The organism is Pseudorhizobium halotolerans (genome assembly GCF_902153235.2).
Lineage (GTDB): Bacteria > Pseudomonadota > Alphaproteobacteria > Rhizobiales > Rhizobiaceae > Neorhizobium > Neorhizobium flavum.
In genome coordinates this window covers 1-56,381 of the sequence record NZ_CABFWE030000005.1, presented here as the reverse complement: position 1 = coordinate 56,381, position 56,381 = coordinate 1, and the positions used below count along the sequence as shown (strand labels likewise).

Annotated in this window: 51 protein-coding genes and 1 pseudogene (1 of these 52 running past the window's edge); 22 read left to right on the top strand and 30 right to left on the bottom strand. The window is 61.1% G+C overall.

Annotated elements, in window-relative coordinates:
• A protein-coding gene (hisN, locus tag FN060_RS05210; RefSeq protein WP_142587185.1) for a histidinol-phosphatase crosses the window boundary here: on the top strand, nucleotides 1-409 show its 3' portion. 368 nt of this gene lie to the left of the window's left edge; the window shows 409 of its 777 coding nt (coding positions 369-777); the start codon falls outside the window, past its left edge; the stop codon is at nucleotides 407-409.
• Between the two features lie 4 nt (nucleotides 410-413).
• Here the strand turns inward: hisN and FN060_RS05205 are convergent, their stop codons facing one another.
• Complete coding sequence (locus FN060_RS05205; RefSeq protein WP_142587184.1) at nucleotides 414-1,382, bottom strand: alpha/beta fold hydrolase; 969 nt, start codon at nucleotides 1,380-1,382, stop codon at nucleotides 414-416.
• Between the two features lie 385 nt (nucleotides 1,383-1,767).
• On the opposite strand from FN060_RS05205, the gene FN060_RS05200 reads away from it, so the two are divergent.
• Nucleotides 1,768-2,250: an Hsp20 family protein gene (locus FN060_RS05200; protein WP_142587183.1), complete on the top strand. Its 483-nt coding sequence runs from the start codon at nucleotides 1,768-1,770 to the stop codon at nucleotides 2,248-2,250.
• A 62-nt stretch (nucleotides 2,251-2,312) separates the two neighbouring features.
• On the opposite strand, the gene FN060_RS05195 is transcribed toward FN060_RS05200, so the two are convergent.
• Nucleotides 2,313-3,359, bottom strand: a complete 1,047-nt coding sequence (locus tag FN060_RS05195; protein ID WP_142587182.1) for a threonine aldolase family protein — start codon at nucleotides 3,357-3,359, stop codon at nucleotides 2,313-2,315.
• 356 nt (nucleotides 3,360-3,715) lie between these two features.
• Between FN060_RS05195 and gltB the strand changes: the two genes are divergently transcribed.
• The 3 genes from gltB to FN060_RS05180 are packed head-to-tail and all read left to right on the top strand — an operon-like array spanning nucleotide 3,716 to nucleotide 10,048.
• A complete protein-coding gene (gene gltB / locus FN060_RS05190) occupies nucleotides 3,716-8,416 on the top strand; it encodes a glutamate synthase large subunit (protein ID WP_244665771.1) in 4,701 nt (1,566 codons plus the stop codon).
• Complete coding sequence (locus tag FN060_RS05185) at nucleotides 8,413-8,580, top strand: hypothetical protein (protein ID WP_172972337.1); 168 nt, start codon at nucleotides 8,413-8,415, stop codon at nucleotides 8,578-8,580. The genes gltB and FN060_RS05185 overlap by 4 nt, the downstream gene beginning before the upstream one ends.
• A 13-nt stretch (nucleotides 8,581-8,593) precedes the next feature.
• Nucleotides 8,594-10,048 (top strand): glutamate synthase subunit beta, encoded by a 1,455-nt coding sequence (locus FN060_RS05180; protein WP_077549681.1) that lies wholly within the window; start codon nucleotides 8,594-8,596, stop codon nucleotides 10,046-10,048.
• A gap of 102 nt (nucleotides 10,049-10,150) precedes the next feature.
• Here the strand turns inward: FN060_RS05180 and FN060_RS05175 are convergent, their stop codons facing one another.
• Both FN060_RS05175 and FN060_RS05170 read right to left on the bottom strand, forming a co-directional pair.
• Nucleotides 10,151-11,365 carry an SGNH/GDSL hydrolase family protein gene (locus FN060_RS05175; protein ID WP_077549680.1) on the bottom strand — a complete coding sequence of 405 codons (1,215 nt, stop codon included), beginning with the start codon at nucleotides 11,363-11,365 and terminating at the stop codon, nucleotides 10,151-10,153.
• Nucleotides 11,366-11,428: 63 nt separating this feature from the next.
• Nucleotides 11,429-12,643 (bottom strand): lytic murein transglycosylase, encoded by a 1,215-nt coding sequence (locus FN060_RS05170; RefSeq protein WP_425312159.1) that lies wholly within the window; start codon nucleotides 12,641-12,643, stop codon nucleotides 11,429-11,431.
• Nucleotides 12,644-12,849: 206 nt separating this feature from the next.
• Here FN060_RS05170 and galU point away from each other — a divergent pair, with 206 nt between their 5' ends.
• Nucleotides 12,850-13,734 carry a UTP--glucose-1-phosphate uridylyltransferase GalU gene (gene galU / locus FN060_RS05165; protein ID WP_077549679.1) on the top strand — a complete coding sequence of 295 codons (885 nt, stop codon included), beginning with the start codon at nucleotides 12,850-12,852 and terminating at the stop codon, nucleotides 13,732-13,734.
• A 55-nt stretch (nucleotides 13,735-13,789) separates the two neighbouring features.
• Here galU and FN060_RS05160 read toward each other — a convergent pair whose 3' ends face one another.
• Nucleotides 13,790-15,301, bottom strand: coding sequence for an outer membrane beta-barrel protein (locus tag FN060_RS05160; protein WP_183949904.1), 1,512 nt, complete (start codon nucleotides 15,299-15,301; stop codon nucleotides 13,790-13,792).
• Between the two features lie 139 nt (nucleotides 15,302-15,440).
• Here FN060_RS05160 and FN060_RS05155 point away from each other — a divergent pair, with 139 nt between their 5' ends.
• Nucleotides 15,441-16,436, top strand: coding sequence for a KpsF/GutQ family sugar-phosphate isomerase (locus FN060_RS05155; RefSeq protein ID WP_142587175.1), 996 nt, complete (start codon nucleotides 15,441-15,443; stop codon nucleotides 16,434-16,436).
• Nucleotide 16,437: 1 nt separating this feature from the next.
• Here FN060_RS05155 and FN060_RS05150 read toward each other — a convergent pair whose 3' ends face one another.
• From FN060_RS05150 to FN060_RS05120, 7 genes are all read right to left on the bottom strand, one after another.
• Nucleotides 16,438-16,896 carry an NfeD family protein gene (locus tag FN060_RS05150; RefSeq protein ID WP_142587174.1) on the bottom strand — a complete coding sequence of 153 codons (459 nt, stop codon included), beginning with the start codon at nucleotides 16,894-16,896 and terminating at the stop codon, nucleotides 16,438-16,440.
• Between the two features lie 2 nt (nucleotides 16,897-16,898).
• Nucleotides 16,899-17,948, bottom strand: a complete 1,050-nt coding sequence (locus FN060_RS05145; protein ID WP_142587172.1) for an SPFH domain-containing protein — start codon at nucleotides 17,946-17,948, stop codon at nucleotides 16,899-16,901.
• A 70-nt stretch (nucleotides 17,949-18,018) separates the two neighbouring features.
• On the bottom strand, nucleotides 18,019-19,053 hold the full coding sequence (hemH, locus tag FN060_RS05140; RefSeq protein ID WP_142587171.1) for a ferrochelatase: 1,035 nt from the start codon (nucleotides 19,051-19,053) through the stop codon (nucleotides 18,019-18,021).
• Between the two features lie 120 nt (nucleotides 19,054-19,173).
• Nucleotides 19,174-21,156, bottom strand: coding sequence for a 5'-nucleotidase C-terminal domain-containing protein (locus FN060_RS05135; protein ID WP_142587169.1), 1,983 nt, complete (start codon nucleotides 21,154-21,156; stop codon nucleotides 19,174-19,176).
• A gap of 204 nt (nucleotides 21,157-21,360) precedes the next feature.
• A complete protein-coding gene (omp10, locus tag FN060_RS05130; RefSeq protein ID WP_142587167.1) occupies nucleotides 21,361-21,723 on the bottom strand; it encodes an outer membrane lipoprotein Omp10 in 363 nt (120 codons plus the stop codon).
• A 143-nt stretch (nucleotides 21,724-21,866) separates the two neighbouring features.
• The gene (locus tag FN060_RS05125) at nucleotides 21,867-23,312 is read right to left on the bottom strand and encodes a homospermidine synthase (protein ID WP_052639312.1); all 1,446 of its coding nucleotides are present in this window, start codon (nucleotides 23,310-23,312) and stop codon (nucleotides 21,867-21,869) included.
• Between the two features lie 191 nt (nucleotides 23,313-23,503).
• Nucleotides 23,504-24,400, bottom strand: coding sequence for a LysR family transcriptional regulator (locus tag FN060_RS05120; protein ID WP_142587166.1), 897 nt, complete (start codon nucleotides 24,398-24,400; stop codon nucleotides 23,504-23,506).
• A gap of 110 nt (nucleotides 24,401-24,510) precedes the next feature.
• Between FN060_RS05120 and FN060_RS05115 the strand changes: the two genes are divergently transcribed.
• Both FN060_RS05115 and FN060_RS05110 read left to right on the top strand, forming a co-directional pair.
• Nucleotides 24,511-25,233, top strand: a complete 723-nt coding sequence (locus FN060_RS05115; protein WP_142587165.1) for an SDR family oxidoreductase — start codon at nucleotides 24,511-24,513, stop codon at nucleotides 25,231-25,233.
• A gap of 10 nt (nucleotides 25,234-25,243) precedes the next feature.
• Nucleotides 25,244-25,582, top strand: coding sequence for an Atu4866 domain-containing protein (locus FN060_RS05110; protein ID WP_142587163.1), 339 nt, complete (start codon nucleotides 25,244-25,246; stop codon nucleotides 25,580-25,582).
• On the opposite strand, the gene FN060_RS05105 is transcribed toward FN060_RS05110, so the two are convergent.
• Genes FN060_RS05105 through FN060_RS05095 form a run of 3 tightly spaced genes read right to left on the bottom strand, consistent with a single transcriptional unit; the run spans nucleotide 25,579 to nucleotide 29,211 of the window.
• Nucleotides 25,579-26,241, bottom strand: a complete 663-nt coding sequence (locus FN060_RS05105; RefSeq protein ID WP_142587161.1) for an aminotransferase class IV family protein — start codon at nucleotides 26,239-26,241, stop codon at nucleotides 25,579-25,581. The two genes, FN060_RS05110 and FN060_RS05105, sit on opposite strands and share 4 nt — an antisense overlap.
• Nucleotides 26,190-27,350 (bottom strand): aminodeoxychorismate synthase component I, encoded by a 1,161-nt coding sequence (locus FN060_RS05100; RefSeq protein WP_142587160.1) that lies wholly within the window; start codon nucleotides 27,348-27,350, stop codon nucleotides 26,190-26,192. The genes FN060_RS05105 and FN060_RS05100 overlap by 52 nt, the downstream gene beginning before the upstream one ends.
• 34 nt (nucleotides 27,351-27,384) lie before the next feature.
• The gene (locus tag FN060_RS05095; RefSeq protein ID WP_244665770.1) at nucleotides 27,385-29,211 is read right to left on the bottom strand and encodes a M3 family oligoendopeptidase; all 1,827 of its coding nucleotides are present in this window, start codon (nucleotides 29,209-29,211) and stop codon (nucleotides 27,385-27,387) included.
• A gap of 178 nt (nucleotides 29,212-29,389) precedes the next feature.
• Between FN060_RS05095 and FN060_RS05090 the strand changes: the two genes are divergently transcribed.
• Together FN060_RS05090 and FN060_RS05085 are read left to right on the top strand one after the other, a co-directional pair.
• On the top strand, nucleotides 29,390-30,967 hold the full coding sequence (locus FN060_RS05090) for a sigma-54-dependent transcriptional regulator (protein WP_142587156.1): 1,578 nt from the start codon (nucleotides 29,390-29,392) through the stop codon (nucleotides 30,965-30,967).
• 187 nt (nucleotides 30,968-31,154) lie between these two features.
• Nucleotides 31,155-32,969, top strand: a complete 1,815-nt coding sequence (locus FN060_RS05085; protein ID WP_425312141.1) for a peptidoglycan L,D-endopeptidase MepK — start codon at nucleotides 31,155-31,157, stop codon at nucleotides 32,967-32,969.
• A gap of 146 nt (nucleotides 32,970-33,115) precedes the next feature.
• Here FN060_RS05085 and FN060_RS05080 read toward each other — a convergent pair.
• A pseudogene (locus tag FN060_RS05080) lies at nucleotides 33,116-33,298 on the bottom strand (DUF2312 domain-containing protein); the annotation flags it as partial.
• Between the two features lie 1,052 nt (nucleotides 33,299-34,350).
• Here FN060_RS05080 and FN060_RS05075 point away from each other — a divergent pair.
• The 5 genes from FN060_RS05075 to FN060_RS05055 all read left to right on the top strand — a co-directional run bounded on the left by FN060_RS05075 (nucleotide 34,351) and on the right by FN060_RS05055 (nucleotide 41,898).
• Nucleotides 34,351-35,139 (top strand): site-specific integrase, encoded by a 789-nt coding sequence (locus tag FN060_RS05075; RefSeq protein ID WP_142587154.1) that lies wholly within the window; start codon nucleotides 34,351-34,353, stop codon nucleotides 35,137-35,139.
• Between the two features lie 7 nt (nucleotides 35,140-35,146).
• Complete coding sequence (locus tag FN060_RS05070; protein WP_142587152.1) at nucleotides 35,147-37,114, top strand: hypothetical protein; 1,968 nt, start codon at nucleotides 35,147-35,149, stop codon at nucleotides 37,112-37,114.
• A gap of 341 nt (nucleotides 37,115-37,455) precedes the next feature.
• Nucleotides 37,456-39,339 (top strand): hypothetical protein, encoded by a 1,884-nt coding sequence (locus FN060_RS05065; protein WP_142587150.1) that lies wholly within the window; start codon nucleotides 37,456-37,458, stop codon nucleotides 39,337-39,339.
• A 798-nt stretch (nucleotides 39,340-40,137) separates the two neighbouring features.
• Nucleotides 40,138-41,295 carry an IS3 family transposase gene (locus tag FN060_RS05060; RefSeq protein WP_142587149.1) on the top strand — a complete coding sequence of 386 codons (1,158 nt, stop codon included), beginning with the start codon at nucleotides 40,138-40,140 and terminating at the stop codon, nucleotides 41,293-41,295.
• A 384-nt stretch (nucleotides 41,296-41,679) separates the two neighbouring features.
• The gene (locus tag FN060_RS05055; protein ID WP_142587147.1) at nucleotides 41,680-41,898 is read left to right on the top strand and encodes a hypothetical protein; all 219 of its coding nucleotides are present in this window, start codon (nucleotides 41,680-41,682) and stop codon (nucleotides 41,896-41,898) included.
• Here the strand turns inward: FN060_RS05055 and FN060_RS05050 are convergent.
• Nucleotides 41,860-42,612 (bottom strand): Crp/Fnr family transcriptional regulator, encoded by a 753-nt coding sequence (locus FN060_RS05050; protein ID WP_142587145.1) that lies wholly within the window; start codon nucleotides 42,610-42,612, stop codon nucleotides 41,860-41,862. The two genes, FN060_RS05055 and FN060_RS05050, sit on opposite strands and share 39 nt — an antisense overlap.
• Before the next feature lie 361 nt (nucleotides 42,613-42,973).
• A complete protein-coding gene (locus FN060_RS05045) occupies nucleotides 42,974-43,408 on the bottom strand; it encodes a Crp/Fnr family transcriptional regulator (RefSeq protein WP_235864328.1) in 435 nt (144 codons plus the stop codon).
• Between FN060_RS05045 and FN060_RS05040 the strand changes: the two genes are divergently transcribed.
• Nucleotides 43,340-44,137: a hypothetical protein gene (locus FN060_RS05040; protein ID WP_235864329.1), complete on the top strand. Its 798-nt coding sequence runs from the start codon at nucleotides 43,340-43,342 to the stop codon at nucleotides 44,135-44,137. The genes FN060_RS05045 and FN060_RS05040 overlap by 69 nt on opposite strands.
• A 158-nt stretch (nucleotides 44,138-44,295) precedes the next feature.
• Here the strand turns inward: FN060_RS05040 and FN060_RS05035 are convergent, their stop codons facing one another.
• A complete protein-coding gene (locus FN060_RS05035; RefSeq protein WP_142587143.1) occupies nucleotides 44,296-45,084 on the bottom strand; it encodes a glutaredoxin family protein in 789 nt (262 codons plus the stop codon).
• A gap of 54 nt (nucleotides 45,085-45,138) precedes the next feature.
• Between FN060_RS05035 and FN060_RS05030 the strand changes: the two genes are divergently transcribed.
• A complete protein-coding gene (locus FN060_RS05030; RefSeq protein WP_077549036.1) occupies nucleotides 45,139-45,543 on the top strand; it encodes a MerR family transcriptional regulator in 405 nt (134 codons plus the stop codon).
• Between the two features lie 64 nt (nucleotides 45,544-45,607).
• On the opposite strand, the gene FN060_RS05025 is transcribed toward FN060_RS05030, so the two are convergent.
• The 7 genes from FN060_RS05025 to FN060_RS04995 all read right to left on the bottom strand — a co-directional run bounded on the left by FN060_RS05025 (nucleotide 45,608) and on the right by FN060_RS04995 (nucleotide 50,446).
• Complete coding sequence (locus FN060_RS05025) at nucleotides 45,608-46,057, bottom strand: DUF411 domain-containing protein (RefSeq protein ID WP_077549035.1); 450 nt, start codon at nucleotides 46,055-46,057, stop codon at nucleotides 45,608-45,610.
• Between the two features lie 53 nt (nucleotides 46,058-46,110).
• A complete protein-coding gene (locus tag FN060_RS05020) occupies nucleotides 46,111-46,395 on the bottom strand; it encodes a copper-binding protein (RefSeq protein ID WP_062654119.1) in 285 nt (94 codons plus the stop codon).
• A gap of 20 nt (nucleotides 46,396-46,415) precedes the next feature.
• A complete protein-coding gene (locus tag FN060_RS05015) occupies nucleotides 46,416-46,892 on the bottom strand; it encodes a cupredoxin domain-containing protein (protein WP_062654121.1) in 477 nt (158 codons plus the stop codon).
• Between the two features lie 30 nt (nucleotides 46,893-46,922).
• Entirely contained in the window at nucleotides 46,923-48,281 is a 1,359-nt protein-coding gene (locus tag FN060_RS05010; protein WP_062654122.1) for a multicopper oxidase family protein, read from the bottom strand.
• Nucleotides 48,282-48,292: 11 nt separating this feature from the next.
• Nucleotides 48,293-49,753 (bottom strand): TolC family protein, encoded by a 1,461-nt coding sequence (locus FN060_RS05005; protein WP_077549042.1) that lies wholly within the window; start codon nucleotides 49,751-49,753, stop codon nucleotides 48,293-48,295.
• On the bottom strand, nucleotides 49,753-49,974 hold the full coding sequence (locus tag FN060_RS05000; RefSeq protein ID WP_062654123.1) for a hypothetical protein: 222 nt from the start codon (nucleotides 49,972-49,974) through the stop codon (nucleotides 49,753-49,755). The genes FN060_RS05005 and FN060_RS05000 overlap by 1 nt, the downstream gene beginning before the upstream one ends.
• A gap of 85 nt (nucleotides 49,975-50,059) precedes the next feature.
• Nucleotides 50,060-50,446 (bottom strand): hypothetical protein, encoded by a 387-nt coding sequence (locus FN060_RS04995; RefSeq protein WP_077549034.1) that lies wholly within the window; start codon nucleotides 50,444-50,446, stop codon nucleotides 50,060-50,062.
• 576 nt (nucleotides 50,447-51,022) lie between these two features.
• Between FN060_RS04995 and FN060_RS04990 the strand changes: the two genes are divergently transcribed.
• From FN060_RS04990 to FN060_RS04975, 4 genes are all read left to right on the top strand, one after another.
• Nucleotides 51,023-51,505: a DUF305 domain-containing protein gene (locus tag FN060_RS04990; protein WP_142587142.1), complete on the top strand. Its 483-nt coding sequence runs from the start codon at nucleotides 51,023-51,025 to the stop codon at nucleotides 51,503-51,505.
• 5 nt (nucleotides 51,506-51,510) lie between these two features.
• Nucleotides 51,511-51,843: a four-helix bundle copper-binding protein gene (locus tag FN060_RS04985; protein ID WP_142587141.1), complete on the top strand. Its 333-nt coding sequence runs from the start codon at nucleotides 51,511-51,513 to the stop codon at nucleotides 51,841-51,843.
• 227 nt (nucleotides 51,844-52,070) lie between these two features.
• Nucleotides 52,071-52,520 (top strand): DUF305 domain-containing protein, encoded by a 450-nt coding sequence (locus FN060_RS04980; RefSeq protein ID WP_197570699.1) that lies wholly within the window; start codon nucleotides 52,071-52,073, stop codon nucleotides 52,518-52,520.
• Entirely contained in the window at nucleotides 52,520-53,023 is a 504-nt protein-coding gene (locus FN060_RS04975) for a DUF6692 family protein (protein ID WP_062654009.1), read from the top strand. The genes FN060_RS04980 and FN060_RS04975 overlap by 1 nt, the downstream gene beginning before the upstream one ends.
• A 94-nt stretch (nucleotides 53,024-53,117) precedes the next feature.
• Here the strand turns inward: FN060_RS04975 and nirK are convergent, their stop codons facing one another.
• The 4 genes from nirK to FN060_RS04955 all read right to left on the bottom strand — a co-directional run.
• Nucleotides 53,118-54,191: a copper-containing nitrite reductase gene (gene nirK / locus FN060_RS04970; protein WP_244665694.1), complete on the bottom strand. Its 1,074-nt coding sequence runs from the start codon at nucleotides 54,189-54,191 to the stop codon at nucleotides 53,118-53,120.
• A gap of 131 nt (nucleotides 54,192-54,322) precedes the next feature.
• Nucleotides 54,323-54,826 (bottom strand): SRPBCC family protein, encoded by a 504-nt coding sequence (locus tag FN060_RS04965; RefSeq protein ID WP_142523898.1) that lies wholly within the window; start codon nucleotides 54,824-54,826, stop codon nucleotides 54,323-54,325.
• Complete coding sequence (locus tag FN060_RS04960) at nucleotides 54,823-55,008, bottom strand: DUF2933 domain-containing protein (RefSeq protein WP_052820539.1); 186 nt, start codon at nucleotides 55,006-55,008, stop codon at nucleotides 54,823-54,825. The genes FN060_RS04965 and FN060_RS04960 overlap by 4 nt, the downstream gene beginning before the upstream one ends.
• Nucleotides 55,005-56,381 (bottom strand): copper-translocating P-type ATPase (locus FN060_RS04955; RefSeq protein WP_142587139.1); only part of this gene is annotated, 1,377 nt, incomplete at its 5' end. The genes FN060_RS04955 and FN060_RS04960, both read right to left, overlap by 4 nt.

Here is a 56,381-nt window from a genome sequence, read left to right as displayed (position 1 = left end):
ATACTTCGCCGATGGGAAACGCTCCTGGTATAGCGGGCCGGACGGTGAGCGGCAGATCAGGACGCGCGACTGCGAGCGGTTGTCGGACGCCATCCTGTTCACGACCTCTCCACACATATTCACGGGCGAGGATGCCGAGCGCTATCATGCGGTGGAGCGGCATGTGCGCCTGTTCCGCTACGGCACAGACTGCTACGCATATGCGCTTCTCGCGTCGGGTCATGTGGACCTGGTGATCGAGAATTCGCTCAAGCCCTACGACGTGGGCGCGCTCATACCGCTGATCGAACATGCAGGCGGGATAATCACCACCTGGGATGGCGGTCGTCCGGAAATGGGTGGCAATATCATCGCCGCTGGAAGCCGTGCGCTGCATGAACAGGCGATGAGCATTCTCAACGGCGCCTGACGGGTCAGGCTGCGGTATCGGACAGGTCAAGTCCGCCATCCAGGCCCGGCATGAAGGCTTCGATCGCAGCCAGCGCCTGGGCGCGATAGATGTCGCGCTCCTGGAAGAGTTCGTGCCGCGCGCCGTTGATGGTCACCAACTGGCCGGCCCGGAAGTTGCGGGAGAGTTCTTCCTGCTCGGCATAGGGGATTATGCCGTCGAGCACAGGCGCGAGGATGAGGGTCGGGATGGTTATGCGGGTCAGGTGCTCCTGACGCCTGACCCGGTCAACGCCTTTCAGCGTCTCATGCAGCCAGCGATAGGTGGGTGGCCCGACCGTCAGTTCCGGGTGAGCCGCGATAACGGCTGCGTTCCGGGCGAAGCGGGCGGTGTCCGAGGTCAGCGGATTACCGGGGAAGGGTCTGTCGATGCGTTCCTGCTCGGCCGATAGCCGACCAAGCCCGGTCCAGCACGCAAGCGCGGCGACCTGGCGGATTACGGCGACCGGCCAGGTATCGTGACGCAGCCCGACATAGGGCGCCGACAGGGCCATGCGGCTGATGCGGTTCGACAGCCTGGGTGCCGCGGAAAGCGCGATCAGTGCACCCGTCGAGTGGGCGACGAGAAAGAAGGGCAGGCGCGTATCCGGCAGCACGATCTGCTCCAGGAATATCTCCAGGTCTCGCTCGTAGTCGGACATGCGGCGTACGTGACCCTTGCGGGAATCCTTCAGTAGCCGGTCCGAGCCGCCCTGGCCGCGCAGATCGAAGGTCGCCACCCACAGCCCCATCGCATTGAGGTCGCGGATCGTCTCGAAATACTTCTCTATGAAGTCATTGCGCCCCTGCATGAGGACCACGGTTCCGCGCGCCGGCGAGATCTGCGACCGGAAGATCGCATAGCGCAGCTTCGCGCCCCTGTAGCCGGTGAAATGACCGGCGGTGTAGTTCTCAGGCGCGGGGTTTTCGGGCGTCGGATAAAGTATGTCGGGCATGGTCCCACGGAAGCGTTGGCGATCCCACAGCGATAGGTGCTCATGCTGCAAGGTCAAGGAAAAAAGCCGGATCGACACCTGAGGACAAGCATCGACCCGGCCAGCAGACTGAAGAGAAGGGACGTGCTTCAGTCGTCGACGGTGCTTATGTCCGCCGATGGAAGGAGGTTTACGCGCCCTATCATGAACCCGCGTGAAACCTCGTGTTCATGGGAAGTTCATGCGGTGAGGAGGTGGTTGCGCAGGGCTCTTGAAGCGTCGCGGCGGAATTCCCATCTTCATTTTGCGGGCGCCGGAAGGGCCCGTTAAACCCCTGCCTCATCGCCATTGCGGGACGAGGCAGGAGAACAAAAATCGCAACACGTCGCTTCCCAGGAGGACAACAATGCGTCACGTCGATTTCTCCCCCCTCTATCGGTCCACCGTCGGTTTTGACCGCCTCTTCAACCTGCTGGACACCCGCGGCCAGCCGGAGCAGGCGCAGACCTATCCGCCCTATAACATCGAGCGTACCGGCGAGAACACCTATCGCATCACTATGGCCGTTGCCGGTTTCGACGAGAAGGAACTCTCGATCGAAGCGCATGCGCATGTGCTGACGGTGAAGGGTGAAAAGACCGAGGAAGAAAAGGCCGAACAGAGCGAATACCTCTATCGCGGCATCGCCAAGCGCGCCTTCGAGCGCCGCTTCCAACTCGCCGATCACGTCGAAGTGCAGTCTGCCTCGCTGAAGAACGGCCTGCTTCATATCGACCTTCTCCGGAACATCCCGGAAGCGATGAAGCCGCGCCGCATCGCCATCGCCGCCGAGGCAGGCGAGGCGCCAAAGACGATCGAAGCGCAGGTGGCGCCGCAGCAGGTCAACTAAGGCCTCTGCCTCTCCCAAGGCTTGGACGGCTCCTCCTTGCGGAGGGGCCGTATTCGTTTAGGTCAGCCTATAGCCGCCAAAAAGGCGTCGACGTCGTCGGCCGTGCTTGCGAAGCTCGTAACGAGGCGGATCAGCATCTCGCCTTCGCCCGCCGGTTCAGACATGTCGCGCGGCTCGAGCCAGTCGTAGAACTTGGCACCTTTCTCATGAGCCTTCTTCATCGTGTCAATCGGCACGATCGCGAAGACCTCGTTGGATTGGGTGGGCCAAGCGAGGCGGGCGCTGTTGGAGCCGGAGATACCGTCGCGAAGGCGGTCGGCCATGGCATTGGCGTGGGTGGCAAGCTCCAGCCACAGCCCATCCTTAAGATAAGCTTCGAATTGTGCCGCGATGAAGCGCGACTTGGAGAAGAGCTGTGCCGTCCGTTTGCGAATGAAGGGCAGTTCCCTGGCCATTTCTGGATTGAAGAAGACGATGGCTTCCGCACACCAGCAGCCGTTCTTCGTGCCTCCGAAGGAGAGGATGTCGACACCGCGCTTCCACGTCATCTCAGCCGGAGTGGTGTCGAGCGCAACGAGCGCATTGGCGAAGCGGGCGCCGTCCATGTGCAGCGGCAGTCCGTGCGCCCGGGCCGTCTGCGCAATCGCCGCAATCTCGTCCAGCGTGTAGACGCTGCCAACTTCCGTCGCCTGGGTCATGGTGATCGCCGCAGCTCGGCCGTGGTGGACAGCGTCCTCGGGGTAGCGGGCCATCCTGGCCTCCAGGTTCTTCATATTCATCTTGCCGAGCGGTCCCTCCACCGGAACCATGCGCATGCCGCTGAAGAAATCCGGCGCGCCGCATTCGTCCTCGATGACATGCGCCTCGGAATGGCAGAAGACGACGCCGCCGGGGCGGGCGACGCTTGCAAGGGCCAGCGAATTGGCGGCCGTGCCGGTGGCGACGAAGAAGACCGAGACCTCACGCTCGAAGATTTCGTTGAAGCGCGCCTCGACGGCACGGTCGAGGTCGCTCGTTCCATAGGCGGCGGCAAAGCGGGTGGATTCGCGCAGCAGGCGCTCGTTGATGGCCGGGTGAGCGCCGGCCCAATTGTCAGAGGCAAAGAACATGAATGGCCCTTTCGTATGCTACCGAAACCTATCGCGTTCCGGCCGCCGTTCAATCGAGCGCTTTCCCAAATTCTCAATCGGCAAGCAAGAGACGAAATCGACATCCTTCTGACAACTAAGTTTCGCAGAGTGACTACGTGGCGAAAGCTTCGGTCGCGAACGACACGATTTGTGTGCCGGTAGGTCTTGTGAGGCAGGGGCAAGTATGTCATACCACGATGCGAATTAGGTCAGAACAGTTGACCTAATTCCCAGCTCTTCTCTCTCCTTGAGGAGGAGGCTTGAAGCGAATTCCGCAAGAACAACCACCTTGTCCGCCGGACCGAAGGAGGATGACGATGACGAAGATTGTTGAAATGCGCGCCGCTGCTCGCGAAGCTGCGAAAGCGCCCGAGAAACGCACGTCTGTCGCAGCCTCTGGTCTTCCGCCCGCGCAGGGCCTTTACGACCCGCGCAACGAGCACGATGCCTGCGGCGTCGGCTTCATTGCCCATATGAAGGGGCAGAAGTCGCACCAGATCGTCAAGGACGGGCTGTTCATCCTGGAGAACCTCACTCATCGCGGTGCTGTCGGTGCCGACCCGCTGATGGGCGATGGCGCAGGCATTCTCGTCCAGATCCCGGACCGCTTCTTCCGCGAGGAGATGGCGAAGCAGGGCGTAACGCTGCCAAAGGCCGGTGAGTATGCCGTCGGTCACTTCTTCCTGCCGCGCGATGCCGAGCAGGTTGACCACTTCAAGAAGGTGATTGTCGATGTGATCGCCGAGGAGGGGCAGCAGTTCCTGGGCTTCCGCGAAGTCCCGGTGGACAATTCGTCGCTTTCCAAGGCGCCCGAGATCGCCGCGACCGAGCCCTATCACCTGCAGGTCTTCATCGGTGCGGGCCGCGATGCCGCGACGAACCACGAGTTCGAGCGCAAGCTCTTCCTCGTCCGCAAGGTGATCTCCAACCGCATCTACGACCAGTTCGGCGGGCAGGAGACCGGTTTCTATCCCGTGTCGCTCTCGTCCTCGACCATCGTCTACAAGGGAATGTTCCTCGCCTATCAGGTGGGCGCCTATTACAAGGACCTGTCCGACCCGCGTTTCGAATCGGCCGTGGCGCTCGTCCACCAGCGGTTCTCGACCAACACCTTCCCGTCATGGAAGCTGGCGCATCCCTACCGCATGGTCGCCCATAACGGGGAGATCAACACGCTGCGCGGCAATGTCAACTGGATGGCCGCGCGTCAGGCTTCGGTCTCCTCGCCGCTCTTCGGCGACGATATCTCCAAGCTGTGGCCGATCTCCTACGAGGGGCAATCGGACACCGCCTGCTTTGACAACGCGCTCGAGTTCCTGGCCCGCGGAGGATATTCGCTGGCGCACGCCGTGATGATGCTGATCCCCGAAGCATGGGCCGGCAACCAGTCGATGAGCCCCGAGCGGAAGGCCTTCTACGAATATCATGCCGCCTTGATGGAGCCGTGGGACGGGCCGGCTGCGGTCGCCTTCACCGACGGCAAGCAGATCGGCGCGACGCTCGATCGCAACGGCCTGCGCCCGGCGCGTTACGTCGTGACCTCCGACGACCGCGTCATCATGGCCTCGGAAGCGGGAGTGCTTCCGGTGCCGGAAGAGACCATCATCAAGAAGTGGCGGCTGCAGCCGGGCAAGATGCTGCTGATCGACATGGAGAAGGGTCGCATCATTTCCGACGAGGAAGTGAAGAGCGAACTTGCCACCAAGCATCCCTACCGCAACTGGCTGGACCGCACACAGCTGATCCTGGAGGACCTGCGACCTGTCGAGCCGCGGGCGCTGCGCCGCGACGTGTCGCTGCTCGATCGCCAGCAAGCCTTCGGTTACACGTCCGAGGACACGAAGATCCTGATGTCGCCGATGGCGACGACCGGCCAGGAAGCCGTCGGCTCGATGGGGACGGATACGCCGATCTCGGCGATGTCCGCCAAGTCGAAGCTGCTCTACACCTACTTCAAGCAGAACTTCGCGCAGGTGACGAACCCGCCGATCGACCCGATCCGCGAGGAACTGGTGATGAGCCTCGTCTCCTTCATCGGGCCGCGGCCGAACATCCTCGACCACGAGGGCATGGCGAAGGCGAAGCGCATGGAAGTGCGCCAGCCGATCCTGACAAATGGCGACCTCGAAAAGATCCGCTCCATCGGTCACATGGAGGATCACTTCGACACCAAGACGCTCGACTTCACCTATGACATCGAGCGCGGCGCCGAAGGCATGCCGGAGATGCTCGACCGGTTGTGCGAGCGGGCGGAGGCTGCCGTTCGCGGCGGCTACAACATCATCGTGCTCTCCGATCGCCAGATCGGTCCGGATCGGATCGCGATCCCCGCGCTGCTTGCGACCGCTGCCGTCCACCATCACCTGATCCGTAAGGGGCTCCGCACTTCGGTCGGTCTCGTCGTCGAATCGGGAGAGCCGCGCGAAATCCATCACTTCTGCTGTCTCGCCGGCTTCGGCGCCGAGGCGATCAACCCCTATCTGGCTTTCGACACGCTGACCGACATGCATGCCCGCGGCGAATTCCCGAAGGAAGTCGACGCGAGCGAAATTGTCAGCCGCTACATCAAGGCGGTCGGCAAGGGGATCCTGAAGGTCATGTCCAAGATGGGCATCTCGACCTATCAGTCCTATTGCGGCGCGCAGATCTTCGATGCGGTCGGCCTGTCATCCGAGCTCGTCAACCAGTACTTCTTCGGCACCGCGACAACCATTGAGGGTGTCGGTCTGACGGAGATCGCCGAGGAAACCGTGGCGCGCCATCAGGCGGCCTTCGGCAAGGACCCGGTGCTGGCCCGCACGCTCGATATCGGCGGCGAGTATGCCTATCGCATGCGCGGCGAGAGCCATGCCTGGACGCCGGATGCGGTCGCATCGCTGCAGCATGCAGTGCGCGGCAACAGCCAGGATCGCTACCGCGAATTCTCGCAGATGGTGAACGACACCGCCTGCCGGATGAACACAATCCGCGGGCTGTTCAAGATCAAGTCGGCGGAGGATATCGGTCGCAAGCCAGTGTCGATCGACGAAGTCGAGCCGGCGGTGGACATCGTCAAGCGCTTCTCGACCGGCGCCATGTCCTTCGGCTCGATTTCCCGCGAGGCGCATACGACGCTGGCGATCGCCATGAACCGTATCGGCGGCAAGTCGAACACGGGCGAGGGCGGCGAGGAAAGCGATCGTTACACGCCGCTGGCGGACGGGTCGCAGAACCCCGAGCGTTCGGCGATCAAGCAGATCGCGTCGGGTCGCTTCGGCGTCACAACCGAATACCTCGTCAATGCCGACATGCTGCAGATCAAGGTGGCGCAGGGGGCGAAGCCCGGTGAAGGCGGCCAACTGCCCGGTCACAAGGTGGATGCAACTGTCGCCAAGACCCGGCATTCGACGCCGGGCGTCGGCCTGATCTCGCCGCCGCCGCACCACGACATCTATTCGATCGAGGACCTAGCACAGCTCATCTACGACTTGAAGAACGTCAACCCGGAGGCGGACGTCTCGGTCAAGCTCGTGTCCGAGGTCGGCGTCGGTACGGTTGCCGCCGGTGTCGCCAAGGCACGCGCCGACCATATAACGGTCGCGGGCTTCGACGGCGGCACGGGTGCGTCGCCGCTCACCTCGCTGAAGCACGCCGGCAGCCCGTGGGAGATCGGTCTCGCCGAGACCCAGCAGACGCTGGTGCTGAACGGATTGCGTTCGCGTATTGCGCTGCAGGTCGATGGCGGGTTGAAGACCGGCCGTGACGTGATCGTGGGTGCGCTGCTGGGCGCCGACGAGTTCGGCTTTGCCACCGCGCCGCTGATCGCGGCCGGCTGCATCATGATGCGCAAGTGCCACCTCAACACCTGTCCGGTCGGCGTTGCGACCCAGGATCCGGTGCTGCGCAAGCGCTTCAAGGGCACGCCGGAACACGTCATCAACTACTTCTTCTTCGTTGCGGAAGAGGTGCGTGAAATCCTCGCCTCGCTCGGCTTCACCAGGCTCGACGACATCATTGGCATGTCCGAGCTTCTGTCCAAGGACGAGATGATCGCGCACTGGAAGTCGAAGGGGCTCGACTTCACCAGGATCTTCCACAAGGTCGAGGCGCCGAAGGAAGCGACCTACTGGACCGAGCGGCAGAAGCACCCGATCGACGACATTCTCGATCGCAAGCTGATCGAGAAGTCCATGCCGGCGCTCGAAAGCAAGGAGCCGGTGGTCTTCGAGGTGCCGATCAAGAACGTCGACCGCTCCGTCGGCGCCATGCTGTCGGGAGCGCTCGCCAAGCGGTGGGGCCACAAGGGGCTGAAGGACGACACGATCCATGTGACGCTGCGCGGCACGGCCGGCCAGTCCTTCGGTGCCTTCCTGGCCCGCGGCATCACCTTTGACCTGGTGGGCGACGGCAACGACTATGTCGGCAAGGGCTTGTCCGGTGGCCGGATCATCGTTCGTCCGCCCGAGAACTCGAAGCTGAAGGCGGAGCAGGCGATCATCGTCGGCAATACCGTGCTCTATGGTGCGATCACTGGCGAGTGCTATTTCCGCGGCGTCGCGGGTGAGCGCTTCGCGGTCCGCAACTCCGGTGCGATCGCCGTCGTCGAGGGCGTGGGCGACCACGGCTGCGAATACATGACGGGCGGCATCGTGGTCGTGCTCGGCGAGACCGGCCGCAACTTCGCGGCCGGTATGTCGGGGGGCGTCGCCTATGTGCTCGATGAGGAAGGGACCTTTGCCAAGCGGTGCAACATGGCGATGGTCGAACTCGAGCCGGTGCCGGAAGAGGACGACATGCTGGAGAAGCTGCACCACCACGGCGGCGACATCATGCACAAGGGCCGCGTCGACGTGTCCGAGGATATGACGCGCCACGACGAGGAGCGCCTCTACCAGATGATCTCCAACCACCTGCACTACACGGGTTCGGAGAGGGCGAAGGAAATCCTCGACCGCTGGACCGAGTTCCGGCCGAAATTCCGCAAGGTCATGCCGGTGGAATACCGCCGTGCTCTGGAAGAGATGGAACGTATGCGCATGGGTGTTGCGGCGGAGTGAGCCGCCTTCGCCTTATTCATCGGCTGCTTGCCATGGGAGTAGCAGCCGCCGTGCCGGCGGTTGTGTTCGTGGCAAATGGCACTATCGCAGCAGAACATTGGGTGCTGGGGGCGGTCATCGGTCTTGCCTACTGGTACTGGGGGCCGACAGGCGCCTCACTTTGAAAAGGGACGATACATGGGCAAGGTAACGGGTTTCATGGAAATCGACCGGCAGGTCATGAAGTACCAGCCGGCATCGGACCGTATCCGCCATTTCCGGGAATTCACCATTCCGATGTCGGATGCGGAAGTCACCAAGCAGGCGGCACGCTGCATGGACTGCGGCATCCCCTACTGCCATGGTCCGACGGGCTGTCCGGTGCACAACCAGATTCCGGACTGGAACGACCTCGTCTACAACAACAAGTGGGAAGAGGCGATCCGCAACCTCCATTCCACCAACAACTTCCCGGAGTTCACCGGCCGTGTCTGCCCGGCGCCCTGCGAGGAAGCCTGCACGCTGAACCTCGAGGATGCGCCCGTCGCGATCAAGACAATCGAACAGGCGATCGCGGACAAGGCATATGAGCTTGGCCTGGTCGGCCCGCAGCCGGCGACTGAAAAGACCGGCAAGAAGGTCGCCATCATCGGCTCCGGTCCCGCCGGCATGGCGGCGGCCCAGCAGCTCGGCCGCGCGGGACATGACGTGCATGTCTACGAGCGCGAGACGAAGCCCGGTGGCCTGCTGCGCTACGGCATCCCGGACTTCAAGCTGGAGAAGAACTTCATCGACCGTCGCGTCGAGCAGATGAAGGGCGAGGGCGTCACCTTCCACTGCGGCGTCAATGTCGGCGTCGACATGCCCGTCGAACAGTTGCTCGCGGAGCATGATGCGGTGCTCTACTGTGGTGGGTCGGAGACGCCGCGCGCCGCCGGAATCCCCGGTGTCGACCTGCAGGGCGTCTACGATGCCATGCCCTATCTCGTGCAGCAAAACCGCCGCGTCGGCCGTGAAAACATCGACAGCGTCGGCTGGCCGGCCGAGCCGATCCTGGCGGGCGCCAAGCACGTCGTCGTTGTCGGCGGTGGCGATACCGCATCCGACTGTGTCGGGACTGCATTCCGCCAAGGCGCGGTGAAGGTCACACAGCTCGATATCCGCCCGCAGCCGCCTGAAAAGGAAGACAAGCTTGCCGTCTGGCCCTTCTGGGCCACGAAGATGCGCACATCGTCCTCGCAGGCCGAAGGTGCGGTCCGCGAGTTCCAGGTCGCCACCCTAGAGTTCGTCGGAGAAGACGGGCATCTGACGGGCGTGCGCTGCTGCGAGGTGGACGAGCGCCGCCAGCCGATCGCCGGCACCGACTTCATCATCAAGGCCGACCTTGCCTTCATCGCCATCGGCTTCTCGGGACCGCTGAAGGACGGCGTGCTCTCGGAAATGGACGGCAAGCTCGAACTCAATGTTGACCGGCGCGGCTCCACGAACGTCGTCGCCAATGACCGCGACTACAAGACGTCGGTGGACAAGTTCTGGGTCGCGGGCGACGTTCGCCGCGGCCAGTCACTGGTAGTCTGGGCGATCCGCGAAGGCCGCCAGGCTGCACGCGCGATCGACGAGGCCCTGATGGGCAGTTCGGTTCTTCCGAGGTAAGATCGGAGTCTTGGTCGGGCTAGGCCTCCCTCTTCCATCGTGGGAATGAAGGAGGCGGAAGCATTACCGCCGTGACAGGACCGCGGGATATTCGGGAAGGCGCTACTGCGTGGTGCTTCGCTGATAGTCGTCGATGCGCCCCTTCGGGGCTGGAGGCAGTTCGCCACGCTTCACCAGCATGTCGCGCGGGGTTTCCACGAGCGGCGGCGGCGGTGGGGAGGCACCCAGCAGCTCGGCTCCACCGTCGAGCTCCGGGTCCATCACGCTGATGGGCTGGACGGGCACGGCCGTGGTCAGTGAGGGGGGCAGGACCTGCAGTTCCGGCAGGTTGCTGGCATCGAGCTTGACCAGTTCCGGGCTTGCCATCTCTCCCAGATGCCGCCGGGCATATTTCTCGACATAGAATGCAAGCTTGCGCTTGCCGGCCTTGGTGAAGTTGATCCCGTCGGAGCCACGCAGGCGCGCCTGCTGGCCGTTCATATCGGATCCGGTGACGATGAAGCGGCCTTCCTCGTCGACGAAACCATCCCAGATATCGACGAACTCGCCGCCGAGCTTCGCCACTTCCGTCCGGTAAAGGCCGTTCAGCTTCACGGCGTCGCGCATCAGCGACGGCGACTGGAAGGAAGGCAGGCCGACCCAGAGCAGCGGGATCTTCCGGCTGGTGACGATGGTGCCAAGTTCGCGGATGCGTCGTTCATATTCACTGAACCAGCCGTCGCTCGGGAAGTCGAGGCGCGCATCGGCCGTTTTCATCTGCTGGCGGTCGTTGGCACCGATCATCACCACGACCAGTGCGGGCTTCACCTCGTCGATCAAGGTGGGAAGCTGTTCCGGCCAGTTGTAGTAGTCCTGGCGCACCAAGCCGGAAGAGCCATTGCTCCGTTCCGCGACGACGACGCCGGGCGATTCCTCGAAGGCGGTGGAGAGTTCGTCGCCCAATCCTCCGGCGAGGAAGTCACCGACCACGAGGATCTGGCGTGCATTCTCCAGCTTGGCCACCGGCTCCGGCTTCGGCGGTGCGGCTGGAGCGGCTGGCCGTGGCGCGGCTGCCCGTGCGGCCGGCGCGCGGCCGCGGGGGCGCGGCTGCTGTTGCCTCAGTTGCCTCTGGCGCCGCGGCTGCACGTCGATGATGGACGGTTCCGGGTCGATATAGCGACGCCCGCCGCCGAACAGCATGTCGAGCAGATTGCGGCGCTGGACGCGCTCCTGTGCCTCTGCCGGCGCCGGTGACGCCGGCACGACAAGAGCCACGGTGACCAAGATCACCAGGAAACGGCCGATAATGCCTTTGCCGCCGACCACATCAAACCTCATGTCCGCGCGGGGCTTCCCGCCCGCCTGCTCATGCAGGCGATGTGGGACGGAATGCGCGAGTTGTCAACGCAACGCGTTGAGCAGGGACTGCGACGGCTGACCGTCCGCCTGCATGCCAAGCCGCTGCTGGATTGCGGTGATCGCCGCCTTGGAGCCGGAACCGAAATTGCCGTCGATCTCGCCCTCGTAGTAGCCAAGCTGCTTGAGCTTTGTCTGCAGCTCGAACTTCTCGACGATGTCGAGCGTGCCATTCGGCCGTGGCCAGCGCTGATGAACGCCACCGTATCCGGCGATCTGGTCTGCAAGAAGGCCGACGCCGAGGGCATAGCTGTCAGCGGCGTTGTAGCGCTTGATGACAAAGAAGTTGCGGGTCATCAGGAAGGCCGGACCATTCGCACCCGCCATGAGCTTCAGCTCGGCGCGATCGCCGCCTCGCGGGAACGGCTTGCCGTTGGGGCGCGTGAAGCCCAGCGCCGCCCATTGTGCCAGCGTCTTGGTCTGTCCGTCATACTTCGCCGCGCCCTGCGGCAGCACCGCCTCGTAACCCCAGGTCTTGCCGGTCTGCCAGCCGTTCTTCTTCAGGAGGTTGGCGGCCGTGGCGAGCGCATCCGGTACGGAGTTCCAGATGTCTGCACTGCCGTTGCCGTCGGCATCGACCTTGTAGAGCAGATAGCTTGTGGGAATGAACTGGGTGTGTCCCATGGCGCCTGCCCAGGAACCAGTCAGGTGGTTCGGGGAGATCTCGCCCGACTGAAGGATCTTGAGGGCGGCAATGAGCTGGGTCCGTGCAAACTTGGCGCGCTTGGGATCGCCCCAGGCGAGGGTAGCCAAGGCTTGCGGGACGTGATGCAGGCGATCCCGCTTCTCCAGCACCGCACCGTAGTTCGATTCCATCGACCAGATGGCCAGGAGAACGTGCTTGTCGACGCCGAAGTGGTTTTCGAGAGCCGCGAGCGTGCGGCCATGGCGCGCCAGCATCTCTTGGCCGACCTTCACGGTGTAGGGATTGACGCGCGAATCCAGGTAATCCCAGATCTGCGACTTGAATTCGGGCTGATAGGCGGCCTTCTCGAGGGCTGCCCGGTCCGGTGCAGAGACGCCGGCGAAAGCCTTCTCATAGGTCGAACGGCTGATGCCAGCCTTGGCGGCCGTTGCATAGAAATCGGAGATCCAGGACTTGAAACCGGCATCGGCTCTGGCATCTAACGGATTGGTCGCCAGGGCTGCTCCTGCGGCCAGGGCGAAAATCAAACCGCGAAGGCGATAGGTGCGAAACATGGTCATCGGCAAATCGTGTCCGTCGTTCTTCAGGTTCATCCTTCATCGAACGTGATGTTCGACTTAACGAATGGATAACAGAACAGAGTCAACAAACCCTTTACCATATGAAGCAGCTCGCGTCATCGGTGAGGAAATCGTAGCAATTCTTGACTAGATGACGCGATTGTGAGTTGGCTCCCGACGGAGTACTTCAGGAGGTGTGCGTGGCACAGAAGAAGATACGCAAGGCAGTGTTTCCGGTAGCCGGGCTAGGAACGCGGTTCCTGCCGGCCACGAAGGCCGTGCCCAAGGAAATGCTGACGGTCGTCGACAAGCCGGTGATCCAGTATGTCGTCGATGAGGCGGCGGAAGCGGGGATCGAACACTTCGTCTTCGTCACCGGTCGCGGCAAGGGTGTCATCGAGGACTATTTCGACATCCAGTACGAACTGGAGCAGATGCTGCGCGAGCGCAACAAGAACGCCGAGCTCAGCCTGCTTGCGGATCTGCTGCCGACCGCCGGCACGGCGAGTTTCACGCGCCAGCAGGTGCCGCTCGGACTTGGCCACGCCGTTTGGTGCGCCCGCGATATCGTTGGCAACGAGCCTTTCGCTGTGCTGCTTCCCGACATGATCATGTCGTCCGAGAAGAGCTGCCTGAAGGGCATGGTCGAGCTCTACGAGCAGACCGGCGGCAACGTGCTGGCTGTCGAGGAATGCGACCCGGAGATGGCGCACAAGTACGGCATCGTCGGTGTCGGCGACAAGGTGGGCGAAGGCTTCAAGATCACCGAGATGGTCGAGAAGCCGGCAAAGGGCACGGCACCCTCCAACTACTACATCAACGGCCGCTATATCCTGCAGCCGGAAATCTTCAGCATCCTTGAGACGCAGGAGCGGGGCGCGGGCAACGAGATCCAGCTGACGGACGGCATGCTGGCGCTTGCCCGGCAACAGGAATTCGCCGCCTACCACTTCAAGGGCGAGACCTTCGATTGCGGTGCCAAGGACGGCTTCATTCTGGCCAACCTGGCATTCGCGCTCCAGCGCGGCGACATCCGCCCGGCGATCGAGGGACCGCTGAAGGACATGGTAGCGCGGCTCACCTAAGGACACTGAGCCTGAACACTGCAACACCGAAATGCCCGGTTCGCGCCGGGCATTTTCATCTGCGGAGGGTGAGGCCCATGCCGGCACGCCAGGTATCGGTATCGTCGCCGCTGCGGAGCGTACGCTCGTATTCGAGATCACCGGTGAGATCGAGATAGGGGTTGATGCTCCAGGCAAGGCCGGCGCCGGCAAGCCAGGTGGTCTCGCTCTCACCCTCGGGAAAGTCCCGCAGGGTGGCGCCACCGGTGAGGCGCCCGACCAGCCTATGGCGCAGCTGGTGCGTCACCACCGCGGTGGCATCATATTCCGTCCAGCCGCTTGCGCCGGGGGCCGTTGCGTCCTGAAGCGTCGTTCGCAGTGCAAGCTCGACATCGGTTCCCCGTCGCGGAGACCAGACGGTCCGTCCATCGAAAGTCACGCCGCCAAGGTCATCAAGCCGTGCGTCATCATAGTCGGCGCGCGTGTATCCGGCGGCGAGCTCACCGCGCAGCTTTTCGCTAAGATCGAATTCCACGCCAGCCCGACCGGCGTAACGCCAGGACGAGCGCTCGTATCCTGCCGAGTCGTAGCGATCGTCATAGAAGCTACGCCCGCCGGCCACTTCCACAAAGGGCACAAGCGCCGGCGAGAGCTCGTAGCCGAGCCTCAGCCTGCCATCGACCGTCGTTCGATTGCGGTCGCTGAGATCGAGGGAGGAGCCATCCTGCAGTTCGGCATCCGAATAGATCTCCCGGCTGACGCCGACGCCGGCGAGGCCGTGGATCAGGCCTGCATACCGTTCGAGCGTCAAGCCGCCGTCAAACTGGTGAACGCCGGACTGGACGCTGGCGCCGCCGATGGCGTTGGGGTCGTTATTATCCTCGCGCTCGAAGCTGTAGCCGGCGCTGATGTTGGCAATGGTTTCGTCGGCGAGGTCGAGGCGTAGATTCGCATCCGCTCGGCCTTCGGGCTCGATGTCGTCGCGGCCGACGATATCCCTCTCGAACGTACCCTCGCCATTCACCGTGAGCTCGTGGCGTGACCAGTCGGAGGTGAGGGTGCCGCGAATGGCGGTTGATAGATAGTCGCGTTGGGTCTTCGTATCCCCGGTGCGGATCGTCTCGCGGTTCACCGTATTGCTGACGGAAGGGCGGAGCATGAAGGTGCCGAGCCGGATGCCGGTCGGGTCGCCCGGAGGAAGAGGGGCCTCACCCGGCTCGATGGGATCGGCGCCTACGTCCAAATTCTCCTCGTAGGCGAGGGACAGGTCTTCCTCATAAGGAGGATCGAGAGGCGCCGGTGCCGGGATAGAGCCGGTCGCAAGCACCTCCGAGTTCGCCGAAGGATCGGCGCCGCCGGCCGGAGCGGACCCAGTCACCACGCCATTGGCCGAGGGGGCCGCCGAAGCCCCGGAAGGGAGCGCATTGGCAGAGGTGGGTAGCGGCTCCGGACTGATGCCGTTTGTGGCGGAGGGTGCCGGATAGAGTGCTTGCGCACCCGTGGTGACAGGCATGATGAGGGACGTGCAGGCAAGCAATACGGCCAGCGCCGGCAGGCGCGGCACAGGTCTTTCGCCTTGCTTGTCCATTCTCTCCATCCAGATGCCCGATTGTGCAGCGGTTACGCAAACGTAAAGCCATGTGGTTAACACTTGGTTCTAGCGGGGGGGGGGGGCGGCGCTATCGTCCCGATGGACTTCGTCCGGCAAAAGCGGTAGATGCCGCGCCATGACACAGGAAGCACTCAAGGTGAGCGAGACGGCGGTCATCGAGTCCGCGCTGCGCACGATCTCGGTCGAGAGGCAAGGGCTGGAGGCCCTGGAGCAGGCCCTGCAGAACGGCCTCTCGGAGCCTTTCCGACAGGCGGTCGACCTGGTCCTCGGTCTGAAGGGGCGAGTGATCGTTTCCGGCGTTGGCAAGAGCGGTCACATCGGCGCGAAACTCGCCGCCTCGCTGGCCTCCACCGGCACGCCGGCGTCCTTCGTGCATGCCGCCGAGGCAAGCCACGGCGATCTCGGGATGATCTCCAGGGACGATGCGGTCATCGCGGTTTCCTGGAGCGGCGAGACGGCCGAACTGCAGAGCATTGTCGGCTATTGCCGGCGCTTCTCGATCCCGCTGCTCGCGCTGACGGCGGGCGAGGCTTCGACGCTGGCGCGAGAGGCGAGCATCGTGCTTCTCCTCCCCAAGGCTCAGGAAGCCTGCCCGCACGGACTGGCGCCCACCACCTCCACCCTGTTGCAGCTTGCGCTCGGCGACGCGCTTGCGGTGGCGCTTCTCGAGGCCCGCGGCTTCACCGCGCTCGATTTCCGTGTCTTCCATCCCGGCGGCAAGCTGGGCGCGATGCTGAGCCATATCGGCGACATCATGCATACTGGAAGCCGTGTACCGCTGGTGAAGAAGGGGACACCGGTGCCGACGGCAGTCATGACGCTTGCGGAAATGCGCTTCGGTTGCGTCGGCATCACCGACGAGGATGGCCGCCTCTGCGGCGTCGTCACCGACGGCGACCTCGCCCGCGGGCTCAACCTCAATCTCGGTGCCATGATCGTCGACGACATCATGACGCGCGATCCGAAGACGGTGAAGGAAAGGACGCTCGCCACGAGCGCCATGGCCCTTCTCAATCAGCACAATATTTCGGCGCTCATCGTCGTGGATGACGAACGTCATCCGATCGGCATCGTCCACTTCCACGATCTGCTGCGCGTCGGCGTCGCCTGATCTAGGCGGCCGCCTCTACCTTCAGATCACGCCCGTCGGCGGAGACCACCGTCACGCGTGTTCCTGCCGGCAGGTCAGGCCCCATGACGGGCCACCAGGTGTCGTCAAGGCGAATGCGGCCGCGGCCTTCGCGGATCGGCTCATGGAGCGTTGCGGTGCGGCCGACCAGGCTTTCGCCGCGGCGGTTGAGATAGGGCTGGTCGCTGGTTTCGTGCCGGCCATAGAAGCGGCGTCCGGCGAGCGCGAAAGCGCCGGCCAGAACCGCAAACAGCACGAACTGCAGCTGCCACGACCAGAAGGCGGCATCCCAGAGCAGAAGCGACAGGACGCCGATGACGATGGCGGCCGCACCGATCCAGATCAGGAAGACGCCGGGCGCGACAAGTTCGGCGGCCAGCAGAACGATGCCGATGATCCACCAGCTCCAGGGGCCGAGATTGGCAGCGAGTGTCTGCAGCATGGTCAGGTCTCGTTCCGCGGAGCGAACGGATTGACGGGCGGCGTCGTACGGGGTGAGGGCGTGGGCGCCGGTCGCGGGGAGGAGGGAGTGGCCGGCTGTTGCGGCACTGACGAGCGGATGCGCGCCGGGCCGTCGCCATCACCGAAAATCTCCTTGGCAATCGCGCCGATGCCGCCCAGCGAGCCGATGAGCGAAGAAGCCTCCATCGGCATCAGGACAATCTTCGAGTTGGGAGCCTTGCCAATCTCCGTCAGGGCTTCCGTATATTTCTGGGCGACAAAGTAGTTGATTGCCTGCACGTCGCCGAGGGCTATTGCCTGCGACACGGATTGCGTCGCCTTTGCTTCCGCCTCCGCCAGACGTTCCCGCGCCTCCGCCTGACGGAAGGCTGCTTCACGCTCGCCTTCGGCCTGCAGGACGGCAGCCTGCTTCGCGCCTTCCGCCCGCAGGATCTGCGCGTTCCGCGCACCCTCGGCTTCCAGCACCTGGGCGCGCTTCTCGCGTTCGGCCTTCATCTGCCGGCCCATGGACTGGACAAGGTCAGCCGGCGGCTGGATGTCCTTGATCTCGACACGGGTTACCTTGATGCCCCACGGGCCGACCGCTTCATCCACCACGCGGAGCAGCCGCTCGTTGATCACTTCGCGGTTGGAGAGGAGTTCGTCGAGGTCCATCGATCCCATGACCGACCGGATATTGGTCATCGTCAGGTTCTGGATGGCATTCTTGAGGTCGGCAATCTGATAGGCCGCCTGAGCAGGATTGAGGACCTGGTAAAAGGCGACGGCGTCCGCCGAGACGCTGGCATTGTCCTTGGTGATGACTTCCTGGGTCGGTACGTCCAGCACTTGCTCCATCACGTTCATGCGGGCGCCGATGCGCTCTATGAAGGGCGTGATCAGGTTCAGTCCCGGATCGAGGGTGCGGGTGTAGCGGCCGAACCGTTCGACAGTGTAACGATACCCCTGCGGCACCGTCTTGATCCCGGCGAACAGGACCAGGATGACGAGTAGAACGATCGCAATAACGACGATATCGAAGCCGCCCAACATGGCTGACCCTCCAGCTCAAGAAGTCTGAGACTGGAGTATCATGTTCCCGTCGCGGATCAAACGAAAGAGGTCAGACCCAGCCCTGAAGCTCGCGGCGAACGACCTTTTCCAGGACGCCCATGCCCTCCGGGCTGTCGTTGAGGCAGGGGATATGCAGGAACTTCTCGCCGCCGTGGTGCTGGAAGATTTCTCCGGCCTCGCCGGCAATCTCCTCCAGGGTCTCAAGACAATCGGAGACGAAGCCGGGGTTCATGACGGCGATGCGCTTGATGCCTTCGTCGCCAAGCTTCTCCATGGTCTTGTCCGTATAGGGTTGCAGCCATTCCTCCGGCCCGAAGCGGGACTGGAAGGTGACCATGAACTTCTCTTTCGGAAGGCCGAGGCGCTCGCGCAGCAGGCGGCCGGTCTTCTGGCAGTGGCAGTGATAGGGGTCGCCCTGCTTGAAGTAGGATTGGGGAATACCGTGGAAGGAGGCCACCAGCATTTCCGGCTCCCAGTCCACCTGTGCCAGCGCCTTTTCGACCGAGATTGCCAGCGCCTCGATATAGGCCGGATCGTCGTGGTAGGGCGGGACAGTCCGGACCGCCGGCTGCCAGCGCATCTTCATCAGGTGCTCGAAGGCCTTGTCGTTGACGGTCGCCGTCGTCGAGGCAGCGTATTGCGGGTAGAGCGGGAAGAGCAGGATCCTCTCGCAGCCCTGGGCGTGGAGCGCGTCGATCCGCGAGGCGATAGAGGGGTTGCCGTAGCGCATGGCCCAGTCGACCACGACGTTCGGCAGGTCCTTCAGGCGCTCGGCCATCAGTTCACCCTGGTTGCGGGTGTAGGTCCGCAGATAGCTCTCGTCGAGGTCCTTGTTCCAGATTTCCTCGTAAGCCTTGCCGACCTTCTGCGGGCGCTTGTTCAGGACGATGCCGTAGAGGATCGGGTACCAGTAAAGACGGGACCATTCGATCACGCGCCGGTCGGACAGGAATTCCGCCAGGTAGCGGCGCATTGGCCAGTAATCGGTACCGTCGGGCGTGCCGAGATTGACGAGGAGGACCCCGACCTTGCCGAATTTCACTGGGGGATGACCGGCCGGGAGGTGGCTCGTGATGGCGTCCATTTCAATGATCCGATTGCTGTTCAGCGGTTTATACGGCACCGCAACACGTTTGGTTCTATCTAGAAACAAAAAACGGCCCGGGGAAGCCCCGGACCGTCGGCATTTGCGAGACAAATCGTCTTAGCGGGGCGGCAGGCGAAGCTCGGTCCCGACCGTCAGGACATTCGGATTGCTCAGGCTGTTCGCCTCGGCAATCCGCTTCCACTGTTCGCCGTCGCCATAGACCGACTCGGCGATCTTCCAGAGAGAGTCGCCACGGGCAACGGTATGCGTCTGCTCTTGCGGCGAAGCCTCGGTCGCGGCAGGGGTAGCGGTTTCCGCGGCCGGTACCGTTTCCGCCGGTGCAGGCGTCGTTGGTGCTGCCGTGTCGGCCGGAGCGGCGGGCGCCGGCGTGGCCGGTGTAGCAGCTGGGGGTGCCTCGGCTGCGGGTGCCTCGGCTGCAGGTGCCGCCAGTGCCTCGGTGGCCGGGGCCTCCGGCTGAGCGGCCTCGCCAGCAGCGGCCACTTCGGTTATGCGGCCGTCCGTATAGGGCTCGTAGGTCGAGTTGGCGCCCAGATAGTCAGCCACCGCCTGCTCGAGGTTCGGGCCAAAGTCGTAGGGATTGACGGCGTTTGTCGCGAAGATCTTGTAGCCGTCGCCGCCGCCACGAACGTAGTTGTTGGTGACTACGCCGTAGGTCTTCTCAGGGTCGAGCGGCACGAAGGCATCGCCTTCCTGGACCTGAACGTCGGTGATCCGCTCGCCAGCCGGCTTCGACTTGTCGAAGGAGTACTTCATGCCCGCCACCTGCGGGAAGCGGCCAGCGACCTCCTCGATCTGGCTCACGCCGTTCTCCAGGGCGGCGCGCAGGTCGGATCCCTTGAGCTGGAAGGTGGCAATGGTGTTCTGGAACGGCAGGACGGTCAGGACCTCGCCCATCGTCACGTCGCCAGAATCGATCGAAGCACGCAATCCACCGCTGTTGGCGATCGAGATGGTGATGCCCTGATCCTTGACCCGATCGAGCTGTGCATCGGCAACGAGATTGCCCATGGAGCACTCTTCGACACGGCAGACATCGCGATCGCCGACGATCGTGTCCTGCGTCGAGCCAACCACCTTCTGCTTCAGTTCCTCCAGTGGCTTGCCGAGTTCTTCCACCTTGGCGGCATAGCCGGCGTCGGCCACGACGGAGGAGTCGAGGAGTTGCGGCGCGCCTTCGGCCGACGTCACGACGCCGTTGTCATCGAAGACCACCTTCAGGTCGCCCAGATACTTGGAATAGGCATAGGCCTGCACGATCGGCACGTCCGTGCCGCCGGGGTTCTTCACCAGGGTCGGGTAGGGACCGGCAGCCTTTTCGTCGGTGCTGGAAAGGAGAGTGTGGCTGTGGCCGCCGACGATGACGTCGATGCCGTCCACGGCTGCGGCGATTTCCTGGTCGCGGTGATAGCCGACATGCGAGAGAAGGACGATCTTGTTGATGCCCTGGCCTTCGAGGTCGGCAACCGCCTTCTTCAGGTATTCCACCTCGTCCTCGAAGCGGATCTGGTCGCCGGGCGAGGACGTCTCGTCGGTGTCAGTTGCAAGCACGGAGACCACCGCCACCTTCTGCCCACCGATGTCCTTGATGATGTAAGGCTCGAACTTGCCTGCGACCGGGCTGCCCTCGGCGGCAATCGTGTTGCCGGAGATGATCGGGAATTCCGATGCCTCGATGAACTTCAGCAATTCTTCCGGGCCATCGTCGAACTCGTGGTTGCCGATCGCCATGGCGTCGAAGCCGATGCCGTTCATGAAGTCGGCGATCGGGCCGCTCTTGAACATGCTGTAGAAGAGCGAGCCTTGGAACTGATCGCCCGCATCGAGGACAAGCACGTTGGCGTCGGTGAGTTCGCCGCGACGGGTGTCGATGGCGGTCTTTACCCGCGCAATGCCGCCGAAGCACTCGTTCTTCGATGCTTCTTCAGCCGAGCAGGTGGAATCGTACTTGTTGATCGCCTCGATGCGCGAATGGAGATCGTTGATGTGGAGGATATTGAGCTCGTAATCGGCCAGCGCGCTGCCGGCAAAGAGGGCAATCGCCGAGGCGGTCATCAGCCCCAGTCTCAACGTTTTCATCATTGTGTCTCTCTCCTTTTGTCGCGGTCGGATCACGATCCGGTGGCGTCCGATCCCATTGTCCCACGATCGGCGACGGGGCATGGTTTCATCAAGGCAGGGCGACTGCAAGGGGAAATGTGCAGTGCGGGAGGCACGGACTACGCCTCCTCCGGAACGAAAAAGCCCCGCCATGGGCGGGGCCTTACGGAAGGTATCAAGAGTGTGTCAGCTGCGGCGGGTCAGCGAGAACTGGGCGCCGCTGTCCTGCGTGCAGTTCAACTGGCTCTGGGAGACAAGAGCGCAGTTGACGCGCGACTGGGTGTTGCGGACCAGCGACGTCATGCTGATCTCGACGAGGGTGGGCGACAGGCTGACATAGGTGCCGGAGGCGAGAAGCGTGTTGCTGTCGGTCGAGCGGGTATTGAAGGTGCCGCCCTGGAAGGTGGAGACGATTCCATTGGGGTCCACCCACACACCTTCGACGCCCTGAGGCTGCGCCTGCGGCGGCGGAAGCCGCGGCGGCGGATTGGAGACGCAGGCAGTCAGCGTGGCGGCGGCAATCAGCACGATGCTCGCTTTCAGTTTCATGTCGGTGTCTCCCGCGGTTCGGCCGATGGTGATGTACTTTGTGAACCGTATCTAATGCAGATTCGAAAGTTTCGCAGCCCTTTTCCGGCTCTTTCAACAAGGGAGAGGCGAAAACCACGGCCTCCCCCCTGCGCAAGCACCGGTCAGCGCACCAGAATGTTGCGGAACTGCCAGGGATCGGAGGTGTCGATGTCCTCGGGGAAGAGGCCCGGGCGTCCCTCCAGAGGCGTCCAGTCCGTGTAGTGGCCTTCGACCGGGCCGAGGTAGGGCCGCTGTACTTCGAGGCACCGCTTGTAGTCCACCTCGTCGGCCTCGACGATGCCGGCCTTCGGGTTCTCCAGCGCCCAGACCATGCCGGCGAGCACGGCGGAGGTCACCTGCATGCCGGTGGCATTCTGGTAGGGAGCGATGCGGCGGGTCTCCTCCAGCGACAGGCGCGAGCCGTACCAGTAGGCGTTCTTCTCGTGGCCGTAGAGCAGGACGCCGAGTTCATCGACGCCATCCACCAGTTCGTCCTCGTCAAGCACGTGCTGGACGGGCTGCGCCTTGCCGCCATTGCCGAACATCTCGTGCAGGGAGAGGACGGCGTCGTTGCAGGGATGGTAGGCGTAGTGGCAGGTGGGGCGATAGGCCACCTCGCCATGCTTGTCGCGCACCGTATAGTAGTCGGCGATCGAGATCGCCTCGTTGTGGGTGACGAGGAAGCCGTATTGCGGGCCGGGTGTCGGGCACCAGCTGCGGACACGCGTGTTGGCACCTGGCTGCTCGAGGTAGATCGCCGCCTGGCAGCCCTTCTTGTGCTTCTTGGCGTTCTTCGGCATCCAGTTTTCATGGGTGCCCCAGCCGAGTTCCGAGGGCTGCAGGCCTTCGGCGATGAAGCCCTCAACGGACCAAGTGTTCCAGAAGACGTCAAGCGGCTTGGGGTTCTTGGTGCGCTGCGTGTCGCGCTCCGCGATGTGGATACCCTTGACGCCCAGCTTCTTCATGAGCTTGGCCCAGCCTTCGCGATCCTCGGCAGAGGGTTCCTCGAAGCTCAGCCCCGTCTCGTTCGCCAGGTCCACCAGGGCCTGCTTGACGAACCAGGAGACCATGCCGGGATTGGCGCCGCAGGTGGAGACGGCCGTCGTGCCGCCCGGGTTCTTCGCCTTCTCGCGGCGGACCGTTTCGCGCAGCGCGTAGTTGGTGCGTTCGGCGTTCTTCACCGAGGTGTCGAAGTAGAAGCCGAGCCAGGGTTCGATGACCGTGTCGATATAGAGCACGTCCAGCTTGCGGCAGAACTTCATCAGGTCGAGAGACCCGGTGTCGACCGAGAGATTGACGCAGAAACCCTGGCCGCCGCCATTGGTGAGAAGCGGCTTCAGGAGGGTCTTGTAGTTGTCTTTCGTGACATGTGCCCGGATATGTCTGACGCCGTGCCTGGCAAGGATCTCCGCTCCGTCGTCGCGCGGATCGATGACCACCATCCGGCTCTTGTCGAACTTGAAGTGACGTTCGATGAGCGGCAGGGTCCCGCGACCGATGGAGCCGAAGCCGATCATCACGATCGGGCCCGTGATTTCGCCATGCACCGGGTAGTTCTGTTCAGACATATCTCTCTCCTTCGCCGCCTCGGCATCACGCCGCTGCGCCGCTTGGCCGACAGGGAACGGATGGGAGCGCTGATCGCAATGCCGGCGCTCTAGATCATAAATCCCCGTCACAATAAAGAGGTTGCGAACGGAGGCTCAAAAAGCCGCAATCGGTTGCGGACCGTAGGCCTGACGGACCTGAGAAACGGGGGTCAGCCCGCCCGGTTTCGTCGCAAATGATCGACGAGTGCCCGCAGCTTGGGTGCCATGTTGCGGCGGCCTGGATAGTAGAGATAGAAGCCTGGAAAGCGCGGGCAGTAATCCTCAAGAAGCGTCACCAGTTCACCGCGTTCGATGAAGGGCCGGAAGCTTTCCTCCATGCCGAAGCTGATGCCCGCTCCGGCAACCGCGAGCCGGACCATCAGAGCCATGTCCGTCGTGGTGATGTGGTCACCAACGGCGACCGTAAACTCCTTTCCGTCTTCGGCGAATTCCCACCGGTAGGAGGCGCGGCCTGGCCCGGTACGCCAGCCGATCGTGCGGTGGTTCGTCAGGTCCCTCGGATGCTGCGGGGTGCCGCAGCGCGCGACATAGTCCGGCGATGCTACCGCCACCTGCCGCTGGTCGCCGGAGACCGCAATGGCGATCATGTCCTGGGCGATCACCTCGCCAAGCCGCACGCCGGCGTCATACCCCTCTTCGACAATGTCAAACTCGTCATCGGTCACGGTGACGTGGATTTTCACCTGCGGATTCGCCTCGGCGAAGGAGGCGAGCAGCGGCCCGGACAGGAAGCTTTCGGCAATGGAGGAGACGGCGAGGTTTAACTGGCCGCGTGGACTGTCGCCAAGATTACCCGCCGCCTCGATGGCCGCACGCATTCCAGCGAGGGCGGGTGCGGCCTCGGCGTAGAGCCGCTCTCCCGCCTCCGTCAGCGAGACGCTGCGGGTGGTGCGGTTGACGAGGGCGATGCCCATCGTTTCCTCCAGCTTTCGCATGATCTGGCTGACCGCAGCGCGGGTGACGCCGAGCCGATCCGCCGTGGCACGGAAGTTCTTTTCCTCAGCGACCGTGATGAAGACAGCCAGGGCGTTGAGATCGGGCGTCATTGGTTAGCGTTCCTTACCAATCTGCAAAGCTTGAGGTGGCTACCGACAACAATGGCAGGGGTCTACCTTCCGTTCAAGCCTGGACTTCGGGCGAAACAGGAGAAAGCAACATGAACAAAATCGTTCTCATTACAGGCGCTTCCAGCGGCATCGGCGCCGGCATCGCGCGCGAACTGGCCGGTGCTGGTGCGACGGTCATGCTCGGCGCGCGCCGGACGGACCGTCTCGAGGAACTGGCAGAAGAAATCCGCAGTGGCGGCGGGACCGTCGCCATCCGCCGGCTCGATGTCGCGGATCGTGCCGATGTTGCCGCTTTTGCGGATGCTGCGCGCGAAAAGTTCGGCCGCGTCGATGTCATCGTCAACAATGCCGGAATCATGCCGCTTTCGCCGATGGCCTCCATGAAGGTCGAGGAATGGGACCGTATGGTGGACGTCAACATCAAGGGCGTGCTGCACGGTATCGCCGCGGTCCTGCCCGAAATGACCGAGCGCGGCTCCGGCCACATCATCAACATCGCCTCGATCGGCGCCCTCTATGTCGCTCCGACTGCGGCGGTCTACTGCGCCACCAAGTTTGCCGTCCGGGCGATTTCCGACGGGTTGCGGCAGGAGCGCGACGACATCCGCGTTACCTGTATCCATCCGGGCGTGGTGGAAAGCGAGCTCGCCTTGACCATCACCGATCCGACCGCCGCCGAGGCGATGAAGGACTATCGCGCCATAGCGCTGACGCCCGACGCCATCGGCCGCGCCGTCCGGTTTGCCATAGAGCAGCCTGAGGACGTCGACGTCAACGAGATCGTCGTGAGGCCCCTGCGTTCTTCAAATTGAGGAGACTGACATGCCACGAAAGCACGCCATCCTGATCACAGCCGCGCTTGCAGGCGCGGCTCTCGGTACCGTCAAGGCGGAGGACAAGATGACCATCACGACTGAAAGACAGACGCATCCCTATGTCGGCATGTGGGTGACGGACGACAATCGTGTCCGACACGAACTCCTGCCGGATGGCCGCTACGACGAAGCCCGCGGCACGCGCGAGAACGCCTACCAAGGCCGATATGTCGTTTCCGGCAATCATATCGACTATTGGGACGATACCGGCTTCACCGCGGACGGAGAGTTCGTCGATCACAATACGCTGCACCATGGCGGCATGATCCTGCGGCGGAAGCGCTAGCTGCCTTCCACCAGTTCCGCAGGGATCAGCCCGCGCAGGGCATTGCCGACGAAGAGCCGGCGGTTCGCAAGGGTCGCCGGCTTCAGCACTTCGGAACGAGCCTTGCCTTCGCGGATCAGCTCGGCGCGCAGGATGCCGGGCAGCAGGCCGCTCGACAGGGCAGGGGTCAGCAGCATGCCGCCATCGGTTTCGACGAAGAGATTGGTGATCGTGCCTTCGCAGACTTCGCCGCGCTCATTCAGAAGCAGCACCTCGTCCGCCTCATCCCGGGAGAATTCGGCGCGGGCGGTCTCGTAGAGATCGCGGCGGGTCGTCTTGTGGCGCAGGAAAGCGTCGGAGGAAGAAAGCCGCTGCGCGGCTATGCGCAAGCGCCAGACCTTGTCCTCCGGTTCCGGCCCGAACGGTGCGGTGGTGACCTCCGTCCGTCCCCGGTAGGTGACGGTGAGCCGGACCCGCAGCGGGCGGTCACCGCTGACGGCAAGCTTCAGCGCCGTTTCGGGCTCGGCCGGGGAGAGGAACCCAAGGGCATCGGCGGAGCGCTTCAGTCGGCGAAGGTGCTGGTCGAGGCGCAGAAAACCCTGTTCCGGCTCCCAGCGCAGAGTTTCGATCAGCGAGAGATCGCCTGATTGCCGACTGCGAACTGCGCCTTGAGAAGACATTCCTGATATTCCGCCTCGGCTGTCGAATCGAATACGATTCCTCCGCCGACATTGAAGACGGCATCGCCGCCGTTGAAAAGGGTGAGCGTGCGGATGGCGACGGAAAACTGCATGGGCCCCTTGGGATCGCACCAGCCGATCGCGCCACAATAGGCATCGCGCGGACGATCCTCCAGTTCGTGCAGGATGCGCATCGCCCACATTTTCGGGGCTCCGGTGATGGAGCCGCAAGGGAAGAGGGCGGCCATGATCTCCGGCAGGCCGATCTCCGGCCTCAGACGCGCGCGAACGTGGCTCACCATCTGGTGCACGGTCGGATAGGTCTCGATCTCGAAGAGCTTTGGGACGGAGAGGGTTCCGACCTCGCTGATCAGCGAGATGTCGTTGCGCAGGAGATCGACGATCATCCGGTTCTCGGCCTGCGTCTTCTCGTCTGCCAGCATGGCGGCGACGATTGCTTCGTCTTCCCGGGGCGAGGCGCCGCGCGGAGCGGTGCCCTTCATCGGATGCGTCTCGATCCAGCCATCGTCATCAACCTTGAAGAACAGTTCCGGCGAACGTGAGAGGATGACGGGTCCCCCTAGATCGACCAGCGCGCCGTAATGGACCGGCTGCCGCGCGACGAGAGACCAGAAGGCCACACGCGGATCACCCCGCCAGCGGGCGGCGACGGGCATGGTGAGGTTTGCCTGATAGATGTCGCCGCGGCGGAGGTGCTCGTGCAGCCGGTCGAAGCGCTCCCGGTAGGTGTCGAGATCCCAGGCGGCGCGGGGCTCGGTCAGCCAGTGTTCTTCAGTTTGGATCTTAGGTGGCTCCGCCAGAGCATGGCCGCTGCTGGCCGGGCCATCGAAGATGCCCATGGTCAGCAGCGGCGTCTCGCGGTTGTCTGCGACCAGTGGCCTCAGCTTCTCCTCGAAGACGAAACCCGCCTCGTAGGAGAGATAGCCGGCGAGCCAGTAGCCATCCTGCCGCGCCTTTTCCAGCCGGGCGAGCGCCGGCAGCACCTCTTCCGCCGTCCGGGCGATGACGAGGTCGCGCGGTTCGCGGAACAGCAGGCTTTGCGACCGCTTGTCGTCGCGGAAGAGGACGTAGGGCCCGTGCTTCGTCATGTGAGTCTGTGCGCCCAGGATGCCCCGATGCGCCTCACGCCTTGTCCAGCGCCTCCAGTTCGTCGATCAGCCCCTCGATCATCGACAGGCCCCTGGACCAGAAGGACGGATCGGTGGCGTCGAGGCCGAAGGGGGCCAGCAGTTCCGAGTGGTGCTTGGTGCCGCCGGCCTTCAGCAGTTCGAAGTACTTCGCCTGGAAGCCGGGTTCTGCGTTCTGGTAGACCGCGTAGAGGGAGTTCACCAGGCAGTCACCGAAGGCATAGGCGTAGACGTAGAAGGGCGAGTGGATGAAGTGGGGAATATAGGTCCACCACGTCTCGTAGCCTTCCGAGATGCGGATCGCCGGCCCGAGGCTCTCTTCCTGGACCGATAGCCATAGCTCGCCGATCTGCTCCGAGGTGAGTTCGCCTTCCTTGCGGGCGGTATGGAGCTTGCGTTCGAACTCGTAGAAGGCGATCTGGCGCACGACCGTGTTGATCATGTCTTCGACCTTCTGGGCAAGCATGGCCTTGCGCTCGCGCTTGTCCTTCGTCTTGTCGAGAAGGGCGCGGAAGGTCAGCATCTCACCGAAGACGGATGCGGTTTCGGCCAGCGTCAGCGGCGTCTGCGCCATCAGCGCACCCTGTTCGCCCGCCAGCACCTGATGCACGCCATGACCGAGCTCGTGGGCGAGCGTCATCACGTCGCGCGGCTTGCCCATGTAGTTGACCAGCACGTAGGGGTGGGCCGAGGGAACGGTCGGATGGGCGAAGGCGCCCGGCGCCTTGCCGGGACGGACTGGCGCATCGATCCATTCCTCGTCGAAGAAGCGGCGGGCGATATCGGCCATTTCCGGGGCGAAGCCGGCATAGGCGGAAAGCACGGTTTCCTTCGCATCCGGCCAGGAAATGAGCGCCTTCGGTGTCTCCGGCAGCGGTGCGTTTCGGTCCCAGAAGTTCATCTCGTACATGCCGAGCCATTTCGCCTTCATGGCGTAGTAGCGATGCGACAGGCGCGGATAGGCGTCGCGAACGGCGGCGGCCAGCGCATCGACCACGTCGCGCTCCACCCGATTGGCGAGATGGCGGCTGTCCGCAATATCCTCGAAGCCGCGCCAGCGGTCGGAGATTTCCTTGTCCTTCGCAAGCGTGTTGGTGATCAGCGTGAAGACGCGGATGTTCTGCTGGAAGGTCTTCGACAGGGCTTCGGCGGCCTTGCGGCGCACCGGCTCTTCCGGCTCCTGCAGCATGTTGAGGGTGATCTCGAGCGGCAGTTTCTCACCGTCGATCTCGAATCGAAGCTCCGCCATCGTCTCGTCGAACAGACGGTTGAAGGCGGCGGCACTCGTCATCGACTTTTCCAGGAAGAGCTGCTCGATCTTGTCCTCCAACTGGTAGGGCTTGTCCTTGCGCAGGTCGACGATCCAGGGACGGTAGTGTCCCGCCTGCGGGTCGCGCTCCATGGCCGCGTCCACGACTGCATCGTCGATCCGGTTGAGTTCCAGCGCGAAGAACAGGAGGTGGGCGGACAGGTCCGTCAGCTTCGACTGCACGTCCCCATAGAACTTGCCGTTTGCGGGGTTGGATGTATCGGAGAAATAGGTGAGGCCCGCAAAGGAGCCGATCCTGCCCAGTAGGTCCTCCAGCGTCTCGTAATCTGCGAGCGCCTGCCCGAGCCCTTCGGTACCTGTCTTCGAAGCGGCGTCGGCAAGCCTGCCCTTCCACTTGGCTTCAAAATCGCGGCAGATCACACCGGCCCGCTGCATGTCGGCCTTGAACTCGGGGGCTTCACGGGACGGATAGAGATCGGAGAGCTTCCAGACCGGCAGCAATCCGAGGGCCGGATCGGTGGCCGCATGTTCCGCGGGCGTCTGCAGGGCCATGGATGGGGTGTGACGGAGCATCGACCAGTTCCTTTTCATTCCTCGTGTCGCCGCCCTGTTTTCCGTGGCGGCCGTTAAAATGCAAGAGTTTCTCAAAAGAGGATGTTCAAGCCTTTCTGGCACAACCCCGGCATACGAAGCCCTTGTTGGACATTATGAATGATGTCGGGAGCCGAGCATGATTGCCCAAATCCTTGTAGTTGACGACGATCCGGTTCAGCGCCGCCTGTTGAAGAACGCGCTCGAACGTCATGGACATGTGGTTCATACAGCCGAGAACGGTCTGGGTGGCCTGGAGTTTCTGAAGCATGGCGGCGACCAGATCAATGTCATCGTCCTCGACCTGATGATGCCGGGCCTCGATGGGCTCGGCTTCCTCAAGGCGACCCGCGAGGCTGGCATCGAGACGCCGGTGATCGTGCAGACAGGTCATGGCGGCATCGAGACCGTGGTGGAGGCCATGCGGGCCGGCGCCTTCGATTTCGTCGTCAAGCCGGTCTCTCCCGAACGCATTGCGGCTTCCGTCGCCAATGCGCTCACCCTCGACCGCAAGGAAGGCCGCAGCCGGACTGCCCGCCGGTCGCGGAGCGGCGCCGTGACCTTCAGCGACATCGTATCCGCAAGCCCGGAAATGCTGCGCGTCATCGAACTGGCGCAGCGGGCTGCCCACTCATCCATTCCGGTCGTCCTGGAAGGCGAATCGGGTGTCGGCAAGGAAATGGTCGCGCGGGCGATCCAGGCTGCTAGCGATCGGGCCGGCAAGTCCTTCATCACCGTCAACTGCGGAGCCATTCCGGAGAATCTTGTGGAAAGCATCCTTTTCGGTCACGAGAAAGGCGCGTTCACGGGTGCCACCGAGCGGCATACTGGCAAGTTCGTCGAGGCCGATGGCGGAACGCTCTTCCTCGACGAAATCGGCGATCTCCCGCTGGACGTACAGGTGAAGCTCCTGCGCGCCGTCCAGCAGGGAGAGATCGAGACGGTCGGATCGGCCAAGGTGCAGAAGGTCAATGTCCGCCTGATCTCGGCGACTAACAAGGACCTTATCGAGGAGGTCAGGGAAGGGCGCTTCCGGGAAGATCTCTACTATCGTCTCAACGTCTTCCCGATCACGATCCCGGCCTTGCGCCGCCGCAAGGAGGACATCCCGCATCTCGCACGGGTTTTCGCCGACCGGTTCTCGCTCGAACAGAAGCTGCCGCGCCCGGTGACCATCGGGCCGACGGCAATGGCTCTGCTCACCGCCCATGACTGGCCGGGCAATATCCGGGAGCTCGAGAACGCCATCTTCCGGGCGGCCGTCCTGGCACAGACGGACGAACTGACAGACGCGGATTTCCCACAAATTGCCGCACAATTGCCTGAGTTCCGATCGGAGGAACTGCGGCATGCGGAGACGGTTGCGACGGCTGCGCCGAGGGCGGCTGACATGCACCAGCCCGCGTCCTCGCCTGTGGTGCTGCCCACCCCGGACGGCTTCATCGGTGTGCCGGTCCAGCCGGCCCGTCCGGACCCCCGCGCCCTGCTGGCTGCCGCCTATCCCGTTTCCGCCAACGTGATACCGACGACGGATACTGCCGGAGAGGTCCGCAAAGTGGCCGAGGTCGAGGAGGAACTCATTCGTTTTGCACTGAAATTCTACCGCGGCCAGATGAGCCAGGTGGCGAGGAAGCTGGGCATCGGCCGCTCGACGCTCTATCGCAAGCTGAAGGACTACGGCATCGATCCGGACAACCCGCTGAAGGAGGCCGCCTGACCCAGGCTCCATTAGAGATCGTTAACCTTCGCGCAAGGATGTTCTGTCACCCTCTGTCAATCTCTTGGTAGCGATTTGTTGACTCTTCGAGAGATGCTTGTGATTGTGTGGCAAATTTGCCATCGTCTCACCGCAATTGACAGTCATCACGACAACGAGGGAAGTTGTCGACAGGACGGGGACAGCCTTGCAGGATCTGAATGCGAACCAAACGCCCCATGGCGCCGGCGAGCGCGGCAACGCAACCGCTTTCCTGAGGTTTCTGGTGAAGGGTGCCGCATCCCTTGCCGTCGCAGCCTGTCTCGCGCTGCCGCTACTGTCCGTTTCCGCCACGCAGGCGGCTGCCGAGACCCGCAGCCTGAAGCTCTATTTCGTCCATACGAAAGAGCGCGCGAACATTGTGTTCAAGCGCAATGGCAAGTTCGATCCGAAGGGCCTGCAGCAGGTCAACAACCTGCTGCGCGACTGGCGCCGTAACGAGCCGACGAAGATGGACCCGCGCCTTCTCGATCTCGTCTGGGAAGTCTATCGGCGCAGCGGCGCCAACGACTATATCCATGTGGTCTCCGCCTACCGCTCGCCGGCAACGAACGGCATGCTTCGTTCGCGCAGCAAGGGCGTGGCCAAGAACAGCCAGCACATGCTCGGCAAGGCGATGGATTTCTATATCCCCGGCGTCAAGCTCTCTACCCTTCGGGCACTGGCCATGAAGATGCAGGTGGGTGGCGTCGGCTACTATCCGACATCCGGTTCCCCCTTCGTGCACCTCGATGTCGGCGGCGTGCGGGCATGGCCGCGCATGAGCCGTCAAGAACTGGTCAGCCTCTTCCCCGATGGCAATACAGTCCATCTTCCGGCTGACGGAAAGCCGCTGCCTGGCTACCAGCAGGCCCTTGCAAGCTACAAGAAGCGCCTGAGCTCGGGTCAGCAGATCGAGATCGCCAGCACGTCGGGCGGCGGTTCCGGCAAGAAGCGTCCGAACCTGCTCGCGATGCTCTTCGGTGGTGGCGACGAGGACGAGGATGCCGATGCAATCGCAGCACCGGAACCCGTCGAACGTCCGGCACCGGCCGTGCCGGCAGCCCGTGCCCAGGAGCCCGTCATGGTCGCTGCTGCCCAGCCACAGGAGTTGCCTGGCGTAGAAACGATCGCGGCTCCCGTGCCGCAGAACCGTCCCTCCTTCCGCAACGACGGCGGACCGGGCGGACTGGCGACGGCGCTCTATTCGCCGGCGCGCAGCACCGCCCAGGAGGCGCTCGCCGCCGCGCTTCCGGCGCAGCCAGCGCCTGCCGCGCAGCCGGAAGGCGAGGCGTTCGCCGACCTGCAGGACTATGCGATCCCGGTTCCCACGCTGCTTGGTCCGCGTGGCCTCAAGGGTGACGCTGAAGCTGGCGTGATGACCGCCTCGATCGACAGTGCGCTGCCCGAAGCCGCGCTGTCCTCCGTCCCGCTTCCCGCGGCCCGGCCGTCGGGTGCGGAGGCCCTGCTTGCATCCGCGCAAATTGAACCCGAGAGCGAAGGCGATCTTGGCGAACAGCAGGCGCTTACGCCGGCGGTCGTCGCCGCCCTGGCAGAAAGCGGCGCCTATGCCCGTTCAACGCTTGCTCCGTCCGCGCCTGTTGCCGCGGAAAAGTCCGTCGATGTTGCAGCCCTTCCTGCCGGAGCGGCCGATGTGTCAGCTGCAAACCGGCGGTTCGGCGACGGTTTCGACGCGCCGACGCAAGTTCCTGTTCCCACGAAGGGCGGCCGCAATGCCGCACTCGGCAACCGCGATGTCCAACAGGACGCCGGCCCGGCCTTGACGGGAGAGATGCTGGCAAAGTGGGCCGTGAGCAACAACCGCGTGGCCGAGGTGGCTTCGGTGAAGGCCCCGCGGGTCGTCAGCCGCACGTTGAGCACCGCCTACACCACGGCCTATGCCTCAAGCGGCTTCAAGCCAGTCACCAAGACCGCCTCGATCGACCCAAGCCGGTTCAGCCCGAAGAAGCCGATCAGCCAGTAATCCAAGATTATCACGTGAGAGAAAGGCCGCCTGCGGGCTGCTTTCTTGCGTCCGGTCTTTGCTTCTTGCCGGAAAGGCGAAAGCCCCGAAGTTGGTTTACAACGCCGGGGCCATGAGACTGAATAGGATCGGGGATGTCGCGCCGCTTAGGCGGCGTCGGCTTCCGGTGCGCCTTCGATCATTCCGAGGGCCTGCAGGTAGGTGTCGAGGATCAGTTCCTCCTCCATCCGCTCCTGATCGTCCTTCTTGCGCAACGCGATCACCTTCTTGAGGATCTTCGTGTCGAAGCCCATGGACTTGGCTTCGCCGTAGACGTCCTTGATATCGTCTCTTTCAAACATCGGTAGTTTCTTACTTTTCTCACCCCAAGTGGGGGTACTCCTCTAGACGAAGAGAGCATCCGCCTGAAGGGCGGATTCCGTTTTCCACATTCATGAAGCAAGCCAGCAGGACTATGTCTCATCACTAAACGTCCAGCTGGCTTACTTCATGAATAAGCATAATGACGGGCGTTAGCCCGCCCTCGTCGACTGCGTAGCAGGCGCTCTGTGGACCCAGGCGACGCTTGCGGCGTCTGGGCTTTGAGGGTTCGACGAGCGTGAGCGTGCTACCTGAAGTACATTCGCCGCTTTTCCGAACCTCATGATCCGCAGGAGCGCATAAAGGAATTCAGAATTAAAAAAGGAATTCTTTTTCGTAAAGGAGTTCTTGAGAAACTGCGCTGTAATGTTGACATTCGAGAAAAGGCATACCCAAAAATGCTGCTATTGTAAAAAAAGATTCCTCTGGTAGTGTCGTGCAGACAATGATTCGGAGGTCGAACTTGGAGCATTCGTTGAGCGAGTGCGGCGTGAGAACGGGGACCCCACGCCGTCCTATATTTGATGGGCCTACAGTTAGGCGGCTTCACTTTTCGGTCGGGCGCTTTGCTCCTCGCCATCCGATCATCGTTGACCGTTTCGGTAGAATGATGATCGAGCCAACGGATTTCTTGAGAGAGAAGAGGAAGCCGGACACTTCGCCGGACTCCGTTGATCACTGGGCCAGGGTGCTCGTTGACTTTCTTTTTATCCTAGAGAACGCGGGCGAGAACGGGGGTATCTCTTGGCGGAGCACTGACGACGAGTTGCTCGAAAGGCTTCGTTTTCATTTTATCGGCGAGAAATTTCACAGAGGTCGCCCTACGGGTAATCGAGGTGTTACTTCGAAGACGTGGAATGAGCGCCTCACTCTCATTTTGGAGTTCCTAGCGTACTGCGAAAAGAGAGGTTGGGCACGTGGTCTAATAGGAGTCGATGACGGAACGCGATCTGTCCAAGTTACATTGGAGAAAGATAAGCCCACGGTACGTCATAGGCTTCATCTGCCAGTCGGTACTCCTATGGAAGTTGCCATACCGGATGATATCGCGTTCACGCGGGTTGAGGCCGCCTGTGAAAGCGTCCGGAAGGACGATAACCTCATCAAGCGTAATCGTCTCATATTTCGAGTGTTTGACCGTGGGTTGCGTAGATGGGAGGTCGCGAACCTACTGTGCAGCAGCATTCCCTCCGCCCAATCACTACGTACTCGTAGAGAAAGGGCGAAAAAGACTGGTGTACTCAGACCTGTTCCCATTCAGATTATGGGCGCGAAAAAGTCCGGGGTTCGAGTTGTTCTCTTCCCTTTGAGATTGGCCGAGTTGCTTCGGGAGTTCATAGACGAAGTGCGCCCCCTTCTTGCACCTGACTCTAGCGAAGACGCGGTATTCACCTCTGCATGCAGGCAACGAGGACGGCTGCAGCCACAAAGCCTGACCAACCTCATTCAGATGGGCCGCGCTATCGCAATAGATGAGGCCAGAGCTTCTGGTGCCGATCAAGAGCAGATCGACGAAATTCGTTCCGTTCACGGGCACCTGTACCGCCATCGTCACATCACGAATAGCCTTGTTAATGGGATCGAGGCGGGACTGGAGCCCGTCCATGTCCTTCTCGACACAATGAAGGGCGTCGGCATCAAGAGCTTTCAGACGATGAGCATCTATTCTCATGTTGCAGAGTCGAGGCGCAAGTGTGTTCTGGAGAAAAAACAAAAAATATATGCAGTCGAGGATGATGAAGTACTCAAGCGATTAGAAACACTAAGGGCAAGTGAGCTATTTCTTAAAAAGCGGTTCAGCAGGAGCTGAAAATATCATGGCGCGTAAAGCTTCCGCTGTCGACATATACAAAAGCTCAATTATTACGAAGCTTACTGTCTCGCCGACGGTTGGAGGGCTAAAGCTACTTTCTCCTGCGCATAGTACACCGGAGAGACGGAAATATTTTAATTTTAGTTTCTTGCGAGACGCCGGTCCGAGCGGCCCCAAGATCGCGCGTGCCTTTGTGCATTGTATGGAAACCAGAGAGGAGGCAACGGCCAACGGCTTCTTCTGGACCTTTGCTACCTTTCTTCGTTACGTTCTCAAGAGAACCGCTCGTGAGCGAATGCTTCTCGATGAACTCTTTCGGGAAGATTGGCAGCTCCATGTAGACTCTTACGTATTCGCGCTCAAGTCGAACAGCTCGCTCGCCGACATTACAAAAAACATGTACGTGCGGAACATGAAGTTGCTGTGGGAGGAGCTTCGAAAGCGGGAATTGCTGCCTCGCGTAAAGTGGCCAGCAATGATCCCGCAAGCTACCTACGTCCATCGACCGCCGACGTCTCAGGCGAAAGTGTCGGAGGTCTCAACCGTGGTTGCGGCTTGGGATGAGGAAGATCATGAACTCTGGAACAGGCTTGAATCGTTAACCAACATCTCTCGGCCTTCAATCGAGGCTCAACGTATTTCAATCATCAATGCGCTGATCCGCAAACACGCGGAAAAAGATGTGAGGACGATTTGGGCGAAGTATCAAACGGCACAAGATGCTATTTCGAATAACACCTCCTTTGACGTCTCCGCATACTGTGCTCACTTCGAACAACGAGAGGACGGGTACATCAGGCGACGGCGGGGATGGCGGGAGCAGCTGTCGAAGCTTGAAAACGTTCTTGTTTATATCCATGCCAACTATGGAGGTGTGCTGCCGGGAAGGGTTGATGATCCTCACTTCCGAAAGTTTTTATACGAGAGATACGGTAGCGAACTGACCTCTTGCTTCCACCTAGACTATTCGACCCTCATCCCGTTTTTGGCAATTATTCTTCAGGGGAGGCCGAAGATGAATGTGTCGTCCCCGTTAAGTATGACGGTGGACGACCTGCAATCGCTTAATAGAAATGAGATCAGCGCAAAGTGGGTCAAGAAGAGGGCCAACTATCGCCGAATTCGCGACTTCATCCCGAAGGGGAGAGCTGACTCGCTTCAGCCCGAGAGCCAGCTAGAGATCGGTCCAGCAGAGGCGTTAATGGCCGTCAGCGAGCTATCTCAGCGGTTGAGGCCTTACGCGGTCACCGGATTGGGAAACCGTTTAATACTCGTGAGACACACCTATGGGGGGCGAGCCGCTTCCCATTCCCCCTGTCTGGGCGCTGTGTCATCGGCTTGGACAAAGTGGCGCACGAGAGCTGGCCCTCTAGCATTGCTCAATTTTACTCTGAGCCAGCTTCGCCCGACGGCGGCATTACAGGAGTTCCTAACCTCTGGTGATATCAGCAAAGTTCAAGAGCAATTAGGTCAGGTTAGTACACGGCATACAGTTAAGTACATAACGGGCCTTGCAGCGGAATCTGTTGACGCGGAGCCGGTTCGAGAGGTCCAGGATGCCCTCACTTTGCTGCTAGCGAAGAAGAGCCACAGAGCAGTGACAACATTCGGCTTGGATGCCGCGCGGGCGCAGGAAATAGGCAGAGCTGCTGATGCTGCAGGCTTTCTCGGTTACCACTTAACTTCTGATCCCAATCAATCTGAGCCAGTGCCATCATGCTTGGAGCGGATTCTTTCCAACTCAACCTATCTGATTTTTGACACTCCTGAAGTTGCAGCTGAGTGTATAGCTTTCAAAGAACATTTGATTGCGAATGCGAGGTCCATTCGAGAAACGGAACGATACAACGCTCTCTGGCTTCCGCTGATGGCGATCCTCGCGGAGGTGGTTGACAACATGTCTCCCAGCACCGTTCTGGCTGCACGCAGTATACTTGCGAAGCAGCCTCTTCAGTACGGACCAATAACATGAGGGCGTCTTCAACCTCATATCCAGTCACTCACAATCATCGAAAGCTGGTCACCATGAGTCCGCCCCCTGACGTGGAGTCGGTCTGGGATGCGCCATCATGGACTCATATTGTTACTCGCCCGGGGCAGCCTAAGACAATTCACTGGAACCGTCGTCTCGAAAGCGACAACGACTTAACGAACCCGCAATACTCCGGGATGTTGGAGACATGCCGCCGCTACTATTGTTTTATGCGGGCTGGGAACGGCGAGCGTAAAGCATTGAGTAGAGCCACCGCGTTCAGGAAAGTGAATATCGCATTGCAGGTGGTCGAATGGGCCGCCCGGACGGGATATACTCGGTTGCAGGACGTGTCATTTGAAGCGGTGGCCACCCTCTCCAGGACTCTCAGAGACAGCTTTGAAGAACTTTCCAGTAGACAGTCCGGGCTAAAAAGGAATCGGCCGGGAACGAGAGGCAATAGGGATCGCGCCACCTTTGGTGAAGGTCCGCGATTGACGAAAGGGTATTTAAGCGAAGTTGCCGGGGTAATATTTGAATTGCACTTGCTGTACGTCTACCCAATGGACGACGATATTTACCTTCTTCCTGATGGGTTTGCTTACACGCCACACGAAACCATCGAAGACGCAAAGGCTTTCGCCAAGGAGTACGGTAAGGAGCAAGAGCAAACCGACGATGTCCCGGTTGACCTTGTTTTTCAGTATGCAGACGCCGCTATTCAGTATGTCTTCGACTATTCTGATGAAATAATTGGCCTCCAGGGGCAAGCTGAAGCTCTCCAGGCCATACCTCGGGCCACTCGGGCTGGGCCGGGTGAAAGGCTAGGTCAACTCGCGGAGTTTCTGGCGGATCAGCTCTTGGAGCCACAGAGCGCGCTACTGTCGCGTAGGCGACCTCCGTATAATGAGATTGCACAAGCCTGCTCGATCAGTTCGACCTCGATCTACAAGGAGCGGTATAAGCATCTCATCTTCAGGGCCATGAATGCGTGCCAAGGGAGCGCTACTGACCGCCTTGCCTTGATAGGCGAGTATCGCGCGTTGGCCATAGAACAGCGCCTGGTGGTGCGAAGGGATGTCGTGCCTGACCGCAATGCATCACTGCGCGCAGGCCTGCCGTATCAAGGGAAAACCACAGGCACAGCATCTCCTTGGCCGATTACACATGTCCACTCCTCAAAAAACTCGCTTAGGTCGATAGAGCGAGCAGTCTCCGATCTTTGGACGGCAATCTACATTGTCATCTTTGCTTGGTTGGGCGAACGCACTGAGCAAGCGCAGGCGCTGGAACTAGACTGCTTAGAACGGGGGGTGGATGGCTGGTACATCCGTTCTCGTGTTTATAAGGGCCACGATGATGTAACCGGCTCTTACGTTAAGCGTGCATGTCCCGATATTGTCGCCCAAGCGATCAATGTGGCTGTCCGTCTTGGAAAAAGTGCTCGTGAGGCGACTGGGTCGCGAGCGCTTCTTTGTGAGACGAACCGGCACGCCCAATCAGTTGTCGATTCATCCACCTTACGCAATCGGATGGCCAGCTTTGGTGCGAGGTATGTCTGCGGTGAGGATGCCGACAATGTCAAATTCGTGCCTCGTCATCTCCGTCGCTTCTTCGTCACTCTTTGGGTTCACTATCATGGCTATGGTGGCAAGTTTCACGCGCTTCAGCGGTACCTTGATCACGGCGATCTTACCACAACCGTTCTATATGGAAGCCGCGTCAGTCGCATTGATGCTGCCCGCGAAGAACAAACACGTCTCACTGTAGGATTGTTCAGCAAGTTCGTGAGCGATGCTGCATCGTTCTCGGGTGCAGGTGTCAAACAGATGCAGGCCCTTCTAGCGCGCCTGGACTGCCGCGTCGGCAGTCTGAAGGATATCACTAACAAGCTGGAGGAATTGGTAAGAGAGCTAGGCATGAGAGTCTACCCGTTGGGATTCGGCTATTGTCTTTGGCATGATCGCGCGGCGGCGCGTGCGAAGTGCAGAAGCGGAAGCTGCGTCGGTCTCGGCTGGCCGGAGGTTGGCAAGACAGAAACGGTGTGCGGTGACTGCTTCAACTTTTTTACCTTGCCGATCTTCTTGGGTTTCTGGGAGCGCGCCGTGAAGCGGCACGACGAGATGATTAGAAATGAAAATGCTCCGGACGTCCTACGAAAACTGAGCAAAGCTGGAAAGAGGATCGCAATGCGGTTCGTCAGGAGCATCCGTGGCGCAGGCTAGCAGGAGAACACACACTCTAAGGCTTGAAGGGCGAAGGAAGAGCACGAAAGCAGAAAAAGCCCGAGCTAAGGTACAGCGCCTTCTTGATGAGCTTACCGCCATTCGTGTGAGAGAGGAGCTTGATCTGGCGGTCTCACACGGCCTGGAGCTTACTTGGGAGGGATTGCGACGAAGAGCCGGGTGCGGAACTGATGCCCTTACCGTGAATAATCCTGATTTGCATAAGCAGATAACGGCCCAAAAGGAGCGACTAGAAACCCTTGTCCACGGCGGCGAACGCAGCCACAGAAAGGGCGATGGCGAAACGATAGCGGGCCTTAAGAGGCGGCTGGCGGCCGCGATAACCGAACGAGACTTAGCGCATGTCGCCAACCTCGATTTATTGGACCGTATCGCGAATTTGGAACGTGAACTGAGTCAGACGAAGCGCGCGTCATTCTAGTACTATCCCGCTGCGTTCCCCGCTTGCCCCAATGCCGCGACGGTCAAACATAATGATCAGTCGGATGAAGGCGCGCCTGGTGTTGTCCAACCTTAGGCGCATAGGCTGAAGCACTACCATCTTGAATTGCTGTTGCTTCTAGGCAAGAGTCTGCCTTGTACCGATTCAGCCCATGTTTCTTCTGGGGACAAGCTTGGACTTAAATGAACTGAAGCTTATGCTGCAGCGGCACTTCACGGATGGACTCGTGACTATTGTCGGGTCTGGACTATCATGCGCGGAGGGCTTGCCAGAGAGCTGGCTCGGGAAATCTGCACAGCTAGGATAAGTGGAATTTCTGCCTGACTTCGGCTTAGATGCCGGGAACAGGAGAGACCATGACAAGACGACCACGCCGGAACCACAGCCCGGCTTTCAAGGCAAAGGTGGCACTTGCCGCCATCAGGGGTGAACAAACTCTGGTGGAATTGTCCCAGCAGTTTGACGTGCACGCCAACCAGATCAAACAATGGAAAGAGCAGCTCCTTGAGGGGGCGACAGGCGTTTTCGTCGATGAGGCGAAGGCGGAACCGGCGGGGCCAACCGTCGATGTCAAAACGCTGCACGCCAGGAGGCGAACTGGCACTGGAGAACGATTTTTTAGCCGGTGCGCTCGGCAAGGCGGGCTTGCTGGGCGGAAAGAAATGATCGACCGCGAGCATAAGCTATCCGTTGTTCGCCAGGCGAAGCTTCTCGGCTTTAGCCGTGGCAGCGTCTATTATCGGCCTCGTCCAGTGCCTGACGGCGACCTCGCCCTGATGCGCCGGATCGACGAACTGCATCTCGACTACCCATTTTCCGGAAGTCGGATGTTGCAAGGGCTCTTGAGAGGAGAAGGGCTGGAAGCTGGGCGGCTGCACGTCGCCACGCTGATGAAGAAGATGGGCATCGAGGCGATCTATCGCCGCCCAAACACCTCAAAACCAGCGCCTGGGCACAAAATCTATCCCTACCTCCTGCGAAAGCTGGCGGTTACCCGGCCCAACCAGGTCTGGGCAATGGACATAACGTATGTGCCGATGGCGCGGGGATTCGTCTATCTCTGCGCCGTCGTCGACTGGTTCAGCCGGAAGGTCCTGTCGTGGCGGCTATCGATCACGATGGAAGCAGCCTTCTGCATCGAAGCGGTGGAGGAAGCACTTGCCCGCTATGGCAAGCCGGAAATCTTCAATACGGACCAGGGATCGCAGTTCACCTCCATCGACTTCACGGCGGTGCTGAAGAAGGCTGAGATCGCCATCTCGATGGACGGCAAGGGTGCGTGGCGGGACAACGTGTTCGTCGAACGGCTCTGGCGTTCAATCAAATACGAGGAAGTCTACCTCCACGCCTACAAGACTGTGTCCGAGGCCCGCGCTGGCATCGGCCGATATCTGAACTTTTACAACACCAGACGCCCACATTCATCCCTTGACCGGCAGACGCCGGATCAAGCCTACTTCACCGCGCTGGCACCAATGATGGTGGCGGCATAATCGAGGCGGAAATCCACTTAGCAAAACGCCCGAAACTGTTCAGACAAACCGAGCCACCTCTCTGAGAGTCGTTGCTGAAGTGCCTACGGAGGTGCTGATATGCAAACGGGAGGAGACCTGAGATCGAGTACAGAGGCAGCAGGAGAAACCATCCGCAGCGACTTGATGCGCCTTGCCAGGCGCTTCGTTCCTCGCGAAGAAGACGCTGCCGGGCTGGTGGACCAAACTCTTCGGATGGTGGGCCCAGCTGCTGAGTGTCACTCGTCTGAGCAATGGAGATGTTTGTTTTCGGTGATGCACCAGCTCTTCCTGGACCAATGCAAGGGGAGAACTTCACGGAAGAGAATACGCGAATAGATGACGCTAGTTTGAGGGGAGGCATCCATGGGGGCTGTGGACGCATGGAACAAATGGTGGGAAGGGATTGGCCATGTTGCTCGTCGCAATCGCGATGTGGCGCGAACCCGCGAAGCTTTCGAGGCCGGGTACATCGCTGCGCTGGAGGACATGGCTTCTGAACAGGAACGCGTCGGGGATCGAAGCGACAACTTTGTTCGGGACGCCTTACTGGCCAAGAAGCGGCACGATATTGGAGGGCAATGACGCGCAGGTGCCAATCAGCCGCTCATATTCCTTTTCTGGTTTGCCGTAGGCGTCGTGCGCGAATTCTTCGAGAGCAGCCCTGTTCCGAATAGAAATGCGCCCTCTTTCTGACCGGATGAAGCGGTTGCCCTCAAGGACATGCAGTGCTGTCGTGACGCTTGGGCGACGGACGGCCAGCATCAACGAAATATACTCATGTGTGAGGTTCAGCTCATCGCCGTCGACCCTGTCGTGACACATCAAAAGCCAACGAGCTAATCGTTCATCAACAGGATGGCTAACATTGGACAAGGCGGTGTAAGTGACCTGGATTGCCAGCGCCTGGCTGTAACAGGCGACAATGTGAGCGAAAGGACGGCTACTCTCCATTGCCGTCAAGAACTTCGTGTAGGCTATCCGGTGACCGCTGCCTGCAGCCTGCATTACGATCTCATGAGGGCTTACGCCTGCGCCGACTGCTGCCTGCACAGGCGAAAATCCCTCGCGTCCAAACATACCAGCCTCAGCCTTGTTTCCCTCAGGCGAGATCGCGACGATTGAGGCGATGCCAGAGTCTGGAAAGTAGACGTAGTCAATTGGGCCGTCGAACGCGGCGATGAGGAAGTTCTTCGGTAAGTCGACCGTTACAATATCGCGGCTGAACTTTGCCAGCTCTTCAGGTTCTAGTCTCGATAGCAGAACGTTCCGCACAGGAGAAAGGTTATTGGCAAACATAACGAGCCCCTCACTCTTGCAGGCGGGAGCACGTAGTAACCCTCCGCCGCCAGCGCCTACATGATCGGTTGCTGACGATGGATAGGAGCTAGGGCGGCTTCGCCAGAAGTCAATCCAGGCTGTGTGGGGTCAAGAGGGCATGTACGCTACTGGCGCGAGGCGGACGACGCCACTCGGCCCTAAGCGGTCATCACCGGAGTTGCTTACCCCAATACAAGCACGAGAAAAGCAAGCACTGCGCAAAAGCCATCGGCCGCACATATATCGGGTTTCAAGGTGAGTTCCAACTAAGCCGCCTGCCGCCACAGCCGCAGGTCTACTGGATATGCTCCCGAGCCGCACAGCCACCAACTCCTCAGATTCATTTCGGCTTGCTGCAGCGCTTGGCAAGCTCCCGATAAAACGCCTCCGGACTCACGCCGATCTCCTCCGCGACATACCTCCACTTCCCCTTGGACGGGAGCTGCTCGTGCCATGTGATCCAGGCATCGAGCCGTTCGGCAACCGTCTTCAGCGCAAGGATTTCGGCACGCATCCGGGTGTTCCTGATCTCGTGAGCCAGATAGGCCGCCCACGCCGCTGCAAACTTCGGTTCGCTGGCGAACTTCAACCTTATCCGTCGGCTCTCGATGATGCGAACCCGGGACACAGCAACTGCCACGGCATCACAATGATAGACGTCGCTGAACATCGATGCTTCCGCCAGGATCGAACCTGCCGAGGCACGTTGCAGGACTACAGCACGCCCATCATCCTGATGCCGAACAAGCCGAACCTCCCCAGAAAGAACCAGCATCAGAGAAGACACCACGTCGTTTCTGCTAAAGAGGACTGCACCTTCGTCGAAGACCCGCTCGGTGCCGGGCATCTCTATCAGTTCATGAAACATGATCGCTATCATGTGAATGTTTGCAGCGAGATGACAAGGTGGTTTTCACAGATGAAAGGAATGCAGATGAACTTTCCAGTTACTGCCTTGTCTCTTGTGTTGCTGTTATCGACACCCATTGCTGCCCAGGAACATTCCGGCACTCACATGCACGGCATGGACGATGTAGCCATGACGGACGACGGTGAATTTCCCATCGAAGCCGGGCAGGCCGCTTTCACGGCCATACAGGAAATTGTCGCTTTGCTGGAGAACGATCCCACGACCGACTGGTCAAAGGTCAACATAGAGGTTTTGCGCCAGCACCTCATAGACATGGACAACGTGACCATGTCGGCCCGCGTCGACGTTCAGGAAGATGACGGCAGCATTCGCTTCATGGTCTCGGGTACGGGCTCGGCCATCGGCTCCATTCGCAGGATGGTAGCGGCTCACGCCTCCACGATGGATGGCAAGAATGGCTACAGGTTCTCATCAACTGACATTGCGGAAGGAGCGGTCCTCACGGTTACACCGGATGATCCGTCAGGGATCGCAAAGCTTCGCGCCTTGGGCTTCATCGGGGTGATGGCGCAGGGCATGCACCACCAGATGCACCATCTGATGCTGGCGAATGGCCAGTCTCCGCACAACTAGGCTAGGACGAAACCCGACCGGTAGTCGCGTCGTCCACTTCAACGTGAAGCTAACGGCGGTACTCCAACCTCGTACTGACCGCGAAGACCTGTCATTAGGCGGGCTGCCTGAACCTTTCCGGCATCGGGCAGCCCGGTGAGGTGCATCTTGCTGTCTCGCTACATTGCATGACCGGGGGCGAGCCCCGTCGAAGCGAGTGCCATCCAGATCGCCATGGCGATCATCATCAGGTTCTCGGTCAGAGAGATGAAGCCGAGCGGTACATTGCTCGATCCACCTACGCAGGCGCATTTCAGCTCTCTTCGGTCGATGTAGACCGCCTTGAAGACCGAGACTGCTCCAATGGTGCCGATGAATAGCGCCACCGGGACAGAGAGCCAGTTCGCCACTCCGGCCACCATCAGAACGCCTGCCAGCCCCTCCGCGTAAGGATAGATGTAGCTGTAGGGAACCCAACGTTTAGCCAGGAGGTCGTAGTTCAGGAACATGGTCGCGAAGCTCTCGACGTTCTGGAGCTTCAGCATCGCCAGAACGACCATGGAAAAGGCGATGAACCACTCCGCTGCGCGCAGTGTGAACGGGTTGCCCAGGACGGCATAGCTTGCCGCGAGAGCCATCAGAGCCGTCAGCGTAAACAGAACGATGACCGGCCGATAGGTGGTCGCTTTGGGGTCGGCCACTGGCTTGCCGAGGAACCTGCGCAGGTCATCGTGGCCGCCCACACGGTGGCCGCTGACAAATACCTGCGGAGTGGTCGAGACACCATGCTTCGCCTTGAACGCATCGGTCTCTTCACGGGTGGTCAGGTGGTGGTCCTCGACCTTGTATCCTTCCCGGCGGAGCAGGTCCTTTGCCTTCAGGCCATAGGGGCATGTATGACCGGGCATGACCATTCGATAGAGGATGGCCTTCTTCTCCAGCAATGCGGGGTCTGTTCTCTCCAACATTTTCACGTCTCCTTCGTCTTGTGAAACCGTTGGTAAGACCATACGTTCCGTACCATGGTACGGAGTCAAGCCCCTATGGATATGACAATCGGAAAATTTGCTGCCACAGGAAAAGTCGGGGTGGAAACCATCAGGTTTTATCAGCGCAAGGGTCTTCTGCAGACGCCGAAGCGGCTGGACGGCGGCAGGCGATATGGAAGCGAGGACGTCCGGCGGCTCCTGTTCATCAAGCAGGCCCAGTCGGCGGGATTCACGCTGGAGGAGATCAGGGAACTGCTCGATCTCGATGCCGGAGATGACAGGGAACGCGCTCGCGAGGCCGCCAGGGCACGTCTCGCCGCACTGGATGAGCGGATCGCCGAGTTGAACAGGGCGCGCGAGGCTCTGGAACGGCTGATCGGCGAATGTGCCTCAGGCAAGAAGGGGCCTTGCCCGATCCTGGCATCGTTTGGACTGTAGGGCCTTGTGCCTGCGGTCTCTCGCAGTCGTCTTTGCGGCGATTCCCCTTGCAGCAGCGAATGCTCTAGCTCGGTCTCACCGCAAAATAGACGTAAGGTGCTGAACCGTCGCGAGGGACGGCCATCACGTCATAGCTAGCCCGTGGGTCATCCCCCATGCCAAGCGAGCCGGATGGCATGCCCGCGACGGCAAGCCCGGCAAGCGGCGGACGTTCGCGTAGAAGCTTCTCCGCAGCTTCCAGGGGGACATGGCCTTCAAGGTAGTAGCCGTCGACTTCCGCCGTATGGCAGCCCCACAGATCAGAGGGGACTTTGAGACCGTTCTTTACGGCATCCATGTCGGCTTCGTTGACGGTTCTGACGTCATATCCGGCCCTGCCGAAGGCCGAAGCCCAAGCGGCGCAACACCCGCAGTTCGGGTCCTTGTGAACCGTCACCTTCGGTGCTGCCGCTAGGACCATGCCCGGAGCGGCTACTGCCGATGCGACCAGGCTGATGAATGTTCTACGTTTCATCTGTTTCTCCTCTAGGGTCCGGCCGCCACGGGTTGCCGGGGCGGCCAAGGTCCTCACTTCAGCTGCGTGACAGTCAGCTTTCCATTCAAACGGTCGGCGACGAACTCTACCGTCGAACCCTGCTTCATTTTCTCCAGCATTGCCTCGTCCTGAACATGGAAGACCATGGTCATCGCTGGCATGTCGAGGCTCTTCAGCTCTTCGTGGATGAGGGTAACCTTCTTGGCCTTGGTGTCGACCTTCTTGACCGTGCCCTTGGTGAATTCCTGGGCGAAGGCTCCGGTGGCTGCACCCAAGGTCAAGGTGGCGGCAAGCGCGATGTTGAGGATTGCTTTCATGGTGGTGCTCCTTTCGTTGCTTACTTTTCGGCGACGGTGACGTTGCCGTGCATTCCGGCATCGTAGTGGCCGGGTACGAGACAGGCGACCTTGAAGACGCCGTCATTCGTGAACTTCCAGACGATCTCTCCAGATTCGCCCGGTGCCAGTCGGATCGCATTCGGGTCGTCGTGTTCCATCTCGGGGAACTTCTCCATGAGAGCCTTGTGCTCCATGACCTTGTCCTCCTGGTCGAGAACGAACTCGTGGTCCACCTCACCATCGTTCTTCACGGCAAAGCGGATCGTCTGGCCCTTGCGGACCTTGAAGCTGTCCGGTGTGAAGACCATGCGGCCGTCATCGGTTTCCTTCATGCTGACACGGATCGTCTGGGTGACCTTCGACTTCTGTCCGGGTTCACCCACCGCCATCTCGCCGTGACCTCCGGCGTGGTTTCCGGCGGCGATGGCCGGGGTTGCGAGCGAGGCCAGAAGCAGGCCCGTCAATGCAGTCTTCATAGGCAATATCCTTCTCAAGGTGAGCTTCGATCAGTGGTGTTCCGAATGGCTCGGGGTGATTGTTGTCGTCGCATCGGTTGCCTTGGGCGCATCCGGGAGGCTTCCGGTCCATTCCCATGCCTGGGTGCCGGGCGGGTTCTCGTACCAGCCGGGATCGCTGTAATCGCCAGCGGAGATGCCCTCGCGAACCTTCACGACCGAGAACATGCCGCCCATCTCGATGGGCCCGTGAGGCCCCCAACCGGTCATCATCGGGATCGTGTTTTCCGGTATCTCCATGGACATCTCGCCCATGTCCGCCATCCCGGCGGTTCCCATCGGCATGTATTCGGGCTGGAAGCGTCGGATTTTGCTGGCCACCTGCTTCTTGTCGACGCCTATGAAGGTCGGGATGTCATGGCCCATGGCATTCATGGTGTGGTGCGACTTGTGGCAGTGGATCGCCCAGTCGCCGACGTACTTGGCGTCGAACTCGTAGGCGCGCATCGCGCCAACCGGGATGTCGATGCTGACCTCCGGCCAGCGGGCCTCCGGACGCACCCAGCCCCCATCCGTGCAGGTGACTTCGAAGTCGTAGCCGTGCATGTGGATTGGATGGTTGGTCATCGTCAGGTTTCCGACCCGGACGCGGACCTTGTCGTTCTTCGAAACAACAAGCGGGTCGATGCCGGGGAACACGCGACTATTCCAGGCCCAGAGGTTGAAGTCCGTCATTTCCATGATGCGCGGGACATAGGAGCCCGGCTCGATATCGAAGGCATTCAGGAGGAAGACGAAGTCGCGGTCGACCGGCATGAACGTCGGGTCCTTGGGATGGACCACGAAGAAGCCCATCATGCCCATGGCCATCTGGACCATTTCGTCTGAATGCGGGTGGTACATGAAGGTGCCCGACTTCACGAGGTCGAACTCGTAGACGAAGGTTTTGCCGACGGGGATATGAGGCTGCGAAAGACCGCCCACACCATCCATGCCCGATGGCAGGATCATGCCATGCCAGTGGATCGTCGTGTGTTCCGGAAGCTTGTTGGTCACGAAGATGCGGACCCGGTCACCTTCGACAGCTTCAATCGTCGGCCCAGGGGACTGGCCGTTGTACCCCCAGAGATAGGCGGTCATCCCTTCCGCCATCTCCCGTTCGACCGGCTCGGCTACCAGATGGAATTCCTTGACGCCATTGTTCATCCGGAACGGCAGGGTCCATCCATTGAGGGTAACAACCGGATTGTAGTCGGGCCCAGTGGTGGGCTTGACCGGCGTCTGGGTGGCGGCCGTATCCATCAGTGCCGCCTCCGGCAAACCCATGTTGGAAGTCCGGCCCCACGTCTGCGAGGAAACCAATGCGGCACCTGCCGCACCTGCTCCCAGTAATTGTCTTCTGCTGAACATGATCGTTTCCTTTAGTGCCCGCCGCTCTCGGCCGCTTCCGCTGAGGGGACGTCCGTTTCACCGGAAGGCGCACCGGCGCTGCCGCCATAGATGGCGGGGGCGAGGTTCGCTTCGGCTAGCCAGAAGTCTCTCTTTGCGTTGACTGCGAGGAGGGCTGAATTGACGCTGTCCCGGCTGTCCGAGATCAGTTCGAAGGTGCTTGTGAGCATGCCGTTGTAGGTGAGCAGCGACTGCTCCTCGACCGCCTTGCGCAAGGGAAGAACGTTGTTCCTGTAGTGGCGCGCTATGTCGTAGTTGGAGCGGTACGCCTGGTAGGCGGACCTCGCCTCCGAGCGGGCGTTGACCGCCTTTTCCGCCAGTTGGTTGGCCGCCCGCATGTAGGCCAACTCGCCTTTTCGGAGCCGCGCCTGACCGGAATCGAAGATCGGGATCGTGAATTCCAGAGAAGCGGTCCGCGACACTTCGGAGACGATGCCATGATCCTCGCGTTCGCGCTCCTTCTCCACCATGCCCACCAGCTCGATATCCGTGACGATCCGGGTTGCGTCCTCCAGCTTGTAGGACTGCGCCGTCGCCTGAAGCTCCAGCCGGGCTATTTGGAGATCGATGCGCTTGTGGATCGCTTCGGCCTCGATGTCGTCGCGTTTGATCAGGGCCCGAGGCAATGACGGGAGCTGGTTCGGTATCTGGAACTCGATGTCGGACCCAGACAGTCCCATCAGCCGGATCAGCTCTTCCTTCGCCAGCCGCGCAGCCAATCTTGCCTTCGCGGTTTCGCCCGTCAGTTCGGCATAGAACACATGTTCCCGGGCTTGCTCTCCCTTTGGCATCGACCCCGCTTCACCCAGTTTCTGGGTCAGATCGGACGCCGCCTCTGCCGCAGCGCGCGCGCGGTTGAGGTAGGCGACATTTTCCCATGCCGCGACCGCGTTGATCCAGGCCCGGCGCGTATCGGCGGCAAGCGAGATGGTTGCGAGCGCTGCATTGAGCTGGGCCTGCCGGAAGCGTGTCTCGGCGATCTTCATGTTCCTGTCATAGGTCACCAATGACAGGATGTTTGCCGCGATGGCACCTTCCAGCACCCGGTAGGCTTCAAGCCCGGGTGTGCCGATACCGGAGACGCCAACCGAGAACTTCGGCAGAACCGAAAGCTGCGTCTGCCAGGCATCTGCTGCACTGTCACCGAGGTCGGCATAAGCCGCCTGAAGGCCCTTGTTGTTGAGCAGTGCCACTTGCACAGCAGTCTCGGCGTCCACCGTCTTCCTGGCCATCAGCGTCTTGACGCGGTCGCGAACCACCTGGGCGTGCTGCTGGTTCTGCACCCATACCGTCTGCTTGCCTGTCGCCTCGCCACTCTTGAGAGAGACATTCAGGAATCCGGCATCCTTGGCGGCATAGTCAGTAGAAACACAGCCTGCCGCGATGAGCGGCAATGCCAGCACTGAGAGAACCTTGAGCTTCCTGCCGAGCATCATGCTCCCCCTTTCGGGGCCTGGGCGTCGTTGAGACCGCGCCAGGGTTTGGGATCGACAGGAGTGCGATGCGTGTATGCGCCAATCGGATTCTGGTAACGGACCGGCCGGACGTCGATCACGGTGTCTGGATGGCCAGTCGAGGCCACGACTTCAGGTAGCGTGGAGGTGCATCCGCTCACAAAGAGCGGGACGCCCACCACCAGGAATGTCAGCTTCATGGTGAATTTCCGAGAATACAGTCACGACAGCACCAGGCACTCGAAGTGCTCAGGTACAGCAAGCCCCGCAGGCGGGTGTCGGTTCTCAGATGTTGGGTGGTCGATGAAGAGCCGGAGACTCGCCGAACGTCCTGAGGTCGTTCATGAAGCCCTTGATGGACGCGGCCACCGGGTGGGCGAGTTTCGGCATGGGAGCATCAATTGCGAACACGCCACAGTAATCCTGGCAGCAGCTGTTATCCGCAGTGTCGCCATCGCCTTCAGCAGCATGCTCGGAATGATGTCCGTCATCGGTCATCTTCGGGTGAGCATGGACGCCATGAGCCGAACGGTCACCTTCAACGAAGGAAGCGGAGTCAGGCATGGCGGGATGCATAGCGGCATTGGCGGCCGACATGCTGTAGCCAGCCAGCGACAGCACGACCGCCAGCCTGAAGATCAGCATCAAAACCTGCGATGTGATTCTCAACATCCCACTCATGTCCAAAGAATCGCCGTCGGCTTGACGGTTGTCAATCGACCAGCCTCTACAGCACGGACATCTCGTCCTTTGTGTGGCGCTAGAACATCTATCCTATGGGAAGGTTTGCAGGAGGGACGACGGCGAACGCCATCGCGGCTGGAACTTTCTCTTTTGCTCCGGTGTTTCCAGCCAACGAGCGCGGAGACCGAAGGATGTCCCTATCGGACTTTTTGAAGGCAGGATTATCGGTGATGGCAGCGACGCTGCTTATCATCGGGCTCTTCGCTACGGCTCCTGCCTTCGCTGCACCGAGCCACCATTGCCCTGAGGTGCAGGCGAGTCACCAGGCATTGGACAGCCAACGCGATGGTCTGGATGTTCAACTTTCCAGAACGTGCTGCGCGCAGATGCACTGCTGTCCGATCCTTCCTCAGCCGCTTGTCTATGCTCCACCTGAGGTACCATTCGGCCAGCTGCATGTGCACGTCAGACCGGAGCGGCCGCTTCTCCTCCCGGCTGCGATTGATCCCCCTCCCAGAACTCCTGCTGTTTGAGTCACGTCCCTCAAATCAACAGGAGTTCAACATGAAGACGTACGTCAAACACGCAGCCGCCGCGCTCGCGGTCTCCGCTGCAATACTCGCATCCGTTAATCCTGCCGCAGCCGACGCAACATTCCCCGACAAGTGCAAGGGCGACATGCCGATGTCGGGCATGCCAATGGGTGGCGAGATGCCGATGGGCAGTCAGCAGATGCCGATGGGCGGACAAGGCTCCAATAGTGGTCAGGGCCCGATGGCCAACCTCACTGACTATCAGCAGGCCTCGATGGAGGCGATGATGTCGATGAACCAGCAGATGATGCAGGGGATGATGAAGGACGATCCCGACGTCTCCTTCATCTGCGGCCTCATCGCACATCATCTCGGTGCAATCGACATGGCGAAGGTCGAGCTGGAGCACGGCGACAACGAAGAGGCGAAGGCGACCGCGCAGAAGGTCATCGACGATCAGACGAAAGAAGTCGAGCGACTGACTGAGTGGGTCGAGAAGGAAGTGAAGGAGTAACGCCCATGCACCACATCTCCTCGGAAATGAAGCAGTGCATCGACAACTGTCTGGCCTGCTACAGCGAGTGCCTCTCCATGGCGATGGGACATTGCCTCGAAATGGGTGGCCAGCATACGGAGCCGAAACACTTCAAGCTGATGATGGCCTGCGCCGAAATCTGCCGCACCTCGGCCCATTTCATGCTGATCGGCACCGAGCACCACAAGCACACCTGCCGCGAGTGCGCGGAAATATGCCGCCAGTGCGCCGACGACTGCGAACGTGTCGGCGACATGCAGGCTTGCGTCGATGCCTGCCGCAAGTGTGCCGAAAGCTGCGAGCGTATGGCGCAGTAGCCCCTGCGGAAGCATGGGTACGGACGGGGTCTCTCCTTCCGTACCCACCTGGGGTTCATGCTGTGTGCATGCTGCTTTTTCGCACTCCCGATCCTGGCAGTATCCCGCTGCGCCCGAGGACCCGAAAGGGGCGGGCGACGGGTGAAGCATAATCAAACGCATCAACTCGGCCGGGATCAGCGGTATTGCGCAATCCACCAGGAGCCGAAGGAGAACATCTAATGGGAATGTCCTACTGGCGCTTTGCCGCCATGATCGCGACATCGACGGTCGTAATGTACGGTCTGATGTATCTGAACACCTACGCACTGGAACATGTGTTCTGGAGCGAGACCCGAGCCTGGATGGCCCTGGTCATGGGATCGACTATGGCGGTCATCATGCTCGCCTTCATGCTCGGTATGTACAAGAAGCAGATGCTCAACATGGCCATCTTCGGCGGGTCCGTCGCGGTCTTCGCGTTGTCGCTGTGGCTCGTCCGCAGCCAGGTGACGGTCGACGACGCCGAATACATGAGCGCGATGATCCCGCATCATTCGATTGCCATCATGACGAGTGAGCGTGCGCAGATTTCCGATCCCCGCGTTCGAAAGCTGGCCGACGAGATCATCGAGGCCCAGGAGCGGGAGATCGCAGAGATGAAGTATCTGATCGAGGACCTGGAGGAGCGTGACTGATGAAGAACTCCCTCCTTTCACTGCTGCTCCTTACCTCGGCCAGTCTCCTGTCGGGATGTGGCGAACGGGAAGCTGCTGACGACATCATTAGTCCTCCTCGTTCTGAAGAGGCTGCCCGCGTGCTCTCCGGTGAGGAAGCCATAGCTGGCGCTGACATACCCACACTCGACCCCGCGACGATGGTGGACGCGGAGATCGCCAAAGTCCTTGGTTCGCCTGCTCAATGCACGTTCAGGTACACGAGTGCTGGAAAGCCGATACTTGCCCTCAAGGGAACACCGGGCGCTACCGTGACAACTGCTGTCCTAAAGGTGAACGCTCACCTTGTGGAACTGCAGCCAGCTGGCGGGGACGGCAACCTCTTCCTGACCTCTGGGCCCATCAGCGTCACTCTCTCCGTCGATGAGGTCCAAGCGGGAGAGAAGGTGGAAGCCGACATGGTATTCGCGATTGGTGAGAGCCTGCGCGTGGGATATTCAGGTTACTATCAGTGCGGCGGCTAGCGCGGCACGTGATTGCTTGAAGCACTCTGGCTGAAACGTGCAAACGCAGGAGGCGGGAGCGGCTTTCTGCAGCCCGCCTCCTGCGCTGTGCCGATCAGTGCGTCTCGTGCTTACCATGTTCCGCCTGAGCAGTGCGTGTCGTTGCTGCCTTGAAGACCTCGGTCCGCTCGTCTCCCTTGACGACCAGCTTGCCCACCAGGCCACGGGCTGCCCGTGACAGAGCATGGTCCACCAGCACGTACTCCCCCGGAACGTCCATCGTCATGTCGACCACCGCAGCTCCGCCGGGCGGAACCGTGATGGTCTGCACGTCGGTCAGCGGCTCCGTCGTCAGCGACGCGAGCTGATACACCTTGTCGAAGATTTCGCCGATCACGTGGAAGCTCGACGTCTTGTTGGGGCCGCCGACACCGAAGTAGATGCGAACAGTCTCGCCGACCTTTGCGGTCAACGCATTGTCGCCGGTCAGCGCATTGGCTGCACCGTTGAACACATAATATTCCGGCGTCTCGTCCATCAGCCTGTCCAGGCTCTCCGTCAGCTTGCCCTTCGTGCCATAGGCCTGCGCCGTATAAACCTCGCCTTGCATCACGTAGAATTCGCGGTCCACCGGAGGAAGACCACCTTCCGGTTCCACCAGGATCAGACCATACATGCCGTTGGCAATATGGTGGGCGGCCAGCGGCACAGCGCAGTGGTAAACGTAAAGGCCCGGCTTCAGTGCTTTGAAGCTGAAGCCTTTCGTTTCTCCCGGTGCAGCGTCCGTCGCCTCCGCTCCGCCTCCCGGTCCCGTGACCGCATGGAAGTCCACGCTGTGGCGTTCACTGCTATCGGCAAGGTTGGTTAGTTCAACTTCGACGGTGTCGCCGACTCTTGCTCGGACGAAGGGGCCTGGAACCTTCCTGTTGAAGGTCCAGTAGTGGTAGGTCGCGCCGTCCGCCAGGCTGCCAGTAACTTCGACCGTGTCGAGCTTCACCTTGATCGTTTCCGGACCCCTCGCACCTACTGGCTGAGCAAGGTCTGTCGCCGCCCGTACGATATCGAGGGGAGCGGCAGCTGTCCCGTTCGCCGCCGGATGGTTGTGGGTGGCGTCGGCCAGCACCGGCATTGCCGTCGCCGACAGGAGTGCGACGACGACGGCGGCGCGGAAGAGTGTTCTACTGGTCATAATTCTGGTCCTGCTATTTATGTCTGCGTTGCCTATTATTGGACACTGCTTCCGTCGGAGCATCCTTGCGATGCCGCAAATAGAAGCCTCGCTCGCATCTTCGTGATCGCCTGCAGGTGTCGGCTCCGGAGTTACGGCGTCGGCTGAACGGAACGGAAATGCGCAATCGCTCCGGCGGTCATCTTCGTCACGCACCAGTTGGCGTAGAACCCGCCCAGCAAGCGCCCCAGCAGCCTATCGGGGAGACGGGTGGGCAGGTTGTACTCGATCCTGACGTTCAGGCTGCATACCGATCTGGCGGGACTGATCCTGAATCCCATACGGTAGGAACCGATGACGAGGAGACGCACCGTTCCGCGCGTCTCCCAAGTCTTTGAGAGCGGAGGATGCCGTTCCGTCACGACTTCCTCCACGGAGAGCGCCAGACCGAGTATCGACCCCCTCATCCTAATGACGGAGCCCACGGAACGTCCTTCCGCTTCGTCCAAGTCGTACTTCATGGAAGCCCCCAGCATCATGACCGAGGGCTCTTCCATGTGCGCCCCGAGGAAGGCCGGATTGTCGAGCAACTCGAAAACCCGTTCGGCCAATGCCGACAAGGCTACAGTGCTCGATGCCGACCGCTGGTAGTTCACGACCGGTGATCCTTGTGGCCGTGACCGCCATGTCGATGAAACAGGTGCATCAGTGGGCAGGCCAGCAGGATCAGGTAGGGGGCGTAGCCCAGAACGTGCCCCCAGTGCTCACGAAGGATGTAGAACACCAGGATCAGGGCCAGGGATGCGCCCATCAGCAGGAGCGTGCGGTTGACCGTCATATCTTCATGCTCCTCAACCTGAGAGAGTTGGCGATCACACTGACCGAAGACAATGCCATTGCCGCCGCCGCGATGATCGGTGAGAGCAACAGACCGAAGACGGGATAGAGGACGCCCGCCGCGACAGGCACGCCTGCAGCATTGTAGATGAAGGCGAAGAAGAGGTTCTGCCTGATGTTGCTCATCGTGGCGCGGCTCATCTGCCGTGCCCGGACAATCCCCTGTAGGTCTCCCTTCAGGAGTGTGACGCCAGCGCTTTCGATGGCGACGTCGGTTCCGGTGCCCATGGCGACGCCGACATCGGCTGCTGCCAGCGCGGGAGCATCGTTCACACCATCGCCCGCCATGGCGACGATCCGGCCCTCGCTGCGTAGGCGAGAGACGATCTTGCTCTTGTCCTCGGGCAGGACTTCCGCCTCCACCTCAGTAATCCCGAGGCGACGCGCGACGGCATGCGCAGTCGTCTTGTTGTCGCCTGTCAGCATCACGACCCGAACACCGTCTTCGACTAGCGCCTTCACCGCATCCGGTGTCGTCGGCTTGATAGGATCGGCGATAGCAAACAGACCTGCCAGCCTGCCATCGATGGCAGTAAATATGACGGTAGCGCCTTCGTTGCGCAGCTCCTCTGCCTTTGCGGTCATGGCGCTGACGTCGACACCCTCTTCCCCCATGATGCGGTGACTGCCGAGGATCAGCCGCTTTCCATCGACCGTCCCCGTCACTCCCTTGCCCACAGGGCTGTCGAAATCGATGGCATCTCCCAGGGCGATGCTACGCTCACCTGCCGCATTGACAATCGCGAGCGCCAGCGGATGTTCGCTTGAGCGTTCGACCGTGGCGGCCAGCCGCAGCAGCTCGTCTTCGGAGATGCCTTCCGCTGGTGCAATGGCCGTGACCTTGGGCCGTCCCTCTGTCAGGGTTCCGGTCTTGTCGACCACGAGCGTGTCGACCTTTTCGAAGCGCTCCAGTGCCTCCGCGTTCTTGATCAGTACGCCGAGACTAGCTCCCCGACCGACACCGACCATGATCGACATAGGTGTCGCAAGCCCCAGGGCACAGGGGCAGGCAATGATAAGAACGGCGACGGCTGCCACCAGGCCGTGGGCGAAGCGAGGCTCAGGCCCATAGATCATCCAGGCGGCAAAGGCGACGAGCGCAACCACAATGACGACCGGAACGAACCATCCCGAGACCTCATCTGCGAGGCGCTGGATGGGTGCGCGAGAGCGTTGGGCGTCCGCGACCATGCGAACAATCTGGGAGAGCATCGTGTCGCGTCCGACCTTGCCCGCCTCCATGATGAAGCCGCCGGTCTGGTTCATGGTGCCGCCGATGAGCGTCGACCCGACCTCCTTGGTGACCGGCATCGA

What these genes read in the sequence shown, in the direction of transcription:
- FN060_RS05135 (WP_142587169.1), bottom strand. Translation starts at nt 21,156, where the DNA reads ATGATGAAAACGTTGAGACTGGGGCTGATGACCGCCTCGGCGATTGCC.
- FN060_RS05105 (WP_142587161.1), bottom strand. Translation starts at nt 26,241, where the DNA reads ATGTCTTCTCAAGGCGCAGTTCGCAGTCGGCAATCAGGCGATCTCTCG.
- FN060_RS05045 (WP_235864328.1), bottom strand. Translation starts at nt 43,408, where the DNA reads ATGCTGGTTCTTTCTGGGGAGGTTCGGCTTGTTCGGCATCAGGATGAT.
- FN060_RS05070 (WP_142587152.1), top strand. Translation starts at nt 35,147, where the DNA reads ATGGCGCGTAAAGCTTCCGCTGTCGACATATACAAAAGCTCAATTATT.
- FN060_RS05035 (WP_142587143.1), bottom strand. Translation starts at nt 45,084, where the DNA reads ATGTTGGAGAGAACAGACCCCGCATTGCTGGAGAAGAAGGCCATCCTC.
- nirK (WP_244665694.1), bottom strand. Translation starts at nt 54,191, where the DNA reads ATGACCAGTAGAACACTCTTCCGCGCCGCCGTCGTCGTCGCACTCCTG.
- FN060_RS05155 (WP_142587175.1), top strand. Translation starts at nt 15,441, where the DNA reads ATGACACAGGAAGCACTCAAGGTGAGCGAGACGGCGGTCATCGAGTCC.
- omp10 (WP_142587167.1), bottom strand. Translation starts at nt 21,723, where the DNA reads ATGAAACTGAAAGCGAGCATCGTGCTGATTGCCGCCGCCACGCTGACT.
- FN060_RS05160 (WP_183949904.1), bottom strand. Translation starts at nt 15,301, where the DNA reads ATGGACAAGCAAGGCGAAAGACCTGTGCCGCGCCTGCCGGCGCTGGCC.
- FN060_RS05025 (WP_077549035.1), bottom strand. Translation starts at nt 46,057, where the DNA reads ATGAAACGTAGAACATTCATCAGCCTGGTCGCATCGGCAGTAGCCGCT.
- FN060_RS05100 (WP_142587160.1), bottom strand. Translation starts at nt 27,350, where the DNA reads ATGACGAAGCACGGGCCCTACGTCCTCTTCCGCGACGACAAGCGGTCG.
- FN060_RS05010 (WP_062654122.1), bottom strand. Translation starts at nt 48,281, where the DNA reads ATGTTCAGCAGAAGACAATTACTGGGAGCAGGTGCGGCAGGTGCCGCA.
- FN060_RS05200 (WP_142587183.1), top strand. Translation starts at nt 1,768, where the DNA reads ATGCGTCACGTCGATTTCTCCCCCCTCTATCGGTCCACCGTCGGTTTT.
- FN060_RS04990 (WP_142587142.1), top strand. Translation starts at nt 51,023, where the DNA reads ATGAAGACGTACGTCAAACACGCAGCCGCCGCGCTCGCGGTCTCCGCT.
- FN060_RS05170 (WP_425312159.1), bottom strand. Translation starts at nt 12,643, where the DNA reads ATGTTTCGCACCTATCGCCTTCGCGGTTTGATTTTCGCCCTGGCCGCA.
- FN060_RS05090 (WP_142587156.1), top strand. Translation starts at nt 29,390, where the DNA reads ATGATTGCCCAAATCCTTGTAGTTGACGACGATCCGGTTCAGCGCCGC.
- FN060_RS04980 (WP_197570699.1), top strand. Translation starts at nt 52,071, where the DNA reads ATGTCCTACTGGCGCTTTGCCGCCATGATCGCGACATCGACGGTCGTA.
- FN060_RS05030 (WP_077549036.1), top strand. Translation starts at nt 45,139, where the DNA reads ATGGTACGGAGTCAAGCCCCTATGGATATGACAATCGGAAAATTTGCT.
- FN060_RS05150 (WP_142587174.1), bottom strand. Translation starts at nt 16,896, where the DNA reads ATGCTGCAGACACTCGCTGCCAATCTCGGCCCCTGGAGCTGGTGGATC.
- FN060_RS05055 (WP_142587147.1), top strand. Translation starts at nt 41,680, where the DNA reads ATGGGGGCTGTGGACGCATGGAACAAATGGTGGGAAGGGATTGGCCAT.
- FN060_RS05060 (WP_142587149.1), top strand. Translation starts at nt 40,138, where the DNA reads ATGCCGGGAACAGGAGAGACCATGACAAGACGACCACGCCGGAACCAC.
- FN060_RS05195 (WP_142587182.1), bottom strand. Translation starts at nt 3,359, where the DNA reads ATGTTCTTTGCCTCTGACAATTGGGCCGGCGCTCACCCGGCCATCAAC.
- FN060_RS05115 (WP_142587165.1), top strand. Translation starts at nt 24,511, where the DNA reads ATGAACAAAATCGTTCTCATTACAGGCGCTTCCAGCGGCATCGGCGCC.
- FN060_RS05205 (WP_142587184.1), bottom strand. Translation starts at nt 1,382, where the DNA reads ATGCCCGACATACTTTATCCGACGCCCGAAAACCCCGCGCCTGAGAAC.
- FN060_RS05015 (WP_062654121.1), bottom strand. Translation starts at nt 46,892, where the DNA reads ATGAAGACTGCATTGACGGGCCTGCTTCTGGCCTCGCTCGCAACCCCG.
- FN060_RS05175 (WP_077549680.1), bottom strand. Translation starts at nt 11,365, where the DNA reads ATGAGGTTTGATGTGGTCGGCGGCAAAGGCATTATCGGCCGTTTCCTG.
- FN060_RS05075 (WP_142587154.1), top strand. Translation starts at nt 34,351, where the DNA reads ATGGAAGTTGCCATACCGGATGATATCGCGTTCACGCGGGTTGAGGCC.
- FN060_RS04985 (WP_142587141.1), top strand. Translation starts at nt 51,511, where the DNA reads ATGCACCACATCTCCTCGGAAATGAAGCAGTGCATCGACAACTGTCTG.
- FN060_RS05145 (WP_142587172.1), bottom strand. Translation starts at nt 17,948, where the DNA reads ATGTTGGGCGGCTTCGATATCGTCGTTATTGCGATCGTTCTACTCGTC.
- FN060_RS05180 (WP_077549681.1), top strand. Translation starts at nt 8,594, where the DNA reads ATGGGCAAGGTAACGGGTTTCATGGAAATCGACCGGCAGGTCATGAAG.
- gltB (WP_244665771.1), top strand. Translation starts at nt 3,716, where the DNA reads ATGCGCGCCGCTGCTCGCGAAGCTGCGAAAGCGCCCGAGAAACGCACG.
- FN060_RS04960 (WP_052820539.1), bottom strand. Translation starts at nt 55,008, where the DNA reads ATGACGGTCAACCGCACGCTCCTGCTGATGGGCGCATCCCTGGCCCTG.
- FN060_RS05125 (WP_052639312.1), bottom strand. Translation starts at nt 23,312, where the DNA reads ATGTCTGAACAGAACTACCCGGTGCATGGCGAAATCACGGGCCCGATC.
- FN060_RS05120 (WP_142587166.1), bottom strand. Translation starts at nt 24,400, where the DNA reads ATGACGCCCGATCTCAACGCCCTGGCTGTCTTCATCACGGTCGCTGAG.
- FN060_RS04995 (WP_077549034.1), bottom strand. Translation starts at nt 50,446, where the DNA reads ATGTTGAGAATCACATCGCAGGTTTTGATGCTGATCTTCAGGCTGGCG.
- FN060_RS05095 (WP_244665770.1), bottom strand. Translation starts at nt 29,211, where the DNA reads ATGGCCCTGCAGACGCCCGCGGAACATGCGGCCACCGATCCGGCCCTC.
- FN060_RS05020 (WP_062654119.1), bottom strand. Translation starts at nt 46,395, where the DNA reads ATGAAAGCAATCCTCAACATCGCGCTTGCCGCCACCTTGACCTTGGGT.
- FN060_RS05050 (WP_142587145.1), bottom strand. Translation starts at nt 42,612, where the DNA reads ATGTTTGCCAATAACCTTTCTCCTGTGCGGAACGTTCTGCTATCGAGA.
- hemH (WP_142587171.1), bottom strand. Translation starts at nt 19,053, where the DNA reads ATGGACGCCATCACGAGCCACCTCCCGGCCGGTCATCCCCCAGTGAAA.
- FN060_RS05110 (WP_142587163.1), top strand. Translation starts at nt 25,244, where the DNA reads ATGCCACGAAAGCACGCCATCCTGATCACAGCCGCGCTTGCAGGCGCG.
- FN060_RS05005 (WP_077549042.1), bottom strand. Translation starts at nt 49,753, where the DNA reads ATGCTCGGCAGGAAGCTCAAGGTTCTCTCAGTGCTGGCATTGCCGCTC.
- FN060_RS05000 (WP_062654123.1), bottom strand. Translation starts at nt 49,974, where the DNA reads ATGAAGCTGACATTCCTGGTGGTGGGCGTCCCGCTCTTTGTGAGCGGA.
- FN060_RS04975 (WP_062654009.1), top strand. Translation starts at nt 52,520, where the DNA reads ATGAAGAACTCCCTCCTTTCACTGCTGCTCCTTACCTCGGCCAGTCTC.